This is a genomic window from Stenotrophomonas sp. YJH_SMC_16 (genome assembly GCF_059367875.1).
In genome coordinates, this window is record NZ_JCAFRH010000002.1 from 1 (window position 1) to 56878 (window position 56878).

The 56878-nt window shown below is 66.8% G+C and carries 53 protein-coding genes (1 of these 53 cut by a window edge); 1 reads left to right on the top strand and 52 read right to left on the bottom strand.

Annotated features, from left to right (window positions below; genetic code table 11):
- The 16 genes from AC5P6E_RS04745 to flhB all read right to left on the bottom strand — a co-directional run.
- Positions 1-1965, bottom strand: a 1965-nt coding sequence (locus AC5P6E_RS04745; RefSeq protein WP_495230733.1) for a methyl-accepting chemotaxis protein, incomplete at its 3' end; no start/stop codon positions are given.
- Positions 1966-2351: 386 nt separating this feature from the next.
- Positions 2352-4343 (bottom strand): chemotaxis protein CheA, encoded by a 1992-nt coding sequence (locus tag AC5P6E_RS04750; protein WP_010482464.1) that lies wholly within the window; start codon positions 4341-4343, stop codon positions 2352-2354.
- 45 nt (positions 4344-4388) lie between these two features.
- Positions 4389-4754 (bottom strand): response regulator, encoded by a 366-nt coding sequence (locus tag AC5P6E_RS04755; protein ID WP_005409521.1) that lies wholly within the window; start codon positions 4752-4754, stop codon positions 4389-4391.
- Positions 4751-5059 (bottom strand): STAS domain-containing protein, encoded by a 309-nt coding sequence (locus AC5P6E_RS04760; protein ID WP_014037092.1) that lies wholly within the window; start codon positions 5057-5059, stop codon positions 4751-4753. Before AC5P6E_RS04760 ends, AC5P6E_RS04755 begins: the two co-directional genes overlap by 4 nt.
- A 112-nt stretch (positions 5060-5171) precedes the next feature.
- Positions 5172-6377 carry a chemotaxis protein CheW gene (locus tag AC5P6E_RS04765; RefSeq protein WP_019338559.1) on the bottom strand — a complete coding sequence of 402 codons (1206 nt, stop codon included), beginning with the start codon at positions 6375-6377 and terminating at the stop codon, positions 5172-5174.
- Entirely contained in the window at positions 6374-7156 is a 783-nt protein-coding gene (locus tag AC5P6E_RS04770; RefSeq protein ID WP_019338560.1) for a ParA family protein, read from the bottom strand. The genes AC5P6E_RS04765 and AC5P6E_RS04770 overlap by 4 nt, the downstream gene beginning before the upstream one ends.
- Positions 7157-7160: 4 nt before the next feature.
- Entirely contained in the window at positions 7161-8177 is a 1017-nt protein-coding gene (gene motD / locus AC5P6E_RS04775) for a flagellar motor protein MotD (protein ID WP_019338561.1), read from the bottom strand.
- A 1-nt stretch (position 8178) separates the two neighbouring features.
- Positions 8179-8919 (bottom strand): flagellar motor protein, encoded by a 741-nt coding sequence (locus AC5P6E_RS04780; RefSeq protein ID WP_010482457.1) that lies wholly within the window; start codon positions 8917-8919, stop codon positions 8179-8181.
- 103 nt (positions 8920-9022) lie between these two features.
- Positions 9023-10855 (bottom strand): chemotaxis protein CheA, encoded by a 1833-nt coding sequence (locus tag AC5P6E_RS04785; protein ID WP_010482456.1) that lies wholly within the window; start codon positions 10853-10855, stop codon positions 9023-9025.
- Between the two features lie 2 nt (positions 10856-10857).
- Positions 10858-11463, bottom strand: coding sequence for a protein phosphatase CheZ (locus tag AC5P6E_RS04790; RefSeq protein ID WP_010482455.1), 606 nt, complete (start codon positions 11461-11463; stop codon positions 10858-10860).
- Positions 11463-11855, bottom strand: coding sequence for a chemotaxis response regulator CheY (gene cheY / locus AC5P6E_RS04795; RefSeq protein ID WP_006365466.1), 393 nt, complete (start codon positions 11853-11855; stop codon positions 11463-11465). The genes AC5P6E_RS04790 and cheY overlap by 1 nt, the downstream gene beginning before the upstream one ends.
- Positions 11856-11912: 57 nt before the next feature.
- Positions 11913-12656 (bottom strand): RNA polymerase sigma factor FliA, encoded by a 744-nt coding sequence (locus tag AC5P6E_RS04800; RefSeq protein WP_010482450.1) that lies wholly within the window; start codon positions 12654-12656, stop codon positions 11913-11915.
- Positions 12653-13540, bottom strand: a complete 888-nt coding sequence (locus AC5P6E_RS04805; RefSeq protein WP_010482449.1) for a MinD/ParA family ATP-binding protein — start codon at positions 13538-13540, stop codon at positions 12653-12655. Before AC5P6E_RS04805 ends, AC5P6E_RS04800 begins: the two co-directional genes overlap by 4 nt.
- On the bottom strand, positions 13527-15155 hold the full coding sequence (gene flhF, locus AC5P6E_RS04810; RefSeq protein ID WP_029379820.1) for a flagellar biosynthesis GTPase FlhF: 1629 nt from the start codon (positions 15153-15155) through the stop codon (positions 13527-13529). Before flhF ends, AC5P6E_RS04805 begins: the two co-directional genes overlap by 14 nt.
- A 145-nt stretch (positions 15156-15300) precedes the next feature.
- Positions 15301-17361 (bottom strand): flagellar biosynthesis protein FlhA, encoded by a 2061-nt coding sequence (gene flhA / locus AC5P6E_RS04815; protein WP_171955051.1) that lies wholly within the window; start codon positions 17359-17361, stop codon positions 15301-15303.
- 44 nt (positions 17362-17405) lie between these two features.
- A complete protein-coding gene (gene flhB / locus AC5P6E_RS04820; protein WP_057504315.1) occupies positions 17406-18536 on the bottom strand; it encodes a flagellar biosynthesis protein FlhB in 1131 nt (376 codons plus the stop codon).
- A gap of 207 nt (positions 18537-18743) precedes the next feature.
- Here flhB and AC5P6E_RS04825 point away from each other — a divergent pair, with 207 nt between their 5' ends.
- The gene (locus AC5P6E_RS04825) at positions 18744-19169 is read left to right on the top strand and encodes a hypothetical protein (RefSeq protein ID WP_239684568.1); all 426 of its coding nucleotides are present in this window, start codon (positions 18744-18746) and stop codon (positions 19167-19169) included.
- Between the two features lie 182 nt (positions 19170-19351).
- Here AC5P6E_RS04825 and AC5P6E_RS04830 read toward each other — a convergent pair whose 3' ends face one another.
- The 36 genes from AC5P6E_RS04830 to AC5P6E_RS05005 form a co-directional block, all read right to left on the bottom strand.
- Positions 19352-21598, bottom strand: a complete 2247-nt coding sequence (locus AC5P6E_RS04830) for a CocE/NonD family hydrolase (RefSeq protein ID WP_329835501.1) — start codon at positions 21596-21598, stop codon at positions 19352-19354.
- A gap of 121 nt (positions 21599-21719) precedes the next feature.
- Positions 21720-23855: a putative bifunctional diguanylate cyclase/phosphodiesterase gene (locus AC5P6E_RS04835; protein WP_109815256.1), complete on the bottom strand. Its 2136-nt coding sequence runs from the start codon at positions 23853-23855 to the stop codon at positions 21720-21722.
- Between the two features lie 275 nt (positions 23856-24130).
- On the bottom strand, positions 24131-24922 hold the full coding sequence (fliR, locus tag AC5P6E_RS04840; RefSeq protein ID WP_043395550.1) for a flagellar biosynthetic protein FliR: 792 nt from the start codon (positions 24920-24922) through the stop codon (positions 24131-24133).
- A gap of 13 nt (positions 24923-24935) precedes the next feature.
- The gene (locus AC5P6E_RS04845) at positions 24936-25205 is read right to left on the bottom strand and encodes a flagellar biosynthetic protein FliQ (protein WP_005413254.1); all 270 of its coding nucleotides are present in this window, start codon (positions 25203-25205) and stop codon (positions 24936-24938) included.
- Between the two features lie 51 nt (positions 25206-25256).
- Complete coding sequence (fliP, locus tag AC5P6E_RS04850; RefSeq protein WP_019338984.1) at positions 25257-26036, bottom strand: flagellar type III secretion system pore protein FliP; 780 nt, start codon at positions 26034-26036, stop codon at positions 25257-25259.
- A 1-nt stretch (position 26037) separates the two neighbouring features.
- On the bottom strand, positions 26038-26436 hold the full coding sequence (fliO, locus tag AC5P6E_RS04855; RefSeq protein WP_029550912.1) for a flagellar biosynthetic protein FliO: 399 nt from the start codon (positions 26434-26436) through the stop codon (positions 26038-26040).
- A gap of 17 nt (positions 26437-26453) precedes the next feature.
- On the bottom strand, positions 26454-26789 hold the full coding sequence (fliN, locus tag AC5P6E_RS04860) for a flagellar motor switch protein FliN (protein ID WP_005409543.1): 336 nt from the start codon (positions 26787-26789) through the stop codon (positions 26454-26456).
- Entirely contained in the window at positions 26786-27790 is a 1005-nt protein-coding gene (gene fliM / locus AC5P6E_RS04865; protein WP_010482429.1) for a flagellar motor switch protein FliM, read from the bottom strand. Before fliM ends, fliN begins: the two co-directional genes overlap by 4 nt.
- Positions 27791-27800: 10 nt before the next feature.
- On the bottom strand, positions 27801-28316 hold the full coding sequence (locus AC5P6E_RS04870; RefSeq protein WP_019338982.1) for a flagellar basal body-associated FliL family protein: 516 nt from the start codon (positions 28314-28316) through the stop codon (positions 27801-27803).
- Between the two features lie 173 nt (positions 28317-28489).
- Positions 28490-29635, bottom strand: a complete 1146-nt coding sequence (locus AC5P6E_RS04875) for a flagellar hook-length control protein FliK (protein ID WP_483698085.1) — start codon at positions 29633-29635, stop codon at positions 28490-28492.
- Positions 29635-30102 (bottom strand): flagellar export protein FliJ, encoded by a 468-nt coding sequence (gene fliJ / locus AC5P6E_RS04880; protein ID WP_010485935.1) that lies wholly within the window; start codon positions 30100-30102, stop codon positions 29635-29637. Before fliJ ends, AC5P6E_RS04875 begins: the two co-directional genes overlap by 1 nt.
- 3 nt (positions 30103-30105) lie before the next feature.
- Positions 30106-31491: a FliI/YscN family ATPase gene (locus AC5P6E_RS04885; RefSeq protein WP_010485933.1), complete on the bottom strand. Its 1386-nt coding sequence runs from the start codon at positions 31489-31491 to the stop codon at positions 30106-30108.
- Positions 31488-32129 (bottom strand): FliH/SctL family protein, encoded by a 642-nt coding sequence (locus AC5P6E_RS04890; protein WP_019338565.1) that lies wholly within the window; start codon positions 32127-32129, stop codon positions 31488-31490. Before AC5P6E_RS04890 ends, AC5P6E_RS04885 begins: the two co-directional genes overlap by 4 nt.
- Positions 32126-33112, bottom strand: coding sequence for a flagellar motor switch protein FliG (fliG, locus tag AC5P6E_RS04895; RefSeq protein WP_024958226.1), 987 nt, complete (start codon positions 33110-33112; stop codon positions 32126-32128). Before fliG ends, AC5P6E_RS04890 begins: the two co-directional genes overlap by 4 nt.
- Before the next feature lie 7 nt (positions 33113-33119).
- Positions 33120-34766 (bottom strand): flagellar basal-body MS-ring/collar protein FliF, encoded by a 1647-nt coding sequence (fliF, locus tag AC5P6E_RS04900; RefSeq protein WP_010485928.1) that lies wholly within the window; start codon positions 34764-34766, stop codon positions 33120-33122.
- A 13-nt stretch (positions 34767-34779) separates the two neighbouring features.
- Positions 34780-35145, bottom strand: a complete 366-nt coding sequence (gene fliE, locus AC5P6E_RS04905) for a flagellar hook-basal body complex protein FliE (protein ID WP_005409552.1) — start codon at positions 35143-35145, stop codon at positions 34780-34782.
- Between the two features lie 552 nt (positions 35146-35697).
- Entirely contained in the window at positions 35698-37203 is a 1506-nt protein-coding gene (locus AC5P6E_RS04910) for a sigma 54-interacting transcriptional regulator (protein ID WP_019336602.1), read from the bottom strand.
- Positions 37200-37577 carry a response regulator gene (locus AC5P6E_RS04915; protein ID WP_010485922.1) on the bottom strand — a complete coding sequence of 126 codons (378 nt, stop codon included), beginning with the start codon at positions 37575-37577 and terminating at the stop codon, positions 37200-37202. The genes AC5P6E_RS04910 and AC5P6E_RS04915 overlap by 4 nt, the downstream gene beginning before the upstream one ends.
- A 14-nt stretch (positions 37578-37591) precedes the next feature.
- Entirely contained in the window at positions 37592-39001 is a 1410-nt protein-coding gene (rpoN, locus tag AC5P6E_RS04920) for an RNA polymerase factor sigma-54 (RefSeq protein ID WP_495230734.1), read from the bottom strand.
- A 323-nt stretch (positions 39002-39324) separates the two neighbouring features.
- Positions 39325-39957 carry a response regulator gene (locus tag AC5P6E_RS04925; protein ID WP_010485918.1) on the bottom strand — a complete coding sequence of 211 codons (633 nt, stop codon included), beginning with the start codon at positions 39955-39957 and terminating at the stop codon, positions 39325-39327.
- A gap of 91 nt (positions 39958-40048) precedes the next feature.
- Positions 40049-40627, bottom strand: coding sequence for a PilZ domain-containing protein (locus AC5P6E_RS04930; protein WP_019336599.1), 579 nt, complete (start codon positions 40625-40627; stop codon positions 40049-40051).
- Complete coding sequence (locus AC5P6E_RS04935) at positions 40624-40917, bottom strand: hypothetical protein (protein WP_019336598.1); 294 nt, start codon at positions 40915-40917, stop codon at positions 40624-40626. The genes AC5P6E_RS04930 and AC5P6E_RS04935 overlap by 4 nt, the downstream gene beginning before the upstream one ends.
- Complete coding sequence (gene fliS, locus AC5P6E_RS04940; protein WP_019336597.1) at positions 40914-41330, bottom strand: flagellar export chaperone FliS; 417 nt, start codon at positions 41328-41330, stop codon at positions 40914-40916. Before fliS ends, AC5P6E_RS04935 begins: the two co-directional genes overlap by 4 nt.
- A gap of 128 nt (positions 41331-41458) precedes the next feature.
- Complete coding sequence (gene fliD, locus AC5P6E_RS04945) at positions 41459-42877, bottom strand: flagellar filament capping protein FliD (protein WP_019336596.1); 1419 nt, start codon at positions 42875-42877, stop codon at positions 41459-41461.
- Between the two features lie 439 nt (positions 42878-43316).
- Complete coding sequence (locus tag AC5P6E_RS04950) at positions 43317-44534, bottom strand: flagellin (RefSeq protein WP_019336595.1); 1218 nt, start codon at positions 44532-44534, stop codon at positions 43317-43319.
- Positions 44535-44620: 86 nt separating this feature from the next.
- On the bottom strand, positions 44621-45823 hold the full coding sequence (locus AC5P6E_RS04955) for a flagellin (protein ID WP_019336594.1): 1203 nt from the start codon (positions 45821-45823) through the stop codon (positions 44621-44623).
- Positions 45824-45895: 72 nt separating this feature from the next.
- Complete coding sequence (locus AC5P6E_RS04960; protein WP_019337412.1) at positions 45896-47122, bottom strand: flagellin; 1227 nt, start codon at positions 47120-47122, stop codon at positions 45896-45898.
- A 396-nt stretch (positions 47123-47518) separates the two neighbouring features.
- Positions 47519-48721 carry a flagellar hook-associated protein FlgL gene (flgL, locus tag AC5P6E_RS04965; protein ID WP_019337413.1) on the bottom strand — a complete coding sequence of 401 codons (1203 nt, stop codon included), beginning with the start codon at positions 48719-48721 and terminating at the stop codon, positions 47519-47521.
- The gene (flgK, locus tag AC5P6E_RS04970; RefSeq protein ID WP_019337414.1) at positions 48718-50598 is read right to left on the bottom strand and encodes a flagellar hook-associated protein FlgK; all 1881 of its coding nucleotides are present in this window, start codon (positions 50596-50598) and stop codon (positions 48718-48720) included. Before flgK ends, flgL begins: the two co-directional genes overlap by 4 nt.
- A gap of 8 nt (positions 50599-50606) precedes the next feature.
- The gene (flgJ, locus tag AC5P6E_RS04975) at positions 50607-51806 is read right to left on the bottom strand and encodes a flagellar assembly peptidoglycan hydrolase FlgJ (protein WP_019337415.1); all 1200 of its coding nucleotides are present in this window, start codon (positions 51804-51806) and stop codon (positions 50607-50609) included.
- 1 nt (position 51807) lies between these two features.
- Positions 51808-52950 (bottom strand): flagellar basal body P-ring protein FlgI, encoded by a 1143-nt coding sequence (locus AC5P6E_RS04980; RefSeq protein ID WP_019337416.1) that lies wholly within the window; start codon positions 52948-52950, stop codon positions 51808-51810.
- Between the two features lie 2 nt (positions 52951-52952).
- Positions 52953-53645 (bottom strand): flagellar basal body L-ring protein FlgH, encoded by a 693-nt coding sequence (gene flgH, locus AC5P6E_RS04985; protein ID WP_019337417.1) that lies wholly within the window; start codon positions 53643-53645, stop codon positions 52953-52955.
- 22 nt (positions 53646-53667) lie between these two features.
- Complete coding sequence (flgG, locus tag AC5P6E_RS04990) at positions 53668-54453, bottom strand: flagellar basal-body rod protein FlgG (RefSeq protein WP_005409571.1); 786 nt, start codon at positions 54451-54453, stop codon at positions 53668-53670.
- A gap of 102 nt (positions 54454-54555) precedes the next feature.
- Complete coding sequence (locus AC5P6E_RS04995) at positions 54556-55305, bottom strand: flagellar basal body rod protein FlgF (RefSeq protein ID WP_019337418.1); 750 nt, start codon at positions 55303-55305, stop codon at positions 54556-54558.
- Positions 55306-55337: 32 nt separating this feature from the next.
- Positions 55338-56561 carry a flagellar hook protein FlgE gene (flgE, locus tag AC5P6E_RS05000; RefSeq protein WP_019337419.1) on the bottom strand — a complete coding sequence of 408 codons (1224 nt, stop codon included), beginning with the start codon at positions 56559-56561 and terminating at the stop codon, positions 55338-55340.
- A 32-nt stretch (positions 56562-56593) separates the two neighbouring features.
- Positions 56594-56878 carry the 3' portion of a flagellar hook assembly protein FlgD gene (locus AC5P6E_RS05005; protein ID WP_010485894.1) on the bottom strand. The gene runs 399 nt beyond the window's last position, so the window shows 285 of its 684 coding nt (coding positions 400-684); its start codon lies beyond the right edge, outside the window; it ends in the stop codon at positions 56594-56596.

A 56878-nucleotide genomic window follows, 5' to 3' on the forward strand; every position in this document is an offset into this window, starting at 1 on the left:
CACGGTCTGGTTGACCTGCTCAATGCCGGCCGACTGTTCCTGCGAAGCAGCGGAAATCTCGGCCATGATGTCGGTCACGCGCTGCACCGAGGCGACGATCTCGCCCATGGTGCTGCCGGCCTGGTGGACCAGGCTGGAGCCCTCGGCAACCTTGCCGACCGAATCATCGATCAGGCCCTTGATCTCCTTGGCGGCAGCCGCCGAGCGCTGGGCGAGGGTGCGCACTTCGCTGGCGACCACGGCGAAGCCGCGGCCCTGTTCACCGGCACGCGCGGCTTCCACGGCGGCATTCAGCGCCAGGATGTTGGTCTGGAACGCAATGCCGTCGATGACGCTGATGATCTCGGCGATCTTCTTCGACGAGGCTTCGATGGCGGACATGGTGGTGACCACCTGGCCGACGACTTCACCGCCCTGCGAGGCGACGCCATGGGCGCCGATGGCGAGCTGGTTGGCCTGGCGGGCGTGCTCGGCGTTCTGACGCACAGTGGAGGTCAGTTCCTCCATCGAGGCAGCGGTCTCTTCCAGGTTGGCGGCCTGCTGCTCGGTACGGCGCGACAGGTCGCTGTTACCGGAGGCGATTTCGCCGGCGGCCAAGGTGATGCTGGAGGCGCTGGCCTGGATCTGGCCGACGATCTGGGTCAGCTGTGTGACCGTGGCGTTGGCATCGTCGCGCATGCGGGCGAACACGCCGTTGAACTGGCCTTCCATGCGCGCGGTCAGGTCGCCGGTGGCGATCGACTGCAGCAGCTGCGAGAGCTGGCCGAGGTTGCCGTCAGCCACCTGCATCATGGTGTTGAGGTGCTCGATCATCAGCTTGAAGTCGTGCTGGAAGCGCTGTGCGTCGCCGCGCTGGCTGAAGTCACCGGCGGCGGCCGCCGCAGCCAGGCGCTGGATCTGTGAATTGATCGCCAGCAGGCTGGCCTTGGCCGCATCCATGGATTCGTGCAGGATCGCGCGGCTGCCGGGCAGGCGGCGTGCATCCGGGGTCAGATTGCCGATGGCATACTGGTTGAGTACTTCAATGGCATCGACGATCGCATCGAGGTGTTCGAAGATCACCGTGTTGATGCCGTTGGCCAGCTGGCCATAGACGCCCGGGAAATCTTCCGGAATGCGGTGGCTGATGTCCGGGCCGGCATGCATCTGGGCCATCAGCTGGGTCTGCTCGCTGAAGCGGCGCAGCATCGCGGTCATCTCCGCGGTGGCGGCCAGCATCTTGCCGGCCTCGTCCTTGCTGGTGGCCTGGGTGCTGACGCTGAGGTCGCCGCGGGAAACTGCCTGGATGGCATGCACGGCCTTGCCCAGCGGACCGGTGACCGCACGCGAGATGACGATGGCCAGCGCGGCGGCCACCAGTGACAGCAGTACGATGCAGCCGATGATGGCGATCATACTGTTGCGATGGGTGGCGTTGGCGTCGGCGATCTTGCCGTCCATCTGCCCGGCGATGTGGGTGCCCAGTGCCTTCATTGCAGCGAACAGGTCGCGACGTGCCGGGCGCGACTGCTCGTCGGAGATCTGCTGCGCCAGGGCGCCGTCACCGGCGGTCACGGCGTCGCGCATCGCCTTGTTGGCGGCGAAGTAGCGATCCAGCTGCGTGCTGGCCGCGCGATAGAGTTCGCGCTCCTTCTCCAGCGCCGGCAGCGCCGAGTACGCCGCCAGTTCGTCATGCACGGCTTTGGCGGTATCGTCCATGCGTTTGTTGTAGTCGGCGACCTTCTCCGGCTGGTCCAGCATGCTCAGCTGGGCCAGTTCGTAGGTACGGAACTCACCGAGCTGCGAGCGCGCCTCGCCCAGGTGCTGGACGGAGGGGATATCGTTGCCGGCCATCTCGCGCAGCTGCGCGTTGGCTTCGCTCAGGCGCAGCAGGGCGAACGCGCCGAGGACCAGGGTCATCAACGTGGTGAGGGTGAACCCCACGGCCAGCTTGCGGGCGATGGGCAGATCTTGGAACCACTTCATGCAGGGTGCTCCAGGTGGGCAGAGTGCCGGCGTCTGTGCGCCGGTTTGGGGGTGGTTGCAGAGCGAACGGTGGTGCCCGGTGGGGGTTCGGTGACGGCCGTCAAAGCGAAATAGCGGCGCAGTCCGGATGGACTTTATGGACGCAGATCACATTCGGTTGCGTAGGGATGACGGCGCGAAAGCGTTGCAGCGACGCGGCTTCGCTTGGATGAAGTGGTTACGCCCGCAGCCATCGTGTCGACGGAGTTCACGATTTGGTATCGGGGTGCCGTCCCGCGATCAGATCCCTTTCCTGCGGAATGGAATCTGATCCCACTGGCAGGGCGAACACAAACAGAAACCGCCGCCCGGAAGGGCGGCGGTCCAGTACACGCCTGCAACGTGGATCAGGCGGCCTGCGGCATCCGCAGCGAACGCACCAGCCCGCCGATGTCGACGATCAGGGCCACGCGGCCATCGCCGAGGATGGTGGCACCGGACACCCCGCCGATGCGGCGGTAGTTGTTCTCGATGTTCTTCACCACGACCTGTTGCTGGCCGACCAGTTCGTCCACTTCCAGCGCGATCTTCTGGCCATCGCCTTCGACCACCACCACCAGCGATTCGCTGCCCGGCGCACGGTTGCCGTAGCCGTAGTATTCGCTCAGCGACAGGATCGGCAGGTACTCGCCACGTACGCGCAGCACGCGGCCTTCGCCGGCCATGCTGCGGATGTCTTCGGCCTGCGGCTGCAGGGCCTCAAGCACATAGGCCAGCGGCAGGATCAGGGTTTCACCGGCCACTGCCACGGTCATGCCATCGAGGATGGCCAGGGTCAGCGGCAGGCGGATCAGCGTGCGGGTGCCGTTACCAAGGCTGCTTTCGATCTGCACCTCGCCACCCAGCGCCTGGATGTTGCGGCGGACCACATCCATGCCGACGCCACGGCCGGACAGGTCGGTGACTGCATCGGCGGTGGAGAAGCCAGGCTGGAAGATCAGGTCCCAGACCTGCGAATCGGTAGGGTTGTCCGGCACTGCCAGGCCGCGTTCGTGGGCTTTGGCCAGGATCTTGGTGCGGTCCAGGCCGCGGCCGTCGTCGCTGACTTCGATGACGATGTGGCCGCCCTGATGCGAGGCTGCCAGGGTGATGGTGCCGGTCTCGTCCTTGCCCGCGCCGCGACGCACGTCCGGCATCTCCAGGCCGTGGTCGATCGAGTTGCGCACCAGGTGCACCAGCGGGTCGGCGATCTTTTCGATCAGGCCCTTGTCCAGCTCCGTGCCTTCACCGACGGTGCGCAGGCGGACCTGCTTGCCAAGGCGGCTGGACAGGTCGCGGACCAGGCGCGGGAAGCGGCGGAACACCGCATCGACCGGCAGCATGCGCACGCCGATCACGGCTTCCTGCAGGTCGCGGGTGTTGCGTTCCAGCTGGTCCAGGCCGGCGAACAGGCTCTCGGCGTGGACCGGGTCCAGTGCGTGCGAGACCTGCTTGAGCATGGCCTGGGTGATGACCAGTTCGCCGACCAGGTTGATCAGCGCATCGACCTTGTCGACGCTGACTCGGATCGAGGTTTCGGCTTCCTGGCTGGCGCCGCCGCTGGTGGCGGGCGCAGCAGGCGCCGCCGGTACGACGGCAGCCGGTGTGGAAGGGGCGGTTGCAATGGGCGCCTGTGTAGCCAGGCTCGGCGGTGCGGCCGGACGGATGTCCAGTTCGCAGTCGTCCAGTACCCAGGCGAAGGTGTCTTCGATCTTGCTGCGCGGCACCTTGCCGACCAGGCCCAGATCCCACGCCAGATGGGCCTCGAGCGGGTCGAGCTGGGCGAAGCCCGGCAGGCGTTCCATGCGCGCGGCGACCTGCAGCGAACCGAGATGCTCCAGTTCGCGGATGATGCGCAGCGGGTCGTTGCCGCTCATGAACAGCGACGGTGCCGGGGTGAAGCCGATCTGCCAGGCTTCCGGCGTATCGTCCACCTTGGCCGCGACGGCAGCGGGGGCGCTCGGTGCGGGCTGGCCGGAAAGGACCGCTTCCAGGCGCGCCTTCACCGCAGCGACTGCAGCCGGATCGGCAGCCTGGCCGTGTTCGGCTTCGCGCAGCAGGGCGCGCAGCACGTCCACCGAGGACAGCATGGCGTCGACCGCGTGGCCTTCCAGCGCCCGCTTGCCGGCACGCAGTTCATCGAGCAGCGTTTCCAGCACGTGGGTAAGGCCGGCGATCGTATCGAAGCCGAAGGTGCCGGCGCCGCCCTTGATCGAGTGGGCGGCGCGGAACACCGAATTGATGATCTCCGCGTCCTGCTGCCCCGATTCCAGGGCCAGCAGGCCAGCCTCCATCGCGTCGAGGCCTTCGCGGCTCTCCTCGAAGAAGGTGGCGTGGAAGCGTTGCAGGTCCATGCTCATGGCAGTGGTGGTCCGGAAGCGAAGAGGGGGAGCGGTGGCGGGCGATCAGCCCAGCACTTTCTGCACGGTGGCGACCAGCTGTTCGGGATTGAACGGCTTGACCAGCCAGCCGGTGGCGCCGGCGGCCTTGCCTTCGGACTTCTTGTCGGCGGCCGATTCGGTGGTCAGCATCAGCAGCGGGGTGAACTTGTAGTCCGGCAGCTGGCGCAGTTCGCGAATCAGCGCGATGCCGTCCATGTTCGGCATGTTGACGTCGGTGACCACCGCATTGAAGCGCTGGCCCTTGGCGCGACCGAGCGCGACCGCGCCGTCTTCGGCTTCTTCGACGGCAAAACCGGCCGAGGTGAGGGCGAAGGAAACCATCTGGCGCATCGACGCCGAATCGTCCACCACCAAGATACGTGCGCTCATGCAGCGTTCTCCACAGATTTCAGGTTGTCATGGGTTACGTCCAGGCCCAGGGCCTGGGTGACGCCCAGCAGGCGCGCGGCGTCACGGAAGGTTGCAGTGCAACCGTGGAAGCCGGTGCCGAGACCTGCCTCGCGGCGGGCCTGCACGAACGCACACAGCACCTGCACGGCGGCCGTGTGGATGCGGGCGACCTGGCTTGCATCCAGGGTCAGCTCGCCTGCCTGCGCCACCAGCGGGGCGAGGCGGTTCTTGAGCTCGGTGGTGCTCTCGATGCCGAGATCCCCACCCAGTTCGACAGTACTCATCGTTGCTCCGGACAAACGGTTCCGTGATCCATAACGGCACCCCGGCGGGGTTCTTTAGGGGAATCGACGCGGTGCGTCCCCGACAGGTAACGCGTCGGCGCAAAGCGCCGACTCAGCTCAACAGCCGCGTGGCATCCAGCAGGATCATCGGGCGCTGGCTGACCCGGGCGACGCCGCGGAACAGGTCGTTGGAGATCTGGCAGATGCGCGCGGTATCGGGCGGTTCGATCTGCGAATCGGTGAGGTTGGCGACATCTTCCACCGCCGACACGCGCAGGCCGATGGTCTCGCCGTCTTCTTCCAGGACCACGATACGGGTCTGTGAGTCGTCTTCGGCGGGCGCGGCTCCAAGGTGCAGGCCCAGATCCATCACCGGCACCACCTGGCCGCGCAGGTTCATGATGCCGAGCATGGCCGGTGCGGTGCCGCGCAGCGGCAGCAGCGGCACCGGCAGCACCACTTCCTGCACCTTCAGCAGTTCCAGTGCATAGGCCTGGGTGCCGCAGCGCAGGCGCAACCAGCGCGAGGTGCGCTCGCCGGCGCGTCGGTTCTGCGGATGCGGACTGCTGGCGGGCCGATGTGCCTGTGCCTGCAGTTCCTGCCAGCTGTTCGGACGGTTGCCTGCTGGCGCGTCCACGGCCACGCGCGGTGGCGGCGCGGCATCGGTGCGTGCCGCTGGAGCGGGTGCTGTGACTACGGCCGGTGGTGGCGCAGGAACGTCCTCGCCGCCTGCTGCGGCCTCGAATGCAGCCTGCAGGCCGGGGCTGTCGGTGTGGGCGAGGCGATGGCTGTCGGCCGTATCGGTCTCGTAGATCACTTCGTCCGGCAGATCGTCCCAGGTGGGTTCCGGACCTGCCTTGGCGGCAGCCGGAGCAGGGGGCGTCTCGTGGATCACCTCGTCAGGCAGGTCATCCCAGGTCGGTTCGCGCTCGGGAGCGGCGACAGGCATTGCGGCGGCCTCGAAGGCGGCTTCCAGTGCTGCGTCGTCCTCTGCCGGGGCAGCGGCAACAGTCTCCGTTTCGTAGATCACCTCGGCCGGCAGGTCGTCCCAGGTCGGCTCGCGCTCGGGCGCGCCAGCAGCGGCCTCGAATGCAGCTTCCAGCGCAGCGTCGTCCTCAATCGGTGTGGTGGCCGCGGTGTCGGTCTCGTAGATCACTTCGGCCGGAAGATCGTCCCAGGTCGGCTCGCGTTCGGCGTCCGCTGCAATCGCCGGGCACGCTTCGTCGCTGGCCGGCGGCGGTGCAGCCGGTGGCGCCACGGCGATCGCTTCGCCCAGCAGTTCGTCCAGATAGTCGTCCAGTACGCCGGTGCTGTTCATGCGGCCTGCTCCAGGGCGCGGGCATCCTCGCCGAGGATCCAGTTCAGGGCGCGGCGGTAGGCAGCCAGGCCGCGGCCCGGGTAGTCCTCACCAACGCTTGGCAGGGTCAGGCCGGCGGCGTTGCTGATGCGGGTGTCGATGGGAATGGCGTCTTCCCACACGCGGGTGCCGTGACGATCCTGCATCGTGCGCAGCGATTCGTTGCCGGCGCGGGTGCGGCGGTCGAACAGGGTGGGCAGAATCGAGATCGGCAGCGGGCGGCGGCGCGAGCGCTCGACCATCTCGCCAGTGCGGACCATCCCCTCCAGGCCATGCAGAGCCAGCGGCTCGGCCTGGGTGGGAATGATCAGGCGGTCGGCCGCGGCCAGTGCGTTGATCATCAACAGACCGAGGGTGGGTGCGCAGTCCAGCAGGATGTAGTCGTGCTGTCCCTGATGGCGGGCAAGCGCGTTCTGCAGGGCCAGGCCGAGGCCGGGCTGGTTGGCGCTGCGGCGTTCCAATGTGGCCAGCGCGGATTGTGCACAGACATAGTCCAGGCCATGGATGCTGCTGGCATGGCACAGGCTGGAAAGATCGGCCGGCGGTGCGCCGAACAGTTCCAGCACGCCGGCCGGCGGCGGATCCACCGGCACGCCGAAGGCGCGGCTGAGCGAGGCGTGCGGATCGAGGTCGATCAGCAGCACGCGATGGCCAAGCGCGGCCAGGCCACGGCCGAGGGCGAGGGTGGTGGTGGTCTTGCCGACTCCGCCCTTCTGGTTGGCGACTGCCCAGATGCGCATCGGTTTACTCCTTCATTGCCGGGGGAACGGCGGCGCCGACGCGGCTGCCAGCCGGCACCGGCGGCAACTTCACCGGTGCGATGGGGGAGGTGGGGGCGCTGGCCGGAGTTGCGGCGGCCTGTTCGGTAGCGGTGCTGTCGGTGGCGCCGGTGGCTGCGTTCAGGCGCTGGCCGAGCGGGTCCACCGAATGCGAGGTGTCGGCCAGGATGATGACCATCACCCGACGGTTGCGGTTGCGGCCCTGCGCGCTGTCGTTCTCTTCGCGCGGGCGGAACTGGCCGTAGCCGACCATCGCCAGCCGCGACGGCTGCACGCCCTGGTCGGCGAACAGGTGCACCACGCTGGCCGCGCGGCCGGCCGACAGTTCCCAGTTTGAAGGGAAGGTGGCGGTAGCAATCGGCACATTGTCGGTGTGCCCTTCCACGCGCACGCTGTTGGGCACGTCACGCAGCACCTCGGCCAGGCTGGCCAGGGTCTGCCGTGCATGCACGTCCAGCGCGGCCGAGCCGGTCGGGAACAGGATGTCGCTGTTGATTTCGACTTCGATCCACAGTTCGGTGCGGCGCACGCTGATCATGCCGCGGTCGATCAGCGGCGCCAGTGCGGCGGTGAGGCGGTCGGCGATGCTGTTGAGCTGGCGCTCGGCGCGCGCGATCTGCTCCTGGTTGTGCACCGACACCGGCATGCGCATCTGCGAGGCCATCGATGGCAGCAGGGTCGGGTCGTGCGACGGTGCAGGCGCTGAGGGTCCGATCTTGGTGCCGGACTTGATCACCGAGGGGCTGTCCCAGCCGCCACCCTGCACCTGCTTGTTACCCACCTGCACCGGATTGATGGTGCGCGGTGCGCCACCGAAGGCATCGGTCAGCGCGTCGGCCATGATCCGATACTTGCCCTCGTTGACCGAGGAAATCGCGTACATGACCACGAAGAAGGCCAGCAACAGCGTCATCAGGTCGGCATAGGGAATCGCCCATGCTTCGTGGTTGGCGTGCTCTTCGTGGTGCTTGCGGCGGGCCATGTCAGTGCAGGAAGCCGGAGAGGTTGGTTTCGATGTTGCGCGGGTTCTCGCCCTGGGCGATCGAGATCAGGCCTTCGATGACCATTTCGCGATCGCGGGTGTTGTGCGAGATCACACTCTTGAGCTTGGCGGCCACCGGCAGGAACAGCAGGTTGGCCGAGGCGATGCCGTAGATGGTGGCGGTGAACGCTGCGGCGATGCCGTGGCCGAGCTTGCTCGGGTCGGCCAGGTTCTTCATCACCGCGATCAGGCCGAGCACGGCGCCGATGATACCGAGGGTCGGTGCGTAGATGCCCATCGCTTCAAAGACCTTGGCGCCGGCCTGGTCCTGATGCTCCTGGCTGCCCAGTTCGATTTCCAGCATGTGCCGCATCGATTCGGGTTCAACGCCATCGACCAGCAGCTGCAGGCCCTTGCGCAGGAACGGGTCCTGCTGCGCTTCCACCTGCGATTCCAGGCCCAGCAGGCCCTGGCGGCGGGCGATGTTGCTCCACTCGACGATCTGCTGGATCAGTTCGCGGCGATCGCTGTGCGGTGGGCGCACGACCCAGCGCACGATCTTGAACGCATGCTTGAACACTGCCGGCGAGGTATGCAGCAAAATCGCGGCGACGGTGCCGACGATGACGATCACGAACGCGGCAGGCGACCACAACGACGCCAGGCCGGCGCCCTTGAGGATGCTGCCACCGACCAGCGAGGCCAGGGCGAGAAAGAGTCCAATGAGGCTGAGTCTATCCATGGTTCCGGTATCGGCGTGTATGAATGGGACTTGAGACACCGGTAGATCGCGTACAGACGGTAGTCACAGTTTTTCGGGTTGCCGGGCATGGCCCTGGCGGGGTTCATCGCAGCCCGTCCACATCCAGGATCAAGGCCATGCGACCATCGCCGATCAAGGTTGCACCGGCATAACCGCGCAGGCCGCGCAGGGCTTTCGGCAGCGGCTTGATGACCACTTCTTCGCGCCCGCGCACCTGGTCCACGACCAGCCCGAAGCGCGCTTCGCCGGCCTGCAGCACCACGATGGTCAGCAGGGGCGAGGCGGCGGGCGTCACATCCAGCCACTGGCGCAGATCGACCAGCGGCAGGGTGTGGGAGCGCCGATCGAGCACGGCACGGCCATCGAACCAGCCCAGCGACGTGCGCGGTGCGTGCAGCACTTCCATCACGCGCGCCAGCGGTAGCGCGTAGACGTCCTCACCGGCCTGAACCAGCAGGGTCGGCAGGATCGCCAGGGTCAGCGGCACGCGGATCAGGAAGCGGCTGCCACGGCCCAGCTCCGACTGGATCTGGATCTGGCCGCTCAGTTCGCGGATGCGTGACTGCACCACGTCCATGCCGACGCCGCGGCCGGAGATGTCGGTGACCTGCTGCTTGGTCGAGAAGCCGGGCAGGAACACCAGGTGCAGGCATTCCTCGCTGCTCAGGCGCGCGGCCGCTTCCGGATCGATCAGGCCCTTCTCGCGTGCCTTGGCACGCAGCTTTTCGGGGTCGATGCCGGCGCCATCGTCCTGCACCTCGATGCTGACGTAGTCACCTTCCTGCTGCGCCGACAGCCGCACGTGGCCCATCCGCGGCTTGCCCTGCGCCTCGCGCAGGTCGGGCATTTCCACGCCATGGTCGATGGCGTTGCGGACCAGGTGCACCAGCGGGTCGGCCAGCGCTTCGACCAGGTTGCGGTCGAGCTCGGTCTCGGCGCCGATCAGTTCCAGGTCCACTTCCTTCTTCAGCGAGCGGGCGACGTCGCGGGCCACCTTGGGGAAGCGGGAGAAGACCTTGCCCACCGGCTGCATGCGGGTACGCATCACCGCCGACTGCAGGCGGGCCGTGGCGATGTCCAGGGTGGACACGGCGCGGTCCAATTCTTCATCGCGCAGGCGTGCACGCAGGGTCTTGAGCCGATTGCGTGACAGCACCAGTTCGCCGATCAGGTTGACGATCGCGTCCAGGCGCTTGGTGTCTACGCGTACGGTATGTTCGGCCTCGGCCAACGGCTTGGCGGCCGGCTTTGCCACCGGTGCCGGTGCGGCGACCGGGCGCGGGGCTGCAGCCGGCGCCGGTGCCATGGCGGCAGCAGGCTTGGTGCCCGGTGCAGCGCCACCGTGCAGCTGGTCGAGCAGGGCTTCGAACTCGTCTTCGCTGATCAGTCCGTCGTCGGCCTTCTTCGCCGGTGCGACCGCGGTCGGCGCGTTGCCACCATGCAGCTGGTCGAGCAGGGCCTCGAATTCGTCGTCGGTGATCAGGTCGCTGCCACCCGCGGCGGGTGCTGCTGCGGCGGCGGGTGCCGCCACGGCACCGCCGTGTACGTCGAACTGGGCGATCAGGTCCGGCGGTGCATAGCCCGGCTCGGTGCCGGAGGAAACTGCATCCAGCATCGACTGCAGGTAGTCCAGCGATTGCTGGGCCGCGTCGAAGTGATGGGCCTGCAGCACCGCCTGGCCGGCACGCGCGGCGCCCAGCGCTTCTTCAGCGGCATGGCACAGCTCGACCATGGCGGTGACGCCGAGGAATCCGGCGCCGCCCTTGAGCGTGTGATAGCCGCGGAACACCGCGTTGAGCTGATCGCTGTCCTGCGGTGCCTGCTCCAGCGACACCAGCTGTTCGCCGAGGCGATCCAGGATTTCCTGTGCCTCGATGATGAAATCGGCAGTGATGTCGTCGGATACCGCGCTCATGCTTACAGCCCCAGATCCGACAACAGGTCGTCGGCGTCGTTCTGCGAGACCGCGTGGCGGTCCAGTCCCTTCAGTGCCGGCCCGGCCAGTTCCGGGTCGGTGCGATGCTGTTCCGGTGGCAGGCCGAGTGCGCCGAAGCCTTCGTGCACGCGGCGGACGATGCCCACCACGCGACGGATGATCTGCCCGGTCAGGTCCTGGTAGCTCTGGGTCAGGGCGATCTCGGTCAGGTTGTGGCGGATGCGCTCGAGCTGCGCGTCCTGGCCCGGCTGCAGGCCTTCGGCGCGCAGCTGTTCGGTCAGGCTGCGGCATTCCTCGGCCAGGTCCAGGGTGCGGTGCGTGGCCTGCTCGGTCATCGCCACCACGTGGTCCAGGCGCGCGCAGGCATCGTCCAGTTCCCCGGCTTCGCTCGGCACGGTCGGCAGTTCACCCAGCGCCTGCCCCAGTTCGCGGGCCAGCCGCGAGAGCCCACTCATCATCGGCTGCGTGCGCAGCGCGACCAGTCCGTCGATGCGCTGCCGCCAGGCGGCTTCGTCACCGGACTCGAGTGCGTCCAGGGCCTCCTGCAGGCGCAGGGCGAGGGCGCTCTTGTCGACCGTGGTATCCATCAGGCGCTGGCCGCCAGGCGTTCGAAGATCTTGCCGAGCTTCTCTTCCAGCGTCTGCGCGGTGAACGGCTTGATGATGTAGCCGTTCACGCCGCTCTGGGCGGCTTCGATGATCTGTTCACGCTTGGCTTCTGCGGTGACCATCAGCACCGGCAGGGTCTTCAGCTTGGCATCGGCACGGATCGCCTTGAGCAGCTCGATGCCGGTCATCACCGGCATGTTCCAGTCGGTGACCACGAAATCGAACGGCTGGCTCTGCAGCAGCGACAGCGCGGCATGCCCGTCCTCGGCTTCGGCGGTATTGGTGAAGCCCAGATCGCCCAGCAGGTTCTTGACGATTCGACGCATGGTCGAGAAGTCGTCGACGATCAGGATGCGCATGTTCTTGTTCAAAGCAGAATTCCTTTGTTGTTCATTCCGGACGGCCGGGGGCAGCCGCCTCGGGGATGTTCATTCTTCGAGGCCGGCGTCGGCGGCCTCGAACAGCTTCAGCCGGCCACGCAGGCGCAGTACCGCCTGGCCGTGGATCTGGCAGACCCGCGACTCGCTCACGCCGAGCACCGCGCCGATCTCCTTCAGGTTCAGTTCCTGCTCGTAGTACAGCGAGAGCACCAGCTGTTCGCGCTCGGGCAGGTGGCCGATGGCCTTGCCCAGCTCGCGGCCGAACTCGCCGCGCTCCAGCACCTGCTGCGGGGTCGGGCCGCCCTGGGCCACGGTGTCCAGCTCGCCCTGGTCCTCGATGCGCGATTCAAGACTCAGCACCTGGCCACGGGCAGCGTCTTCCATCAGCCGCAGGTACTCGGGCAATGGCATCTCCATCGCGGCGGCCACTTCGGTGGCGCTGGCGGCACGGCCACTGCTCTGTTCCAGGCGGCGGATGGTGGCGGCGGCATCACGTGCACGGCGGTGCACCGAGCGCGGCACCCAGTCGCCACGGCGGATCTCATCGATCATCGAACCGCGGATGCGGATCGAGGCATAGGTCTCGAACGAAGCCCCCTGGTCGGCGTCATAGCTGCGCGAGGCTTCGATCAGTCCCATCATGCCGGCCTGGATCAGGTCGTCGACCTCGACGCTCGCCGGCAGGCGTGCGGCCAGGTGGTGGGCGATGCGCCGCACCAGGTCCGAATGCTGGGCGATGACCTCGTTGGCCGCCGTGCGCTGGACTTCCCGGTACTGGGCTGCGCCTTTCATGCGGCCACCCCGCGCTGCTTGAGAATACGCTCGAGGAAGAACTCAACGCCGCCGCGCGGTTCGGTCGGCGCCTGCCAGCGTGCGGTACGGCGGGCAATCTCGGTGATCGCCAACGCGGCCGGGCTGGACGGGTAGGCCTTTACCACTGGCTGCTGGCGCTGCACCGACAGGCGCAGCCAATCATCCTGCGGCACACAGCCCAGATAGTTCAGCGAGACATCGGCGAGGAATTTCTCGCAGACCCGGGTCAGCTTTTCGTACAGCACGCGGCCCTCGTTGGGGTCGCGCACCATGTTGGCCACCACCTGGATGCGGTCCACGCCGCGCTCGCGCGACAGCACCTTGATCAGCGCATAGGCGTCGGTGATCGAGGCCGGCTCGTCACAGACCACCACCACGGTGTCCTGCGCGGCCTGGCAGAAGGTCAGCACGCCATCGGTGATGCCGGCGGCGGTGTCCACCACCATGATGTCCAGTTCGCGTTCCAGTTCGGAGAACACGTTGACCAGGCCGACGTGCTCGGCCGGGGCCAGCTCGGCCATGTGCCGGCGACCGGACGCGGCCGGGACCACCAGCACGCCGTTCGGGCCTTCGACGATGACGTCATCCAGCGTGCAGCGGCCGGCGACCAGGTCGGCCAGGGTAAAGGTGGGGTTCAGGCCCAGGATCACGTCGATGTTGGCAAGGCCAAGGTCGGCGTCCAGCAGCAGCGTGCGCTTGCCCATGCCAGCCAGCGCCACGGCCAGGTTGGCCGAAACGTTGGTCTTGCCCACGCCGCCCTTGCCGCCAGTGACGGCAATGGTGCGCACAGGGCCGAGCGGCTCGCTGCGGGTGGCCGACAGCGGGAAGGTCTTGGTCAGCTTGGCGTACTCACGCGACGGCATGGTTCAACTCCGGGTTGCAGGGCATATCGGCCGCGCGGCGCAAATCTTCAAGGCGAAGTACGAGATTGGCCGCACTGGCCCGGTGCAGGTCCTCCGGAACGTCCTGGCCATCGGTCACCCAGGTGATCGGCAGGGCATGGTCCACGGCCACCGACAGGGCGTTGCCGAAGCGGCCGGTCTCGTCCAGCTTGCTCAGCACCAGACCCTGCAGGTTGGCGGCGCCGAAGCGGCGGACCACCTCGTCCATGTCGCCGAAGCTGGTATTGGCCGGCAGCACCAGCAGGGTGCGCACCTGGCGGGCGGCACGCAGCCACTGCAGCTGGGCGGCCAGCGCGCGGTCGCGCGGGCCCAGGCCGGCGGTGTCGATCAGCACCAGCTTGTAGTCCTTCAGGCGTTCCAGCAGCTGGTCCAGGTCGGTGCCACTGTTGGCCTCGTGCACCGCGATGCCGAGCTGGCGGCCGTAACCGTACAGCTGCTCGCGGGCACCGATGCGGGTGGTGTCGGTGGTGACCAGGGCCACATCACGCGGCGCGTGCTTCTCGGCGAAGCGCGAGGCCAGCTTGGCGATGGTGGTGGTCTTGCCGGCGCCGGTCGGGCCAACCAGGGCGATCACGCCGCCTTCTTCCAGCGGGTCGACCGGGGCGATCGGCAGCTTGCGCGAAATCAACCCCAGCATCAGGCCGCGGCCACGGTGGGCTTCGGTCTCCAGCGGGATCTGCATGGCCACGTCGCGGGCCAGGCCGGCGTCGAAACCGTACTCGTCCATCAGGTCCAGCGCGGTGGCGCGCACCGGGCAGCCACGCAGGCGCTCGTCGGTGAAGCGGTTCATCTCGCGCTCGATCACCTGGCGCATGCCGGCCACTTCCTGGCGCAGCTGGCGGATCTCGGCGTCGTCCTGGGCGACCACGGTCAGCACCGGGGCCGGGGCGAGGGTGGGCTCCGGCGAGGTTTCGATGACGGCGTCGGCCACTGCCGGTTCGCTGGCGGCGATCTCCGGCTGTGCTTCGGTCGGAGCCGCGCCCGGCAGCGGCGGCGGCTGCACGGCGGGGGCCGCGCTTTCGTGATGCATCTCGTGCGGCGGGTCGACCTGGAAGCGGGCACGGTTGGCTGGCGCGCTGGCGGCCGGTGCCGATGCCGGTGCAACGATGGCCTCGGCGAACGGGGCGAAGATCTGTTCGGGCAGCGCCGGTTCGTTGACGGCAGCGCGGGCCAGGGTCGCGGCGAAGCCGGTGCTGCCGCGGGTCGGCACGATCTCGTCGGCGCTGTCCAGGGTACGGCCGGTGGCACCGACCGCGGCGCGGGCGAGGGCGGCCACGGCCGAGGTGGTCGCGGCAACCGGTTCCGGAGCGGGGGTGTTGCTGCGACGGCGGGTGACTGCGGCAATGACGGCATCGGCGGCGGTGCGCGGCTTGGGTGCCGGCGGCGGTGCCACGTCACGGCGCGAGGCTTCCAGTGCACGCTGCACGGCGCTCTCGTCATAGTTCGCGGCGGCGACGATCTCGATGCCTTCCTCGATCCGGCGGTTGGACAGGATCACGGCGTCAGGACCATGTTCCTTGCGCACCAGGTTCATGGCCGAGCGCATGTCGGCGGCGACGAATCGTTTGATTTTCATGCTGTGGTCACGGGACGAAGACGGCGGGGTGGCGGTCGGAGAACTCGGGTGGTCGGTGGTCTGCACGGTGCGGGTTCCCCTTGGTGTCTGTCTGTTGCGTTGGTTCGAAAGTGGTGTCTGTTTTCTGGCGCATCGGTGGGCGGCGTCAGCTGATCGTTCCGACCAGCTTCAGTCGCTTGTCCTCCGGCACCTCGCTGTAGGCCAGGACCGACAGCGACGGGACGCTGTGGCGGACCAGGCGCGCCAGCGCGGCGCGCACCGGGCCCGGTACCAGCACGACCGCCGGCTCGTTTCGCGCTTCCTGCTTGCTGACACATTCGGCCAGGCTCTGGTGCAGTCGCTCTGCGAGTCCGGGTTCCAGCGCGGCGCCGTTGCCCTGCGTGGACTCCTGCAAGACACGTTCCAATTGCGGGTTGAGGGTGAACACCGGCAGCTCCGCCGACATTCCGGCGATCTCCTGCACGATGAAGCGGCCCAGTGCGGTGCGCACCGCGGCGGTCAGCACGGCCGGGTCCTGGCTGCTGGGCGCATGTTCGACCAGTGCCTCGGCGATCTTGCGCAGCTGGCGGATCGGAATGCGCTCGACCAGCAGGTTCTGCAGCACGCGCACCACCGCCGACAGCGGCAGCGCCTTCGGCGTCAGATCTTCGACGAGCTTGGGCGCGCTCTTGGCCAGGTTGGCCAGCAGGTGCTGCACTTCCTCATGGCCGAGCAGCTCGGGTGCGTGTTCGCGGATCAGGTGCGACAGATGGGTGGCGACCACGGTGGCCGGGTCGACCACCGTGTAGCCCAGCGTTTCGGCCTGGGCGCGCTGGTGCGGCTGGATCCAGGTGGCATCCAGGCCGAACGCGGGATCCTTGCCGGCAATGCCCTCCAGTGCGCCGAGCGCGCTGCCCGGGTCCAGGGCCAGTTCCCGGTCGGGGTGGATCTCGGCGGTGGCCACCGGCACGCCGTGCACCAGCACGCGATAGCCGTTGGCCGGCAGTTCCAGGTTGTCGCGGATGTGCACCGACGGGATCAGGAAGCCGACGTCCTGGGTCAGCTTGCGGCGCACGCCCTTGATGCGCGCCATCAGTTCGCCGCCCTGGTTGGCGTCCACCAGCGGGATCAACCGATAGCCGACCTCCAGGCCCAGTGGATCGACCGGGCGCAGCTCGTCCCAGCTCAGTTCGGCGGTGGGCGCCGGTGCGGCCGGGCGACCCAGTGCGTTGAGCGCGGCGGCGTCATTGCCTGCGGCTGCCGGGTCGGTGGCCGCGGCCTTGCCCTTGCGGTAGACCTTCCAGGCGATGAAGCCGAGGATCGCGGACAGCGTCAGGAAAGCGACGTTGGGCATGCCCGGCACCAGGCCGACCACGCCGATGATGCCGGCGGTGATCGCCAGCGCACGGTACTGGCCGAACACCTGGCCGGTCATGGCCTGGGCCATGTCCTGCGAGCGCGAGGCGCGGGTGACCAGCATCGCCACCGCGCTGGAGACCAGCAGCGCCGGCAGCTGCGCCACCAGGCCGTCACCGATGGAGAGCAGGGTGTAGGTGGCGGCGGCGTCGCCGAACGGCATGCCATGCTGGAGCACGCCTACGGCCAGGCCGCCAAGCATGTTGATGAACAGGATCAGGATGCCGGCGATGGCGTCGCCGCGGATGAACTTGCTGGCGCCGTCCATTGCGCCGTAGAAGTCGGCTTCCTCGCGGACTTCTTCACGGCGCAGCTTGGCTTCTTCACGCGTCAGCAAACCGGCGTTGAGGTCGGCGTCGATCGCCATCTGCTTGCCGGGCATCGCGTCCAGGATGAAGCGCGCGGTCACTTCCGAGACGCGGCCGGCGCCCTTGGTGATCACCACGAAGTTGATGATGGTGAGGATCGCGAACACCACGATGCCGACCGCGTAGTTGCCGCCGATCACGAATTCGCCGAAGGCGGCGATCACCTTGCCGGCCGCATCGTGGCCGTTCTGGCCGTTGAGCAGGATGACGCGGGTGGAGGCTACGTTCAGCGCCAGCCGCAGCATGGTGGTGATCAGCAGCACGATCGGGAAGATGGTGAAGTCCAGCGGGCGCTTCACGTAGACCACCGCCAGCAGCACCATCAGCGAGATGGCGATGTTGAAGGTGAACAGCGCATCAAGCACCGGTGCGGCCAGCGGGACCACAACCATGGCCAGCAGGGCCAGCACGATCAGCGGCGCGCCAAGGCCCTGGCGGATCATTTCCAGAGCGCGGCGGGTGTTGAAACCGGTGGAGGGCTGGGCGCTCACGGGCGGCCTCCCTTGCCGAATTCATCCACCTGGATGTGCGGGGCGTCCGGCATCGGGCCAGTGCGCCAGGCGCGCAGCTGGTAGACGTAGGACAGGACCTGGGCGACGGCCGAATACAGTCTCACGGGGATTTCCTTTCCGAGTTGGCCTTCCCGATACAAGGCGCGTGCCAAAGGCGGGGCAGAGACGATCGCCACCTTGTTGCCGTCGGCCACTTCACGGATGCGCAGGGCGGTCTCGTCCACGCCCAGCGCGACCACGGTCGGGGCGTTCATGGCACCACCTTCGTACTTCAGGGCCACCGCGTAGTGGGTGGGGTTGACCACCACCACGTCGGCGGTGGGTACCGCCTCCATCATCCGGCGGTTGGCCATCTGCTGCTGCAGCTGGCGGATGCGGCCCTTCACCTCGGGGCTGCCCTCGCTTTCCTTCATTTCCCGGCGCAGCTCTTCACGGGTCATCTTCAGCTTGCGCATCCAGTTCCAGCGCTGGTACGGCGCGTCGATGGCGGCCAGCACCAGCATCGCACCGGCGGTGGCCAGCAGCAGGCGCAGGGTGAAGCCGAGGCCGTCGGTGATGGCGGTCTCCAGCGGGTGGTGGATCAGCCCGCGCAGGGTGTCGAAGCCGGTCCAGACCACCATCCCGGCAGCGACACCGACGAAGGCCACGCGCAGCAGCGATTTGGTGAACTCGGCGATGGCCTCCGGGCCGTACAGGCGCTTGAGCCCGCTCATCGGGTTCATGCGATTGATGTCGGGCAGCAACGCCTTCTGCGACCAGCGCAGGCCCCCCATCACCAGAGGTGCGACGAAACTGGCCAGCAGGCAGACCAGCACCAGCGGCGCGATCACCAGCATGAACTGCAGCAGCAGGTCGCCGAAGTGGCCGAACAGTTCCTTCGGGTTCTGCCGCAGGCTCTGTTCCGGGCTGAGCGCCTGCTTCATCCAGGCCGTGGCGCCGCGGCCGATCGAGCCGCTCATGGCCATCACCGCCAGTACGCCGGCACCGAACACGGCGGCGGTGCCGAGTTCGCGCGAGCGCGGCAGGTTGCCCTGTTCACGGGCGTCGCGCAGGCGTTTTTCGGTGGGTTGTTCGGTCTTTTCGCCGGCGGATTCGTTCTCGGACATCACGGGCACTGCGGCAGGGGTTGCCGGGGTGCGTGCAAGAACCGTGCCGCTAGCCTTCAGTCGCGAACGGCAGCACTGTGTGTCTGCTCCTGCTCATTCTGGTGTTCGCAGTGCTGTACGCGCTGGCGCGCTTACGCATTCAGCGGGCGGGGAAGATCGTTCAACTGCTGCTGTACAGGGGGGCAGCTAGCAGCTACATGAGGCATGATGGCCAGACACGCAGAAGAGAAGGGCGATGCTGAATGGATTGCAGGATGGGATATCGCAGCAATGAGTTTTGACATTGTCGTTTTGAAGCTGGAAGGCCCCGGTGAAAAAGACCTGTCCAATGTTGAGGCTGTGCAGGATATTGGATGTCCCCAGGCCGTAATCGCATCATTGGAGTTGGTGTTCCCTGGATGCGTCCAAAGTGCATTCTCGGATGGTGAGCGCTACTCGCTCGAGTCCGCTCTGAATGGAGACCCGGTGAGCTCCATACACCTTACTCTCAGATTCGGCCGAGCATGGTCTGAGGCAGCCAATGCTGAGTTCATGGCCCTGCTTTCAACACTTTGCCAGCGGTTGCAGTCAGTCGCCTTTGCGGTCTCCGACAACTCGAGGCTCGCTCCTCCCTACCCGGTCACGCTGAAGTGATTTGCTCACTCCGGGCTGGCTCAGGTGCGCGGCCGTGGGGGTTCATCAACCCCCACCTTCTGGCGCTTTGAAGCCAGTAGCCAGCTCCACCCGCGGCCGCGGCAGGTCATGCAGCCGCACGGGCACTACGGCTGGGGTTGCCGGGTGCACAAGAACTGTTCTGTGATGGCGGGGCGGCCGTGTCACCCGGTCGGCGCTACCGCCTGCAGCGGGATCGTCAGCACGCTGTCGCTGTGCCAGTCCACCTGCAGCGGGGCGCCCGCATCGGCGGCCGATTCATCGCTGACATCGCGGCCGGTGCCGTGGTTCACCTGATGCATGGCGTCCTTCAGCACGTCCACCTTCACCAGTAGGCGGCTGCCTGCAGCCAGGCGGCGGGCGACCATGCGCGTGCGGTCGAAGGGCAGGTGGGTCCATTGGCGGGGCTGCAACAACTGGCGCGTGCTCGGGTTACGCACGTGGCTGGCCCGGCCCATGTAGTAGGACAGCTGCATCCGACGTCCATCGGCGAGCAGCTCGTACAGGGTGACAGTGAAATCGAAATCCCGCTTGTTGATCCTGACCTTCAGGTTGCCGGAGAAGCTGCCAACCATGTCCATGGGACGGGTGAACGGGTCGGAGACGAAGGACAGCGCGGTATCCACCTCGTCCCGCGCGGCGGTGATCGGGAACGGGTAGTAGCCATGCCGCATTTCATTGCGGTCGGCCATGTCCACGGTCTGCCGCAGCTGGCCCGGTACGGGTGGCTGTTCCTGCAGCCGGTGGTAACCATCGGACGATGCCTGGTCGGCGGAGAGGTGGTAGCGGCGGTGATCGCCTGCGGCCGCCTCCAGCGTTGCCGCATGGCCCCACCTGTTGGCGCCCATCAGCTGATAGTTCACACGGTTGGGCACCAGCGCCGGTCGCGGGGCACCGCGCAGTACATGGTCCAGCCATTGGAAGGTCAGTGCGGGCGTGTCGAACTGCGCGACAGGGTCCAGCTCATATCCACGCAACTGCATCGGTTTGAGCGCCGACTGCGCACAGCGATGGTCATAGGGGCCGATCAGCAGGGCATGATCGGCATCGGGGCGGTGCCGCAGGTGCTCCTTGAAGTACTGCAGCGCCGAGATCTGGCCGTCGTCGTAGTAGCCGGTGATGGTCAGCACCGGGATGCGGATGTCGTCGAACTGGTCGCCATAGGGAACCATCGACTGCCAGTAAGCATCGTACGCCGGGTGAGCGAGCCAGCGTTGCAGCCAGGGGTTGGCCGTGCCGTCGACCTGGTCTATCTGCCGGTAAGGGCGGCCGGAGGCATACCAGCGGCGCGGCAGCTGCGACCAGCGCTCGTCCTGGTCGTAGGTGTCGTTGTCCAGCATCGGGCCATTGGCCACATAGAACGCCCAGCCATAGTTGGCACTCAGGAACACGTTGTTCTCCATCGGCAGGCCTTGGCCGGGGATGGCGGCAACGTAGGGCACGATGGTCTTCAATGCGGGATGGTGATGGCGCGCTGCTGCCCAGGCGGTAAAGCCTTCGTAGCTGCCGCCATACATGGCGACCCGGCCATCGTTCCATGGCTGGTGGCTGATCCAGTCGATGGCCGCGTTGGCGTCCTCGCCGTCATGTTCGTAGGGAGCGATGGTGCCCGTGCCCTGGCCTTTGCCGCGCGCATCGACCACGATGCCGGCGTAGCCATGCGCGGCGGCCAGCAGCATCTTCTGCCGGTTCTTCGGTGGATCGGTGTAGATGGTGAACAGCATGGCCGCAGGCAGCGGCGCAGTGGCAGCGCGTGGCCGTGCCAACTGGGCCGACAGCACCACGTCGCCGCCTGCGGGAATGCGCAGGGTGTCGTCGATGACGAAGCGACGCTGCTCTTCTGCGGCGACCAGTGCGGGGGCCATTGCGGCGGCCAGGGTCTGTGCACGCAGTACTGCCCGCAGACGCAGCAGTTCCAGGGCGACGGCCTCGGATACGGTCGCGGCACCTGCCTGCGCCGCGATGGCCTGCTCCAGCTGGGCGCGCGCCCGGGCCGGCTCAGCCGAGAGCGCGGCATCGGCCTGCACCGCGGCGACGTCGTCGAGGGCAGCGAAGGTGCTGTGGAAGGCACGCGCATAAGCGGCGTTGTCCCGCTCGCCGGCGGTGGCGAACAGCAGCATGGGCACCCAGCGCTGCACCGCCGCGGTATCACCGTCGCTTGCCAGCGATGCCCGCGCCTGCTGGATCGATTGCCGCGCTTCGGCCGTCTGGCCCATCGCCAGCAGCGCGTGGCCGCGCTGTGCATCGGTCAGGCTGGGGGACTTCAGCACGCGCTTGCCAAGGGCCTGCAGGGCAGCGTCGACTTGGGCCGGGGAAACATCGGCTGGCAACGACCACGGCAGATCAGCGGCGGTGGCGTGGCCAACAGCAAGGGCCAGCAACAGGCCAGCAAGGGGGGTGCGTAGGGCCACGGACGCTTCCTTGGATGACGGGCGCGCGGTCATCATACGGGAGCCGAGCGCAGGTTCGGCTCTACAGCGAAGCGCGGCACTTTGTAGAGCCGAGCCCACGCTCGGCTGCGTTTGGTCCAGGCTACAGGGGAGCGTTGTCGCTGGGCGGTGGGCTCTGCGCCAGTTCCACCCGCGGCCGCGGCAGGTCATGCAGCTGCATGAAGCGCGCCGCATCGACCGGGCGGCCGAGCAGGTAGCCCTGCAGGTAATCGCATCCCAGGCGCTCCAGGTAGGCGCGCTGGGCGGCGGTTTCCACGCCTTCGGCGACGATGTCCATGTCCAGCGCATGGCCCAGCGCCACGATGGCCGAGACAATCACCACATCCTCGGCGCTGTGCTCCAGATCGCGCACGAACGCGTGGTCGATCTTGATCTCGGTAGCCGGCAGCCGCTTCAGGTACAGCAGGCTGGAGTAGCCGGTGCCGAAGTCATCGATGGAGATGCCCACGCCCAGCGCCGAGAGCGCCTGCAGCAGGCGCAGGCTGGTATCGGTATCGCGCATCACCGTGCTTTCGGTGATCTCCAGCACCAGGTGGCGCGGGGCAATGTCGTAGCGTTCGATCACTTCACGCACATCCTGCAGCAGGTGCGGCGAACTGAACTGCACCGGCGACAGGTTCACCGACATCGACCAGCCTTCGTGACCGGCGTCATGCCAGCGGCGCAGCTGCAGGCAGGCCTGGTCCAGCGCCCAGCGCCCGATGTCGTTGATCGCGCCGCTGCGCTCGGCCAGCCGGATGAAGCGGTCCGGCGGGATCAGGCCATGCTCCGGATGGCGCCAGCGGATCAACGCTTCGGCACCGGCCACCTTCTGCGTGGCTACCTGGATCTTCGGTTGGTAGTGCAGGAACAGCTGCTCGCTGCCAATGGCCCGGCGCAGGTCGGCCAGCAGCCGGAACTGTTGTTCGGCGCTGTCATTCATCCAGTCGGCGAACAGCACGAAGGCGTTGCGTCCGGATTCCTTGGCCTGGTACATCGCTGCATCGGCGAAGGCCATCAGCTGCCGCTCGCTGGCGGCGTGGTCCGGGCAGATCGCCACGCCGATGCTGGCGGTCACCTGCAGTTCGTTGTCGGCCAGCAACGGCCCGCTGCCTACCGCCTGCAGGATGCGGCGGGCCAGGGTCGGAAGGTCCTCGTCGTGCTCGATGCGCACCACCAGAACGAATTCGTCCCCGCCCAGACGGGCCAGCATGTCGTGGGGGCGCAGCAGCTGGCGCGTACGTTCGGCCACCGCCACCAGCAGTGCATCACCGGCCTGATGGCCATAGGCATCGTTGACCTGCTTGAAGCCATCCAGGTCCATGAACATCACTGCGAATCGGCTGCCGCCCTGTTCGGCCTCGGCCAGTGCCTGCACGATCCGACGCTGCAGCAGCAGGCGGTTGGGCAGGCGGGTGAGCGGGTCGTGCAGTGCAGCCTGGGTCAGTTCCTGCTGTGCGTCGGTCAGCGAGGTGCTCAATAGGGAATTGCGCAGGCGCAGCAGCTGCGCCTCCACCCGCTGGTCCAGCCAGGACACCACCAGCACCACGGCCAGGATTGCGACGGTCAGTACCACCACCAGCATCGCCAGCCATTCGCTCTGCAGGCCATCGCCGACCGCCGCGCCACAGATGCTGCCTTCCGGAAAACGTGCGGCGGCCATGCCGGTGTAGTGCATGCCGACGATCGCCAGCCCGAGCAGGCCGGCCGCTGCCAGGCGGTCGCCGACACGGGTGCGCTGCGCACGCAGGCGGAACGCCACATACAGGGCCGTCCACGACGCAGCGACTGCCACCATCAGTGAAAACAGCAGCCAGCCCGGGTCATAGTCGATGCCCGGCTGCATGCGCATTGCGGCCATACCAACGTAATGCATGCCGGCGATGCCGGTACCCATCAACAGTGCGCCGCCAGCCAGGCGCGGATGCGGCAGGGTGCGCAGCGAGACCAGCCACAGTGCGAACACTGACGAGGCGATGGCCAGGGCCAGGGAGAGCAGGGTGATGGGCAGGTCGTAGCCGAGCGGAATGGGCAGGTCGAAAGCGAGCATGCCGATGAAATGCATCGACCAGATGCCCAGGCCCATGGCGAAGCCACCACCGAGGCGCCACCACCACGCCGCGCCCTTGCCGGGTGCGGTGACCGTGCGCCCGGCCATCGCCAGCGCGGTGTACGAAGCCATTACGGCAACCAGCAACGAGATCGCCACCAGCCACGGGTTGTACGTGCCTACCAGCATTCGTCAGTCTCCCGGACCTGCCTGTCGACGGAAACCACGGTGGGGCATGCATGAGGCAGGCCGACGCCGGGCGGCGGCCACGTGCGGCATCCCCCCGGTTGCCGCGCATTCACTCTAACGCGCGGACCCGGGGGAAGGGCAAGCAGTAAAACGTGAAATTGCGCCCCTGTAGAGCCGAGCCCATGCTCGGCTGCCGCTCCTGCCGAAGACAGCCGAGCATGGGCTCGGCTCTACAGAAACAAAGGCATGGCAAGCAGTAAAACGTGATGATCAGTTCAGTGTGTGACCGCGTCCGCAGCCTGGAAGGCGGCATCGAACAGGCGCTGTACCGGCGGACCCATTTCCCCGGCCAGCAACGCTAGCAGGAACAGGCCCAGCAGCAGCGAGACCGGCAGGCCCAGCTGGATCGGGTTCAGCGCCGGGGCGGCCCGGGCCAGCACGCCGAACGCCAGATTCACTGCCAGCATCGCCACGGTCAGCGGGATCGCCAGGGTCAATGCGCCGCGCAGTACGGTCAGCAGGAAGGTCGGGGCGATGCTGAAGAAGGCGTGCGGGTCGGGCAGCGGCGCGCCGATCGGCAGCGCCCGGTAGCTGTCCACCACCAGTGAGATCAGCGCCAGGTGCCCGTTGGCGGTGAAGAACAGCAGGCCGAACAGCAGATAGAACCACTGGCCGATCACGCCCGAGGTGCCGCCACGCAGTGGGTCACTCATCTGCGCGAAGGCCAGGCCGGTGCCCTGGGCAATCAGTTCGCCGGCCATCGCCCCGGCCTCGAACACCAGCCGTAGCAGGAAGCCGATGGACACGCCGATGGCCAGTTCGCGGGCGATGGTCAGGACCGTGGCGGCATCGAAGCCCGTCCAGTCCGGTACTGGCGGCAGCAGCGGCGCCAGCGCGATGGCCAGGGTCCCGGCAAGCACGACGCGCACCCGCGCGGGAACGGCACGGGTGCCGACCATCGGCATGGCCATGGCCACGGCACCGATGCGCAGCATGGTCCACAGCACGGTGCCGATCATGCCGAAGGCCTGCAGGCCGTCGGCTGCCATCTGGGTGGCGGCGTCCATCGAAGCGCGTGTCCTAGCCGATCAGGTGTGGAATGCGCTGGAACAGCAGCGTGGTGAACTCCACCAGGTGGCCGATCAGCAGGCTGCCCAGCGCGAACAGCACCGCGGTCAGCGCCGCCGCCTTGGCAACGAAGGCGATGGTCGGTTCGTTGAGCTGGGTCGCGGCCTGCACCACGCCCACCACCACGCCCACCACCAGCACGGTGAGCAGCAGCGGGCCAGCCACCCACAATACGGTGATCAGGCCGCCACGCAGTTCGGTCAAGGCAAGTTCGGGAGACATTCGGATTCCATCTGCTTATGTAGAGTCGAGCCAGGCTCGACTGCCTTTCGATCACGCCGGATTGAAGCTCGCCGCCAACGTACCCACGGTCAGCACCCAGCCATCCACCAGCACGAACAGCAGGATCTTGAACGGTGCCGACACCAGCATCGGCGACAGCATCATCATGCCCATCGACATCAGCACGCTGGCCACGACCAGGTCGATGATCACGAACGGGATGAAGATCAGGAATCCGATTTCGAAGGCGGTCTTCAGCTCGCTGGTGACGAACGAGGCGACCAGCACCGGGAACGGAATCGCATCGGGGCTGGCGTAGGTGCCGTGCCCGGCGATGCCGGCGAAGGTCATCAGGTCGGTCTCGCGGATCTGCGCCAGCATGAAGGCGCGCAGCGGCGAGGTGGTCAGCGTCCAGGCGGTCTGGAAGTCGATCTCGCCATTGAGATAGGGCGCCATGCCGGTGCTCCAGGCCTTGTCCCAGGTTGGCAGCATGATCATTGCGGTCAGGAACAGCGCCAGGCCCAGCAGCACCTGGTTGGACGGCGTCTGGCCGGTGCCCAGTGCCTGGCGCAGCAGGCCCAGCACGATGATGATGCGGGTGAACGAGGTCAGCACCAGCAGCATCGACGGGATCAGGGTGATCGCCGTCATCAGCAGCAGGGTCTGCAGCGGCAGGCTGACCGGCGCACCGCCGATCTTGCCGACGTTGATGTCCGGCAGCGGCGTGGTCGGGGCGCCCGGGGCGGCGAATGCCAGTGCTGGCAACAGGCACAGGGCAAGCATCAGCAGCCACGGTATCAGGGTGGCAAGACGGGTACGGGTGACACGCATGTCAGGGGTCCTTGCGCAGCCGCTGCTGCAGCAGCTGGGCGAAATTCGGCAGGTTCTTGAAGTCCGGCACGCGCACCGGTGCCGGCGGCGGCAGCGGTTCGGGCAGGGTATGCAGGGTGTTGATGCCGCCGGCGGTGACACCCAGCAGCAGTTGCTGACCATTGACCTCGACCACCACCACGCGTTCCTTGGCGCCGACACTGAGGCTGGCCACCAGCTTCATGCCTTCGGCCGGGCGGAAGCCGCTGCCGGGCATGCGCTTGAGCAGCCAGCCGAGGCCGACGACCAGGGCCAGCACGGCCAGCAGCGCCAGCACCGCACCGAACAGGCTCGGTGCGGCGGCCGCATGCTGGCCGACCTGCGGGCCAACCGGGGCGGCGGCCTTGCCGACCGCCAGCAGGGTGGAGGCCAGCAGGCTCAACGCAGTCTCCGGATCCGCTCACTCGGGCTGACCACATCGGTCAGGCGCACGCCGAAGCGGTCATTGATCACCACGACTTCGCCATGGGCGATCAGGGTGCCGTTGACGAACACATCCAGGGATTCGCCGGCACCACGTTCCAGTTCCACCACCGAGCCCTGGTTGAGCTGCAGCAGGTTGCGGATCGGCAGGCGGGCGCGACCGACTTCCAGCGACAGGGTCACCGGCACGTCCAGGATCACGTCCAGGTTCAGGTCAGGACCGTTCGCCTCATCGGCCTGCAGGCTGCTGAACTGGGCCGGGGTCGGTTCGAGGGCGTCGATATCGTTCATTGCGGGTCTTCCTGGATGACGGGTGCGCGCGGGCGGGTGCCCGGCGGATGGGTAGCGGTGATCTTCACGGCGTTCATGCCGTTGGCGATGCCGAACTCGCCGGTGAACACGGGAATGTTCTCCACGCACAGCGGCACCTGCGGGCTGAGTTCGATCGGCAGGATGTCGCCGACCTTCAGCTGGGTCAGGTCGCGCAGGGTCATGCGCTTGCTGGCCAGTACGCTGGACAGGGTCACCTCGGCGATGTTGAGCTGTTCGCGCAGGGTCTGGCCCCAGCTCTCGTCGCGGTCATTGCGGTCGCTCTGGATGCCGGCGTCGAGCAGCTCGCGGATCGGTTCCAGCATCGAGTACGGCAGTGTCACGTGGATGTCGCCGCCACCGCCGTCGAGCTCGACGTGCAGGCGGCACACCACCACGTACTCGCGCGGCGTCACGATGTTGGCGAAGTGCGGGTTGATTTCCGAGTTGATGTACTCGAAGTCGACATCCATCACCGGTGCCCAGGCTTCGCGAAGGTCGGCGAAGGTCTGCTTCAGCAGCAGGTGGATCACCCGCATTTCGGTGGCGGTGAACTCGCGGCCTTCGATGCGGGTGGGGTAGCGCCCGTCGCCGCCGAAGAAGTTGTCGACGATGGCGAACACCAGGGTCGGTTCGAACACGATCAGGCCGGTACCGCGCAGCGGCTTGAAGCGGATCAGGTTCAGGTTGGTCGGCACATACAGCGAGTGCATGTAGTCGTTGAACTTGATCAGCTCGATGCCGCGCACCGACAGTTCGGCCGAACGGCGGATCAGATTGAACAGGCCGATCCGCCACAGCCGCGCGAAGCGCTCGTGGACCATTTCCAGGGTCGGCATGCGACCACGGATGATGCGGTCCTGGCTGGCGAAGTCGTACGAACGCGCCTCGCCTGATGGCGGTTCCGGATCGGTCTCGACCGCACCACTGTCCACGCCGTGGAGCAGGGCATCAATCTCGTCCTGGGACAGCAGGTCATTCATCGGTGGGCCCTTACTGGGTCACGAAGCTGGTGAACAGCAGATCGTCGGCGCCGTTGCTGCCGGTCTCGGCCTTGAGCACTTTCTGCACTTCGGCCAGCGAAGCGGCCTGCAGCTTCTGCTTGCCGGCGACATCGGCGATCTGGTCCGGGCTGACCTGCGAGAACAGCATCAGCAGGCGTGCGCGGATGGCGGGGGCATGGGTCTTGATCGCTTCCAGCGCGGTCGGGTCACGCGTCATCAGCTGCACTTCCAGCTGCAGGTAGCGCGGGCCGTCGACCGGGCCGTTGAGGTTGACCACGAACGCGGGGTCCAGCGCGAAGTACTGCGCCGGTGCCGGAGTGCTGGCCTTCTTCGGGGCCTGCGCGGTCTTCTCTTCGTGCTTGGACTGGATGAAGAACCAGACGCCGCCACCGGCGGCAGCGGCGGCCAGTACGGCCACCAGTGCGGTGATCAGGATCGGACTACGCGGCTTGGCGGCCTTGTCCTTCTCGGCGGTCTTCTTGGTTTTGTCAGCGGCTGCGGCCACGGGGTGAAGCTCCTGAGGGTTGCTTCACCGGGATATGCAAGGGGTGTGCCGGAGCCGGGGCGGAGGGATGCGACGGAATTCCGTCGGATGCCTGTATCGGTAGCGCCGGGCCATGCCCGGCGGAGGGTTGGGGCTCCGCCGGGCATGGCCCGGCGCTACCCGCTCGCGCGGTGTCAGGCGTATGCGTCCAGCAACCCGCGCTGGCGGATCAACTGCGCGGACGACAGGCTGGCGTCGCCTGGCGACGGTTCTCCGTCACCTGCCATGCCGCCGCCACCGGACTGGCCCGACGCATTGCCGTCACCACCGGGGGCCTGGTGGCCGACATCGGCATGAGCCAGCTGGAAGCCCTGCTCGCCGAGAAGTTCGCGCAGGCGCGGCAGGCTGCTTTCCAGTGCCTGGCGTACATCTACGTGCGGGCTGCTGAAGCTGGCATGCACCTTGTCGCCGTTCAACTGCAGGCGCACGTCGACCGGGCCCATGTCGTCCGGACTCAGGCGGATGTGGGCATGGCCGATCTTCTGGTCGGCCAGCCAGCCCAGGCGCGCACCAATGGCCTGGTCGAAACCATCGTCGCCGAGCACCGGCTTCGGTGTCGGTTCGCCATTGAAGATGGCATTGCCCGTGGCCAGCGCGGCCTTCAGATCCTGCACAGCCGCGTTGCCCGGTGCATGCAGCAGCGGCGCCGTGGCGCGGTCGCCGATGAGGGTTGCGTCGCTGCCTTCACCGCGCTCGCCGCGCTTGCCGGGCAGCACCAGCTCAGGCAACGGCAGAGTGGTCGCCTGGTCGGCCCCATTGGGGCCGTCGCCTTCGGCGGTGGCCGTAGCGGTCGCCGCTGCTGTGGAGGGCAGGGCTGCTGCGACCGGCAGTGCAGCGGGCGAGGGCAGTGCGTTGCCGTCTGCATCGGTGGCCGTCGCCACTGCTGGCAGAGTGGCGGCAGGATCGGCAGGTGTCGGTACCGCCAGTACCAGTCCTGCCAGGCCGAGCGGCGGCCATGGGGCTTCCTCGGTCGTCGCCGAGGCGTCCTTTTCGGCAGCGGGCCTGGCTTGCACCGGGGGCACCGTCGCTGCGGTCTCTTCGGGTACGGCAGCGCTGTCCGGCCTGCGCTCGGCGCTGGACTGGCCATTGCTGTCGGATGCCGGCCCCTGTGCAGGCGACGTGGGCATGTTCGAGGGCCTGGAGGATCCATCGGCGCCCGGCGCACCCCCCTGCAGCAGCTGGCTGAAATCCTTGCTGCCCTCACCGCGTGGCGCGCGCGTTGCGCTGCTGCCGGAATTCTGTGGCTGCGCGTTGGCGCTGCTGGTCAATGGCGCGGGCATCACGAGCGGCCTCCCTGCTCGGCGCCGTCCTGGTCTTCGATCTGTACCAGGCGGGCGCGGCGGGCACCGATGTCATCCATCTCGCGCTGGTCGCGGCGGTCCGTCACCACCTTCTCCTGTGCGCGGTAGCTGGCGGCCAGTTGTTCCAGCACGGCCTTGTCACGGCTGGCCAGGATCAGCCGGGCGCGCTCGGCTTCCACCTTCTCGCGGTTGCCATTGACCGTGGCCTGCTGCTGTTCGACCGCACTGTCGAGGCGGTCGAGAAACGCGCGCCGGTTCAGCAGCTGCGCCGGGCTGGTCGCCGCCATCTGCGCATTCGCATACTCCTCGGCGTAGCGGCGCAGTTCGTCCAGTCGCGACAGATGGGTATCGAGCACGCGCTGGCGTTCGGCCAGATCGCGGGCCACCGCGTCCTCGTGTTCCTGGGCCCGCTTCAGCAGGGGATCGATGCGCTTGGACTGGTTCATGGCTTAACTCTCTTGTTCCACCAGGCGCTGCAGCGCCGCCTGGCTGTGCGGGAGATCTGCGGCCTTGGCAACGTCCTGGCCGAGGAACTCCATGATTTCCGGCCAGCGTTCCAGGGCTTCGTCGGTGGCCGCGTCGTTGCCGCGCTGGTAGGCACCGATGGCGATCAGGTCGCGGTTGGCCGAGTAGGCCGAGACCAGTCGCTTCAACTTGCGGATGCGCAGGCGCCACGGCTCGTCGGCGATTTCCGTGACCACACGGCTGACCGACGATTCGACGTCGATGGCCGGGTAAAGGCCGCTGTCGGCCACGCGCCGCGAGAGCAGGATGTGGCCGTCGAGGATCGCGCGCGCTGCATCGGCGATCGGATCCTGCGGATCATCGCCTTCGGTCAGCACCGTATAGAACGCGGTGATCGAGCCACGGCCCTTGGCGCCGTTGCCGGCGCGTTCGACCAGTGCCGGCAGCTTGGCGAACACCGACGGTGGGTAACCACGGGTGGTCGGCGGCTCGCCGACCGACAGGCCGATCTCGCGCTGCGCCTGGGCGAAGCGGGTCAGTGAGTCCATCAGCAGCAGCACGTTCAGGCCCTGGTCGCGGAACCATTCGGCGATGGCGGTGGCACGGTAGGCGCCGTGCAGGCGCGCCAGTGGCGGTCGGTCGGCGGGGCTGGCCACCACCACGGCGCGGCGCAGTCCTTCTTCGCCCAGCGTGGTCTCGACGAAATCGCGGACTTCGCGGCCACGTTCACCGATCAGGCCGACCACGATCACGTCGGCGGCGGTGTAGCGGGTCATCATGCCCAGCAGCGTCGACTTACCGACGCCAGAACCAGCGAACAGGCCGACACGCTGGCCGCGGCCGATCGGCAGCAGCGCGTTGATCGCACGCACGCCCACGTCCAGCGGCTGGGTGATCGGTTCACGTGCCAGCGGATTGATCGACACGCCGGCCATGCCGACATGGCCCTCGGCGCGGATCGGGCCCTTGCCGTCCAGCGGCACGCCGTCGCTGTCGATGACGCGGCCGAGCAGGCCTTCGCCCACTTCAACGCCGCCACGGCGTGCGGACGGCACCACCCGCGCATTGGGCAGCAGGCCGTGCAGTTCCGCGCTCGGCATCAGGTAAGTGCGCTCGCCGGCGAAGCCGACCACTTCGGCATCGACCCAGCCACCATCGACCACTTCCACCTTGCAGCTGGCACCCAGCGGCGCTTCGCAGCCGACCGCTTCCAGGGTCAGTCCGACCGCGCGGCGCAGCACGCCTTCGCGGATCAGGCCACGGCCATGGGCGGTATCCACGCGCAGGCCATCGAGCCGACGGGCCAGGCGCAGGTTGCGGGCGATGGCCCAGTCGGCCGGTGGCGGCGTCGGCTGCGGATCGGGGGTCATGCATTGGCTCCGGTCTGGCGGATCACCGCGTCCAGCGCGCCGCGCAGGCGGGCTTCCAGGGTGCCGTCGATGCGCACGGCTTCGGCGTGCACGCGAAGATCGCCGCGGCTGAGGCTGGTGTCTGGCACCAGGCGCTGTTGTGGCGGCAGGCTCAACAGCGGGGCGAGGGCGGCGATGTCGTCAGGGTGCAGTCGCACTTCGACCTCGCGGGTGCTGCCGCCCACCGCGTCGATCGCCTCACCGACCAGCTGTGCCAGCAGTGCCGGGTCAGCTTCGTAGGCGCGGCCGACCAGCGCGCCAGCGATGCGTACCGCCAGTTCGCCCAGTGCGCCGACCACTTCGTTCTCCAGCCGCACCAGCGGTCGGCTGAAGTTGTCGAGGATGCCTTCGATCTGCGCGGCGAGGCGACGCACCTCCGCCTGACCCTGGCCGTAACCTTCGTTATGGCCGTGTTGGAAGCCTTCCTTCTCGGCGCTGTCCTGGATGGCCTGGATTTCCTCCAGGGTCGGCAGCTGCAGCGGTGGCTCGGGTTCGTGTTCCGGGTCCGGCTCGGTGAGTTCGAACGCATCCTCCTGATCCAGCACCGGGTCGGGCTGGGCCAGCAGGTCCGGGGCAAGCCAGCGCACGACGTTGCTCACAGCATGGCCTCCGCGCTGCCACCAATGGTGACGGTGCCTTCATCGGCCATGCGCTTGACGATGGCCAGGATCTCGCGCTGCGCGCCTTCCACGTCGGACAGGCGCACCGGGCCACGGGCTTCCATGTCTTCCAGCAGGATCTCGGCCGCGCGCTGCGACATGTTGCGGGTGATCTTGTCGCGCACCTTGATGTCGGCACCGCGCAGGGCCAGGCCCAGGCGCTCGCCGCTCACTTCGCGCAGCACCAGCTGCATCTCGCGGTCGTCCAGGTCCACCAGGTCGTCGAACACGAACATCAGGTCCTGGATGCGGTTGCTCAACGGCGCATCGATGCGGGCGATTTCGCCCAGGATCGCCTGGTCCTGGCCGCTGTCCATGAAGTTCAGGATGTTGGCCGCGCACTGCACGCCGCCGATGTTGGACGACTTCAGGTTCTGGTTGCCGGCGAACTGGCGCTCCATGATCTCGTTGAGTTCATTGAGTGCGTTCGGCGGAATGCCGTCGAGCGTGGCGATGCGCAGCAGCACGTCCACGCGGGTGCGGTCCGGCAGCAGCTTCAGCGCGTCGGCGGCCTGGTCGGTTTCCAGGTGCGCCATCACGATAGCGATGATCTGCGGGTGCTCGTTGCGCACCAGATCGGCCACCGCGCGCGGGTCCATCCACTTCAGGGCGTCCAGGCCGGTGGTGTTGCGGCCGAGCAGGATGCGGTCGATCAGGTTGCCGGCCTTCTCGCTGCCCAGCGCCTGCACCAGCATGTTGCGGATGTAGTCGTCCGAGCCCACGCCCAGCGAGGTCTTCGAGCCCAGTTCCTGGCCGAACTGGTCCATCACCCGTTCCACCTGTTCGCGGGTGATATCGGTCATGGTGGCCATGGCGATGCCGATCTTCTGCACCTCCTTGGGTTCCATGTGGCGCAGCACTTCGGCTGCATCCAGCTCACCCAGGGACAGCAGCAGCACGGCCGCGCGCTGCACGCCGGTCAGTTGTGCCTCAGTCATTGGCCACCCAGCCCTTGACCACCTGGGCCACGCGCTTGGAGTCGGTCTTCACGGCTTCACGCGCCATCCGCAGTCGTTCCTCATATGAATCCACCGGCAGGGCCAGTGCATCCGGCCCGCCCAGGCTGGCCCGGTCGGCGCCCAGCGCCGGCAGCGGCATGCCATCGTCATCGACCAGCTGCACGTCCGCGGTGTGCGGTTCCAGTGCCTGTTCGTCGTTCTTCCTGTTCTGGCCGGTGATCGCACGCAATGCCGGGCGCAGCACGCCGAACAGCAATGCCAGCACCACCACGGCGCCCAGCAGCATGCGGCCGGCATCGTGCACCCACGGCAGCTCCCACCAGGCCGGGCCTTCGACCGGCGTGGTATCACGCACGAACGGAGCGTTCATCACCGACACGGTATCGCCACGCTCGGCATTGAAACCGACGGCCTGCTTGACCAGTGCCTCGACGCGGGTCAGTTCGGCGGCCGACAGCGGCTGGGGGCTGACCTTGCCGTTGGCGCCGGCGCGCGGCACGTTGTCCACCAGGACCGCCACCGAGACGCGCTTGATGCGGCCCGCCGGCTGACGGGTGTGCTGCAGGGTGCGGTCCAGCTCGTAGTTGCGGGTCGCGTTCTTGCTGCTTTCGGTCGGCGCCTGCGCGGTGGCCGGCGCGGCCTGCTGGCCCGGCGGGCTGTTGCTGGTCGCGCCCGGCACGCCTTGCGGGCCCGGGGTGCTGGTGGTGTTCTCGCTCATCTGCTCGCTGCGCAGCTTCTGCGGTTCACCGTTGTAGAGCTCACGGGCTTCCTCGGTTACCGAGAAATCCATGTCCACGCTCACTTCCGGGTTGACGCGGCCGGGGCCGGTCATCGGTTCCAGCAGCTCGCGGATGCGCTGGTTGAACGAGGTTTCCTGGCGGCGCACCTGTTCGAACTGGGCAGCGTTGACCGCCGCCTCACTGTTCGGGTCGCTGACGCTGAGCATGCGCCCGCTCTGGTCGACCACGGTCACCCGTTCCGGGGCGAGATCCGGGATGCTGGCCGCGACCATGTGCACGATGGCGTCCACCTGGCTGCGTTCCAGCTGCTGGCCGCCACGCAGTTCCAGGGTCACCGAGGCGCTGGCCACGTCACGCTGGCGGGTGAAGGCGCTGGGCTTGGGAATGGCCAGGTGCACGCGCGAATCGCGCACCGGGCGCAGCGTGTTGATGGTGCGCGACAGCTCGGTTTCCAGCGCATGCTGGTAGCGCGCGCTTTCGACGAACTGGCTGACGCCGAAGCCCGGGTCGCGCTCCATCAGCTCGAAGCCGAGCTTGCCGCTGTCGGTCAGGCCGGAGCCGGCCAGCTTCAGGCGCGCGTCGTGCAGGTTCTTTTCCGGCACGGTGATGCCACCGGTGGCCGGGTCGAGCGCGAACGGAATCTGCGCGGCGCGCAGCAGGTCGGTCGCTTCAGCGGTCGCCTTCTGGTCCAGGCCGGTGTACAGCGGGACCATGCCCGGCTTCTGCGACCAGAAGAACACGGACAGGCCTGCCGCCACCGCCACCGCGATCATCGCCATCAGGCCCAGCCGACGGGTGATCTGCAGACTCTGCAGGCGGTCGAACCATTGCCCGGCCTTTTCGGCGTTCAGGCTGTCCTTGGAGAGCGTCAGTGCCATGCGTCTCTATTCCTTACAGCGGCATGTTCATCACGTCCTGGTAAGCCTGGACGAGACGGTTGCGGACTTCCACGGTGGCGCGGAAGGCGATCTGGGACTGCTGCGAGGCGACCATCACCTTGGCGAGGTCGGCGCTGGGGTCGCCCATTTCGAAGGCTTTGGCGAGGGCGCCGGATTTCTGTTGCGCATCGTTGACGCCGGCAATCGCACCACGCAGGGTTTCGGTGAAGCTGGCCGGCTGGGCCTGCGGTGCGTCCAGCACCGTGCCCGGCAGGGCGTTGCTGCGCGGCGTTTCGCCCAGCGGGTTGAGCGCCGGCTGTCCCATCTGGGTCTGATAGGAGCGGATCTGCGAAAGGATCGAAGTGACGGAGTGGGACATCTGCAACGGTTCCAGAAACAGGGATGGGGTTGTCTGCTGGAGCCAGTGCAAGTGCCGTGCCGAAACCGGTTTTCGATTCAGTGAAGTGAGGAGGTTGGGTGTGCTGGCAGGGCTGCGCCCTGCACCCGCCGAAGCAACGTCAACGTCAACGTCAAAGGCGGGGCATCTGTGGGTTGGCGGGGTGGGTCCGGTTGCGGGGGACGCCGTAAACCCGTCCTTGGGGGCTTGGCCGCGGCATCCATGCCGCGGACACCCCCGCAACCAGACCCACCCCGCCTCCGACAGTTGGCCGCTGCTGTTGGTCGGCATGCTGCTCCTGGTGGGTGTCGACCTTGGTCGACACGCTTGATCCACGGCATGGATAGATAGATGGCGCGATTCTGGGCCGTGACGCGCCATTTAACCGGCGTCGGTTTTCTGGCCTACGGCTGCGGTGTCCAGCGGCCGGCGTTCCGGCGCTGTAGATGCGCAGGGCTCCGACCCCGGGTTCTGGAAACACGAACGCCCGGGCAAGCCCAGGCGTTCGTGCCCCCTTCATGCTGGTAGCGCGCTTCAGCCGGCCAGTTCGGCCTGCTCGCGTTCGATACCGTACTTGCGCAGCTTTTCCACCAGGGTGGTGCGGCGCAGGCCGAGCAGCTGGGCGGCGTGGGCGACCACGCCCTGGGTGCGTTCCAGTGCTTCGTTGATCAGGCCCAGTTCGATGTTGGCCATGTGGTTGCGCAGGTCCATGCCTTCGTCGGGCAGGGCGGCCGGTGCCGCCGGGCGATTGACGGCGATGCCGTGCTCCAGCGCCGGCTGGTTGCCGCTGCCGGGGGTGTGGAACGAGAAGCTGCGCAGGTCCAGGCGTTCTTCGTTGGCAACCGTAGCTGCCGGTGCCGGTGCAGCCACCGCTGCCAGTGCGGCATCGCCACGGTAGCGGGCCGGCAGGTCCTGCACGCGTACTGAACCGCCCGGATGCAGCACCGCCAGGCGCTCGACCAGGTTGGTCAGCTCGCGCACGTTGCCCGGCCATTCGTAGCTGGACAGCGCCTGCAGCGCTTCGGGAGTGAAGCGCACTTCGCCACGGCCGGTGCGGGCCAGCTGCGCGGCGATGGTTTCCACCAGCGCCGGCAGGTCCTCACGGCGCTCGCGCAACGCGGGCACTTCGATCGGGAACACGTTGAGGCGGTAGAACAGATCCTCGCGGAACTTGCCCTCGGCGATGCGGGTCTCCAGGTCGCGGTGGGTCGCGGCCACGACGCGCACGTTGCAGCGGATGGTCTGGTTGCCGCCGACGCGCTCGAAGCTGCGTTCCTGCAGCACGCGCAGCAGCTTTACCTGCATCGGCAGGCTCATGTCGCCGATTTCGTCGAGCAGCAGGGTGCCGCCCTCGGCCATTTCGAAACGCCCCTTGCGGGCGGTCAGTGCGCCGGTGAACGCACCCTTTTCGTGGCCGAACAGTTCGCTTTCCAGCAGGTCCGGCGGAATGGCGCCGCAGTTGATCGCCACGAATGGGCCATCACGGCGCGGCGAGCGCTGGTGGATCGCACGCGACACGACTTCCTTGCCGGTACCGGATTCGCCCAGCACCAGTACGGTGGTATCGAACGCGGCGACCTGCTCGATCATGGTGCGCAACGCAGTCACCGCCGGGCCGTTGCCGGTCGGGCCTTGCTCCTGCGCGGCGCCGGCCTGGTGCTCGGCGTCCAGGCGCTTGAGGCTGGCGCGTCGCAGCAGGGCTTCCATCTGCGCATGGCGCAGCGGCGTTTCCAGTGGCCAGATGTTGGCTTCGTGCAGGCCGTGCTGGCGGGCAAACGTTACCCCGTCACCATCGGCCAGCAGCACCGGCGGTGGCAGGCTGCTGCCGCCCAGCCAGTTGTAGAGTGCGGTGCTGGCGGCGTTGTCGTCCAGGCTGCCGACGATCACGGCCATCCAGTCGTTCTGGCGCTGGCGACCCAGGTCGAAGTCGGCCGCGTCGGACACCCAGCGCGGGTTGAAGTCCATGAATTCCAGCAGGGCAACGGTGCGCTCTGCGCGCACGGCGTCGTTGTCCAGCACCAGGATGCGCGATTCGCTCACGATCGATCCTCCCTGAGGCCTTCCAGGATCGGCATGACTTCCTGGATGTAGGACAGCTTGCTGACGAAATTGTCGGCGCCAGCGCGCAGCGCGTGTTCGCGGTGCTCGGCGTCGTCGAAGTGGCTGGCGATCACGATGTACGGTGCATCGTCCTGCGACTTGATCAGGCGGGTGGCCTGCAGGCCACCCATCTCCGGCATGGCCAGATCCATCAATACGACCTGCGGGCGCAGCGTTTCCGAACGCTCGATCGCTTCCAGGCCGTTGCCGGCACTGCCGACGATCTGCAGCCAGTCGATCTTGCGGAAATGGCGCATCGCCGCATTGATGAAGCCCTCGTGGTCATCGACCAACAGGACCGTGAGCTTGTTCATGTCCAACATCCTTTTCAGCCCACCCGGGCCAGCTGCGGTTGCCTGGCGCCAAGCCGGCGCCGTTCACGGGCCGGGGCGATGTCCAGTTGTTCTCGGTATTTTGCGACGGTTCGGCGGGCAATGTTCACCCCCTGGCGCGACAGCAGGCCGGCGATGGCCTCGTCGGCCAGCGGCCGGCCGGCCGGTTCGGCGTCGATCAGGCGGCGGACCATGGCCTTCACGGCCTGGCCGGAGACGCTGGCGCCTTCCAGGCGCACGGCGAAGAAGTGCTTCAGTTCGAAGGTGCCGCGCGGGGTCTGCAGGAACTTGCCGGTGGTGATGCGCGAGACGGTGGACTCGTGCATGCCGATTTCCTCGGCCACTTCCTTCAGGGTCAGCGGCGCCATGGCTTCCTCGCCTCGCACCAGGAACGCGGCCTGGCGCTCGACGATCACCCGCGCGGTGCGCAGCAGGGTGTCGTAGCGCATCGACAGGCCGCGGCTGAACCAGCGCGCTTCCTGCAGCATTTCGCGCAGCGCCGGTGCGGCCTCGCTGGTCTCGGCCAAGGCCTGTTCGTACTGGCTGTTGATCGAGACCCGGCGGCTGGTGGCCGGGTTGAGGGCAACTTTCCACTGGCCGTCGGCGTGCCAGGCGACCACGTCCGGTACCACCACGGCATTGCGTTCGGGCAGCAGGCTGTCACCCGGGCGCGGCTGCAGCGACAGGATCAGGCGCACGGCTTCGCGCACGTCGTCGATCTCGGCGTCGTGCAGGCGGGCGAGGGCGGGGTAGTCGTGTGCGGCCAGTGCTTCGAGTGCGCCGTGGAGAATGCGGGTGGCCAGATGGCGGGCGGGAACTGCGCCATGCAGGCTGCGCAGCTGCGCCTGCAGGCCTTCGCGCAGGTCCTGCGCAGCCATGCCGGCGGGCTCGCCGTGCAGCAGCTGCTGGCGGATGGCTTCGACGCCGTCGGCGGCGATATCGAACTGGGCGCTGGCCAGCAACTGCAGCTGGTCCAGCGGTGCCTGCAGGTAGCCGGCCTCGTCGCAGTGATCGAGCCAGAACGCGGCCACCGCCAGTTCGCGGTCGTCCATATCCAGCGACAGGCGCTGAAGCACACGCAGCTGCGGGTCGGTCGATTCGCCGGCGGCGATGCGCGCCATGCGGTCGTCGTCGCCGTCCTGCCAGCTGGCGCCGGCCACGTCCCACATCGAAGACTCCGGCAGCTCGTCGAAGGCGGCGGTGTCCATCGTCGTGGCGCTGGCCTCGGTGGCATCGGCTGCGGGCGCTTCGGCCTCTTCGATCTCCAGCAACGGATTGGAGTCCAGCAGGCGCTGGATTTCCTGTTCCAGGTGCAGCCCATCGAGCTGCAGCAGCCGGATCGACTGCAGCAACTGCGGGGTAAGGTGAAGTTGTTGGCCCAGATGGGTCGAGAGTGCAGCCTTCATCGTGGTTCCCCGGCACCGCTCCCCGGCGCCTTGTGGAACGCATCTTGCTTTTGATCCGGCGGGGGCGGAATCAGGGGGTTCCTGAGGGGCTTCGTGAATGTCCTGACAGGATGTAGGGGTATTCCCTACATCGGCGCGGAATGTTGACGATGATCGCGCCTAAGTTGCTGATTTTCTGTGTGGTTGCCGGATTGACCGGGCTGCGCCGTGTACGGGTTCCTGTCGGAGCGTGTCAGGGTGACGGGAATTCGTCGCCGGTGCAGTGCCGGGCAGGGGTCAGATCCCGTTCCTGCAGAAAGGGATCTGACCCCATTCGCAGGCAATCACTCCAGCTCGTGCTGGTGGCGCGCGGCCAGCAGCAGCAGATCGTTGGCGCGGCGGCAGCCGAGCGATTCCATCATGCGTGCGCGGTGGGTCTCCACCGTCTTGACGCTGATGCCGAGGTCGGCGGCGATCTCCTTGTTGCTCTCACCCTTGCCGATGCGGCGCAGGATCTCGCGCTGGCGTGGCGACAGCGCGGCGATGCCGGTGGGTTTCTCGCGGCCGAGCATCGGTGCCAGCATCTTGGCGGAGATCTGCGGGCTCAGGAACACCTGTCCGGCGTGCGCGGCACGCAGCGCCAGTTCCAGCTCCTGCGGCGCCGCATCCTTGACCAGGAACCCGACCGCGCCGCGATCGAGTGCATCGCGCACGTGCGCGGCGTCGTCGTGCATGGTCATCATCACCACCCGCGTGCCGGGAGCGCGCAGGCGGATGTCACTGAGGGCTTCCAGGCCGGTGCGGCCGGGGAGTGACAGGTCCATCAGGACCACGTCCGGGGCGTGCTGCAGGGCCAGCTGCAGTGCCTGCTCGGCATTGCTGGCCTCGGCGACGAGCTGCACGTCGGCAAACCCCTGCAGCAGCCGCGCCAGGCCGGCGCGGACCAGGGTGTGATCGTCGACGATGAGAACTCGCACAGGCACGTTGGAGGTCCGTGAGGGGAGTCCACCTTAACTTAGCTGAACGGGCGCGCCAAGGCTTGCCCATCCGCCGCCATGGTGGCAGGTTTCAGCGGGCGCGGCGTGCTTCGGCCACCTGGCGGCGATGCAGGCGGAACAGATGCCGCTCCATCGCCATCTCCAGGCCATCGCCAAGACGCTGGAAACGCAGCCACAGGTAGTGACCACCGCCACCGTCCGCCGCTTCGGCGATCACTTCCACCGGCAGGTCGATATGGTCGGGCAGCCAGTCGCTGGGCTGCAGGCGTACCACGCCGGCCTGGCCGGCACTGGCACCGCTACGCGGGCCCAGCTGCAGGCGGATGCCGCGGCGTGACCAGCGTACGGGGCGCAGGGTCAGTTCCTGGCCCTGCTGGCGTACCAGCCGGCCCAGCAGCACCATCGCCAGATCCAGCTTGGCTTCCAGCCGCTGCAGCTGCAGGCTGGACTCATTGCGGTCGTCGTGCTCGTCGACACGGCTGTCCTCGACCAGGGCCAGGCTGCGCAGCAGGCCCTCGGCACTGCTGGTACGGCCAGCGGCGCTGCCTGCCTGGAACTCGGCCGGCAGGGCCAGCTCGCAGCTGAGCGTTTCGTCGAACAGCTCGCTTTCGGCCGGATGATGCAGCGACGTGGTCGGCAACTGGGTCATGCCAGCGATTCTGCCTGCAGGTAGGCATGTGCCGCGCGAAGGGAGCGCTGGCCGTCGTTCATCAGCGCGGCGACGGCATCACGGCGCTGGCGTAGCAGGCCGAGCAGATTCTGCTGGCGTTCGAACAGTGCGCTGAGCGGCGCGTGGTCGGCCGTGGTCAGCGGCTGGCTGAGCAGGGCGTGCAGGGTGCTGTCGTGGCCATCGAGCAGGCTGTCAGCCTGGTCCAGGGCGTCCTCGCCCAAGGCCTTCTCGAAGGCGTCGAGCTGGGCGTGCAGTTCATGCAGGCTCATGGTGCCACCGCGGCCGGGCGGCGTTGTTCGTGCGGAATCGCATTCCAGGCGCTGTCGATCTCGCCCAGCAGCTGCAGGGATTCATCGAGGGCGGCGCGGTCGTTGTGCAGGTTGGCCTCGGTCAGGCGCTGCAGCACGTAGTCGTAGAGTGCCGACAGATTGCCGGCGATCTCGCCGCCGGCCTCGTGGTCCAGCGAGCCGTTGAGGTGGCCGACGATCGCGCAGACTTCGCCGATCGCCTTGCCCTTGCCGGCCTGGTCGCCACGCTCGAGGCTGGCCTGGGCGCGCCGCACGCGCTCCAGCGCGCCCGCCAGCAGCATCGCCACCAGCTTGTGCGGATCGGCGTCGGCGACCGCACTGGTCACTCCCACCTGGCGGTACTGCTCGGCATATTGACGGCTGGAACCGTACATTCGTGATTCTCCTTGCGCGGGGTGCCGCCGGGCGATCGTGGGGACCGCTGCCGTCGGCGCGGCGATGATTGCTGTTGCGTCCGTTATCGGTGCGTTACACGTCAAACTTGAGCGTCGCACGCAGTCCTTTAGCGGTTCAGCTGTGCCAGCTGTTGCTGCAATGCGGTGTTGCTCTGCTGCAGCTTGCCCATCAGGCTGTCGAGCGCCAGGAACTGCTTCTTGTAGCGTTCCTCGACGTTCTTCATGCGCGTGTCGAGGTCCTTGCGGCGCTTGTCGATGTTGTCCAGCGTGGTGTTCAGGCCCTTGGTGCGGGCGACGAAGGCGCCTTCCTTGCCCGTGGTCGTACTGACGTAACCGTCGACCATCGTGTAGAGCTTGCCGGCGCCGCCGGTATCACCGGTGATCGCCGAGCGGATCTTCTCCGGCTGGCTGGCAAGCGCCGCTGCGAATTTGGTCGCGTCCAGCACCAGACTACCATCGGCATTGGGATAGCCACGGGTCTGCAGGCCGAGCTTCTTCGGATCCAATCCATCCGCGGACAGGTCCTTCAGTACAGCGCCCATCATCGAACGCAGCTGACTGGATGCGCCGCGCATCTGCGCATCGCCCGTCAGCGTCGCCGCTTCCTTGGTCTTGGCGTCGTACTTGGTCTCGGTATTGATGGCGGCGATCGCATCGTTGTAGGCCTTGACGAAGTCCTGCATCACCTTGGTGGCTGCAGTGGTGTCGGTACTGATCACGACCGTGCTCTTACCCTTGACCTTTAGGTTCAGGGTCAGGCCTGGTACGGCATCGGTCACGGTGTTGCTGTCGCTGATTACCGTGACGCCATCAATGGTCAGCTCGGCATCGGCTGCCGCGGTGTTCTCCTGAAGGCTGCCAACCAGTGCGCTCAACTTCGGGTCGCTGCCGCCGTATTCGAGTTTGATCGCATTGGCGGCGCCGGTTTTCTCCTGGGCGATCGACAAGTACTGGTTGTCGCCCGAAGCGATCAGGGTCGCCTGCACGCCTTCCTTGCGGCCTGCGGCGTCGATCTTGTTGCGCACGGTGGTCAGCGTGTCGCCGGCCTCCACTTCGACCTTCATCGTCTTTGCTTTGTCGCCCACACCAACGGTCAGCGTCAAGGTTCCGGCGCCGAAAGTGTCAGTCTTCGGCACTGAGGCGTTGGCAATCAGCTTGTGTGCCGTGGCGAGGGATTTCACCTCCACCTGGTGCGTGCCGTTGGCGGCCGCTGCCTTGGTGGTGCCTTGGTCGTACAGCGCCACCGATGCCGTCAGTACATCGTCGGTGTTGCCTGGCTGTGCTTTGCCGGTGGCGGTTACGGTGCGGGTGTCGAAGGCTGTCGTGGCCTTCAGCGCGGTCAAGGCGGTCTTCAGCTTGTCGAAGGCCGAGGTGACGGTGCCGATCGACGACAGCTGCATCTTGGCCTTGGACTGCTGCAGGTTCAGCGCGTTGTCGGCGGGCTTGCGGTCGGCCGCCACCAGCTGGCTGACGATGTCTGAAATGTTCAGGCCCGAGCCGATGCCACCGTATCCAAAGCTTGCCATGTGATTCTCCTGGTATCGGGCCTGGCCGCTAGGCGCTGGCCCGTCGTCAACGAAAATAGCGGCCTGCGCCGCTGGGTCTTGAGGACTTCGTTGATGCATGAGCCGTGCCAATGGTCTGGCGCAGGTTCTGGCACGTAGGTTGCAGGAGGGTTGGGGCAGGGTGCGGGAGGAATCACCGCGGGCTGCCGGGAGTCTGCAAAAAACCCTCCCCCAATGCAGGGGAGGGCACAGGCTACTGACAATCGGGGGGAGACGAAGCCGCCCGGTACGTACAGTCAAAGGTACAGCGCTGAAAGAGAGGTCCGCAGGAGCGGGCGATGCCAAGCCGGTTCGGGAGTGATCCCGGGCCGGGCATGGCCCGCGCCTTCGTGCATCGTGACTTCCGGGTTGCTGCTACCGTCGGTTTGACCCGACGGTAGCGGCACCTTCTTGCCGTGGATCAGCGCAGCAGGCTGAGCACGCCCTGCGGCACCTGGTTGGCCTGGGCCAGCATGGCCGTACCGGCCTGCTGCAGGATCTGGGTGCGGGTCAGCTCTGCGGTTTCCTTGGCGAAATCGGTGTCCTTGATGCGGCTACGCGACGCTGACAGGTTTTCCGTCGAGGTCTGCAGGTTGGCGACGACCGAGGTGAAGCGGTTCTGGATCGCACCGAGGTCGGCTCGGGTGCTGTTGATGCCCTCCAGCGCCTTGTCCACAATCTGCAGCGCCTGTTGAGATTTGCCGTAACTGGTGACGTCAAGGTCAATGGCATGCTTGGCATCGGTGGCAACCAGAGCTGCGTCGTCTGCGAGGGTTACGCCGGTAGCGGTGATCTGGTCGCCGACTTTCCCCTCCTTCCAGGAGCTGATAGTTACCTTACCCGCGGAGTCCACTTCGGCAGAGACTCCCAGGTCGGCCGACTTCTGATTGATGGCCTTTGCGATGGCGTTCCCTTGGGAAACCACGCTGGCAGCCTCACCTGCGGCCTGCGTTGATGCGCTGCCTGCGTCGAACTTCACACCGCTGAAGTTCACCGTCGCTCCATTTGCGGAGATCGAGAAGTCGGCGACGGTGCCTGCAGCAAATGCATACACCCCGGAACCGGCGGGTGTTTCTGCAACGGTAGTGGTGGTCGCCGTGGTGGTCGCCGAGGAGAACAGGGTACCGCCCAGCGAATCAGTCTTGGCATTGGTAATCTTATCAATTGCGATTGCTTGGCCGGCATTTGCGCCAACCTGGAACAGCTGGCTGGAGAACGAGCCGTCCAGCAGCTTGGTGCCATTGAAATCGGACTGCTTGGCCACACGATCAATCTCGCTGACCAGCTGATTCACTTCCGACTGCAATGCCTTGCGATCACTTGCCGAGTTGGTCGCGTTGGACGACTGTACAGCCAGCTCACGGATACGCTGCAGGTTGTTGCCGATCTCGGTCAGCGAACCTTCGGCGACCTGGGCCAGCGAAATGCCGTCGTTGGCATTGCGGATGGCGACGTCGGTACCGCGGATCTGGGTGCCGAAGCGTTCGGAGATCGCCAAGCCAGCGGCGTCGTCCTTGGCGCTGTTGATGCGCGAACCGGAGGACAGACGCTGGATGGTGGTGGCCAGCGAGCTGCCGCTGGTGCTCAGGTTACGCTGAGCATTCAACGACATCGTGTTGGTGTTGATGACTTGTGCCATGGTGCTTTTCCTTTGGCGGAGGTGATGCGTGGTTCAGTATCCGGGCACCGGATCAATCGGTGCCCGGAAGACGATCAGGAAGCGGATCAGCGCAGCAGGCTGAGCACGCCCTGCGGCACCTGGTTGGCCTGGGCCAGCATGGCCGTACCGGCCTGCTGCAGGATCTGGGTGCGGGTCAGTTCGGCGGTTTCCTTGGCGAAATCGGTATCCTTGATGCGGCTGCGCGAGGCGGACAGGTTTTCCGTCGAGGTCTGCAGGTTGGCGACGACCGAGGTGAAGCGGTTCTGCACCGCACCGAGGTCCGCACGCGTGCTGTTGATCGACTGCAGAGCGTTATCGACGATTTCCAGGGCTTTCTGGGCACCGGCCACGTCGGTGATCTTGACGTCCTTCAGAGTCGAGGCAGCGGTGCCAGCCTGGATCTGAGTACCGACGGTGACGCTACCGGTGCCGCCGGCGACGGTCAGTGCCGTGATGTCGGCCGCCTTGAGGTCGGCCTTGATTGAGGTCAGGGTGATCGACCCAGCAGTGAACACCGGCGGGCTGGCGCCGTCATTTGTCTGCTGTGCGTAGACACCGGTTTCACCCATCTTGGCGTTGATCGCCGCGATGGTGGCATTCGTGGCGTTGGCCTGGGTAGCGGCCGCATCGGCACCCTGCTCGTACTTCACAGTGCCAAGATCCACGCTACCGATCTTCAGGCCCGTGATTTCGCCGCTGGTCAGCGCGGTGCCGGCAGCCATCGTCAGGGTGCCGTTCTGGGCGAAGGTCGAGGTACCGATCGAGCTCGCTTGGGCGTTTGTAATCTTGTCGATCGCAATGGCCTGGCCAGCGTTGGCACCCACCTGGAACAGCTGGCTGGAGAACGAGCCATCCAGAAGCTTGGTGCCATTGAATTCGGACTGCTTGGCGACACGGTCGATTTCGCTGACCAACTGGTCGACTTCCGACTGCAAGGCCTTGCGGTCGCTACTGGAATTGGTGGCGTTGGCCGACTGCACCGATAGCTCACGGATACGCTGCAGGTTGTTGCCGATCTCGGTCAGCGAACCTTCGGCGACCTGGGCCAGCGAGATGCCGTCGTTGGCATTACGGATGGCGACGTCGGTACCGCGGATCTGCGTGCCGAAGCGCTCGGAGATCGCCAGGCCAGCGGCGTCGTCCTTGGCGCTGTTGATGCGCGAACCGGAGGACAGGCGCTGGATGGTGGTGGCCAGCGAGCTGCCGCTGGTGCTCAGGTTACGCTGAGCATTCAACGACATCGTGTTGGTGTTGATGACTTGTGCCATGAGGAGAGGTCCTTGAGCGGTTGCACGTGAGTTGGGTTAGACGCCCCCGACGTGCCCCGGGGGCGGCTCATGTCAGCGCTGCAACAGGCTGAGCACGTTCTGCGGTACCTGGTTGGCCTGGGCCAGCATGGCCGTACCGGCCTGCTGCAGGATCTGGGTGCGGGTCAGTTCGGCGGTTTCCTTGGCGAAGTCGGTATCGCGGATGCGGCTGCGCGAGGCCGACAGGTTCTCCGAGGAGGTCTGCAGGTTGGCCACCACCGAGGTGAAGCGGTTCTGGATCGCGCCGAGGTCGGCGCGCACGCTGTTGACCGACTCAAGAGCCTTGTCGACGATCGACAGTGCCTGCTGTGCACCCTCAACGGTGCTCACATTGAGGTCTTCGACGTGGCGTGCGGTTGCGCCGGTCAGCGTGCCCCCGGTGCCGGCTGCAACCTGCTGTAGGCCGATGTTGGCAAAGTTCGCGTCCACTGCGGTAGCGCCGGTGGTCGGGGTGGCGCTGACCGAAAGTGCGAACGTTTGCCCAGCTGCGGCTGAGTGCAGGGAGAGCTTGCCGGCGTCCACCTTCGCCATGACGCCGGTCTCACCGAGGCGGCTGTTAACTGCGGCAGCTGTGGCGGCTGTGATCGATTCCCCTGCCTTCACAGTGAAGTCGGGAATCTTGACGGTGGTTGGGGCGGCAGCGCCCTGGGGGGTGATGCTGATCTGCAGGCCGGAGAAGGTCGTATCGGCTGTAGCCTTGTCGGCCGTGATGGCCTGGGTGTCGTAGACGTTGGCGAAGGTCGCTGCACCCAGCGTATCTGCCTTGGCATCGACGACGCTGTTGATCGCGATTGCCTGACCGGCATTGGCGCCGACCTGGAACAGCTGGCTGGTGAACGAGCCGTCCAGCAGCTTGGTGCCGTTGAAGTCACTCTGCTTGGCGACGCGGTCCACCTCCGAGATCAGCTGGGTCACTTCGGCCTGCAGGGCCTTGCGGTCGCTGCTGGAGTTGGTGGCATTGGAGGCCTGCACGGCCAGTTCGCGGATGCGCTGCAGGTTGTTGCCGACTTCGCTCAGCGAGCCTTCGGCGACCTGGGCCAGCGAGATGCCGTCGTTGGCGTTGCGGATGGCCACGTCCAGGCCGCGGATCTGGGTGCTGAAGCGCTCCGAGATCGCCAGGCCGGCGGCGTCGTCCTTCGCGCTGTTGATGCGCAGGCCGGACGAGAGGCGCTGGATGGTGGTGGCCAGCGAGTTGCCGCTGGTGCTCAGGTTGCGCTGAGCGTTGAGCGACATCGTATTGGTGTTGATTACCTGTGCCATGGGGTCGTCTCCTCTTATATGGAACCCGTTGGTGAATGAAACGAAGCGCCGCCTGTTTTTTTGTGTGGCTGTGTGCTTCGTTGTTGCCAAATGAATAACGGCGCTTTGTCAACAACCTTTAGCCGTGAATTCCGCTGAAGCCGTAATTCGTTGCCGGAGGCTGTTTTTCCGGGGTTTTCCAGCCCTCGACGGACGTGAAGGCGACCCCGGAAGGGGCGGCTGGGCAAGCCCAGCCAGCGCTGATGAAGGTATCGGCGGGGGCCAGCTGGGCTTGATGGGCAATCACGGAAAATCCGCGGAAGGCAGGTCGGCGCGCCCGGCGGCAACGGGCCGCAGAAACGAAAAAGGCCGCGATGCAGGGCATCGCGGCCTTTCAGGGGTGACGCAGGAGGTGCGTCAGCGGATCTTGTTGAACAACGACATCGACTGCATCTGCGAGAAGATCGTCTGTGCCGCCTGCAGTGCAGTGCTCTGCAGCTGGTACTGGCTCAGCGCATCGGCGTAGTCCAGGTCGCGCATCTGCGACAGCGTGGTCTTCAACGTCACGCTGTTGGCTTCACGCATGTCGGCGGCATTGTCCAGGGCTTTCAGCTGCGCACCGCCGGCCGCACGTGAGTCGATCATCCGCTCCGACGCCCGTGCCACGTCGCGCAACGCGCTCTGCAACTCGTTCTGCTGTGCGCTCATCTTCGCGGTGGTGCCGGTGTCGGCGTCAAGCGCGGTGATCAGCTTGTCCATGGTGTCGAAGATGTCGCGGCTGCTCGCCGGCTTCACGTTGAAGCTGTCGCCTGCGGCAGGCGCACCGGTGATCTGCAGACGTACGCCGTTCACTTCCAGATCATCACCGGCCTTGTAAGTGCCGGTGCCGGTCACATTGCCGGCACCATCCAGCACTTCGTACTGGTTGGCGGCGGTGAAGCGGACGCTGAAGCTCTGTCCGTTCCAGCTGTCGCTGCCATCGCGGGTGATGTTGGTCAGCACGCCGTTGCCGGAGTTGCCGGCGGCGGCACCGCCATCGACGAAGCCATCGCCGGTGGGGATGCGCATGAAGATCTCGCTGCCGGGCAGGGCATCGCGGACGTAGGTATCGGGCCCAACCTCGATCTGGCGCTGGGTCTGGTCACCGCGATAGACCACCTTGCCGTTGATCTTGGCGAACGGAGGATCACCATCGTTGGTGCCGCCGAACACATAGCGACCGGTGCCGTCCTCGGCGTTGGCCAGCGACAGCAGGCCGTCGCGGATCTGGTTCAGCTCGGTGATCAGCGTCTTCTTGTCGGCAGCGCTCAACGCGGGGTTGCTGGCCTGGATGGTCAGGTCGTTGACCCGCCCCATCAGATCGTTGACCTGTGCCAGGGTGTTTTCCTGCACACCCAGCCGGTTCTGCACGTTGCCGGCGTTGAGCTTCATGCGGTCCAGTGCGGCCAGGCTGCGGTCCAGTCCGACCGCAGCGCCGGCGCCGACCGGATCGTCCTTGGCGGTGACGATCTTGCTGCCGGTGGCGATCTGCTGCTCCAGGTGGCTGAGCTTGGCCTGCTTGGCCATCATCAGCGACACCGACTGGTTGTACATCATGCTGGTGGAGATGCGGCTGCTCATCGGCGGACGGCTCCCAGGATGGTCTGGAACATGCTGTCGGCGGTGGAGATCAGCTGCGAGGCCGCCTGGTAGGCCTGCTGCAGACGCAGCATGTCGGCGGCTTCCTCGTCCAGATTGACGCCGGACACTTCATCGCGCGCTTCCTGCGCCTTGTCGTTGATCACCAGCTGGGCCTCCAGCGAGTACTCGGCCGAGCGCGCGGCGGCACCGACCTGGGTGGTCAGGCCTCCCAGTGCGCCGTTCAGGGTCACGGTGCCGGCATTGAAGGCCTTCGCGCTTTCCACCTTGGCCAGCCTGGAGGCATTGCTGTTGTCCGACGAGCCGGCCGGGGTCGGGGTGATGTTGAAGGTGTCGCCGACCTTCGGTGCGCCATCCAGCACGAAGCTCCAACCGTTGGCACTGATGGTCTGGCCGGGGGTGTAGGTCTGCGGCGGGCCGCCATCGATGGTGTAGGTGGTGGCCGAGGTGAACACGATCGCGGCCGGATTGCGCAGGTTGGCGTTGGTCGAATCGCTGACGGTGACCCCACTCAGCTTGCCGGTACCGGTGTTGGAGGTCGCGGCCGCGCCCTTCACCGCAGCAGCCGCAGCGATGCGCGAGGGATCGGTGATCGCCACTTCCATGCTGCCGGCCACGCCTGCGGTGGGCTGCAACAGGAACCGATCATTGGCGGCCGGGGTGCCCCCGACCACCATCTTGACGCCGTTGATCACCAGCGGATCGGCAGCGGTGCCGGAACCGGTCAGCGGCACGCTGGCGCCGGTGTCGGCCCGGCTGGCCTTCCAGTTGGTGCCATCGAACTGCAGCACCACGTTCTGCGCGTCCAGCTTGCCCAGGTCGCCATAGGTCGCGCTGAGGCTGGCAGTGCCGGTATTGCTGTTGTTGGCGGTGACGCGCGGGTTGCCGATGTTGAAGAAGTCGCCACCCAGCTGGCCATACATGTCCACGCCCTGGTGATGGGCCTGGTTGAACGTTTCGGCCAGGCCCACGGCGAGCTTGCCCAGTTCGGCCTGGGCCGGGGTCAGCACGGTGTCGCGGAACTCCAGCAGGCCACCGATCTGGCCACCGACCGCCTTTGCGTCAAGCCGGATCGTATTGCCCTGCGTCTCCAGAGCCAGCTGCAGGCGCTCGGGCTGGTACGGGTCGGCCACGGTGGTGACCTTGGTCGCCGTGGTACCCACCACCAGCGCGTTGCCGCCGGCGGTGTAGACATTCATGATGCCGCCGTCCTGGATCACTGCCGTGCCACCGGTGTAGCCGATCAACTGGGTGATCAGCTGGTCGCGGCGGTCGAGCAGGTCAGGCGCAGCCGTGGCGATGTTGGTGCCGATGGCACCGTTGATCTGCGCGATCTCCTGCGCCAGGCGGTTGACCTCGGTGGCACCGGCCATCAGGCCGTTGTTGACCTCGCTGTTGAGGTTGTTCAGGTGGGTGTTGAGCTGCACGAAGCGGTTGGCCAGCGCCTTGCCGCCGTCGAGCATGTTCTGGCGATCGGCGGTGCCGGAGGCATTGGAGGACAGGCCGCTGACCGAGTCGAAGAAGTTCGACCACACACCGGCCACGTTGGTGGCGGCGTCGGAGAACAGCGAGTTGACCCGGTCGGCCATGCTGGAAAGCTGCTTCAGGCGTGCCAGCTCACCGCTGCTGTCGAGCAGGCGCGAGATCGCCAGCTGGTCGGCGGTGCGGCGGATGTCGGTGATACGGGTGCCGTTGCCGACCGTGCCATAGCCGTAGTTCTGCGGATCGGCGGTGGCGAAGTTGACCTTCTGCCGGCTGTAGCCGGGTGTATTGAGGTTGGCCACGTTGTGGCTGGTGGTCGCCAACGCACGCTGGAAGGCGAGCAGGGCACCGGTACCGGTGGAAAGTACGCTGGACATGGGGTTCCTCAACGACGAGTGATACCCAGCGCCGCGGTTGCGGTGCTGGCGAAGGTCTGGCCAAGGCGCGAGCCGGCATCGGCGACGGCGCTGACGGCGCGCTCGATGGTCGGTCCGCCGGCGATCGCGGCGATCTTGGCCGCATAGCGCGGATCGGTGGCATAGCCGGCGCGCTGCAGGCCGCGGGCGAAGCCCTGCACGTCGGTGCCGGCCTGCAGGGCCTGCTGGTAACGCGGGCTGGTCTTCAGCAGGCGCACGTAGTCGGCGAAGCTCTCGGCCGGCGAACTGTAGGCGCGGAAGCTGGCGGTCTCGTTGCGGCGCACGCCATCGACATATTCGTGGGTGCCGGCCGTGGCGCGCTGGCCGTTCCAGCCATTGGCCTTGATGCCGAACAGGTTGTGCGAAGTGCTGCCGTCGGCATGCTTGATGTGGCGCTTGCCCCAGCCGGTCTCCAGCGCCGCCTGGGCGACCAGGGCGCGGGCGTCCACGCCCAGCTCCTTGGCCGCACTCTGCGCGTGCTGCCAGATACTGGCGACGAAGCCTTCCGGGGTGTGTTCGCCCAGCTGGGCGACGGCGGTGCGGGTAGCCATCGCATCGGCCGGGCTGACCGTGGTGCCGCGGTTGCTGGCGGTAGCCGACCACTGGTCGCTGCTGGCGGACCAGTCCTCGCCCTGCAGGCTGCCGATGTACGGATCCTCGGTGCCCAGCGAGCGGTGCATGCTGCTGCTCTCACGGCCGGCGATCAGGTCCAGGGCCTGCTCCATCGGCGCGACAGCCGCCTGTGTACCCTGCTGTGCACCGGCGGCCAGCTGCTGCAGCAGGCGCACGGCCTGGCTGCCATCTTCCAATGGCAGCGACGGTGCCGGCTTGGCCGGTGCATTGAGCTGGTAAGCACGGCTGGCCTTGGCCGGGTCCACGCGGGTATCCAGCGCCGGACCCTCGGCGGCCTGCCCGGACAGCTGCCGGCTGATCATGCCCGACAGTCCCAGGCCCTTGCCGCGGGTCATCGCCTCGGCAATCTTCTGGTCGTACATGTCGCGGAACATCTTGTTCTCGCCGGGGAACAGCGAGTCGCCGAAGCTGGCGTCACGCATGCTCTTGACCAGCATCTGCGCGAACTGGCCTTCCAGTTGGCGCGCGACCTTGTCGATCTTGGCCGGATCGTTCTGTTGCGCCGGGTGCAGATCGAATGCGGGATTGATGCGCATATCAGATCACCTCGAGCTCGGCACTCAGGGCGCCGGCCTGCTTCAGGGCTTCCAGGATCGCGATGAGATCGCCTGGTGCTGCACCCACGGCGTTCACCGCGTGCACGATCTCGTCCAGGGTGGTGCCGCCGCTGAACTTGAACATGCGGCTGCCATCGTTGGTGGCGGTGATGGTCGACTGCGGGCTGGCCACGGTACGGCCGCCGGACAGCGCGTTGGGCTGGCTGACGTTGGTGTTCTCCTGGATCGTCACCGTCAGCGAACCATGCGAGATCGCGGCAGGGCCGACCCGCACCTGCTGGCCGATGACCACGGTGCCGGTGCGCGAATTGACCACCACCTTGGCCGGGGCGCTGCCGGGGGTCAGTTCCAGGTTCTCGATGCGCGCCAGCAGGCCGATGCGTGCGCCCGGATCGGTCGGCGCGGTGACCGCCACGGTCACGCCGTCGACCGCACGCGCGGCACCTTCGCCAAAGGCGTTGTTGAGCGCGGCGACCATGCGCGAGACCGTGGTGAAGTCGTTGTTGTGCAGGTTCAGGGTGATGTCGCCGCCATTGGCCAGCGGATCGGGCAGGGCACGTTCCACGGTTGCACCGTTGGGAATGCGGCCGACGCTGGGCACGTTCACCGAGACACGGGAACCATCCTTGCCCTGCGCACCAAAGCCGCCGACGATCAGGTTGCCCTGGGCGATCGCGTAGATCTGGCCGTCGGCACCACGCAGCGGCGCCATCAGCAGCGAACCGCCACGCAGCGAGACCGCATTGCCGATGGAGGATACGGTGATGTCGATCGGCTGGCCCGGCTTGGCGAATGGCGGCAGTTCGGCGTGGATCGCCACGGCGGCCACGTTCTTCAGCTGCGGGTTGACGTTCGGCGGCACGTTTACGCCCAGCTCGCCAAGCAGGTTCTTCAGGCTCTGCACGGTGAAGGGGGCCTGGCTGGTGCGGTCGCCGCTGCCATCCAGGCCGACCACCAGGCCATAGCCCACCAGCGCATTGCCGCGCACGCCGCCGACCTGGGCCAGGTCCTTGATGCGCTCGGCGCTGGCCGGGGCAACCACTGCGAAGACCATGAGCACGCCACAGTAGAGCGACGCCATGCGTCGCTGCCAGGAGGAAGAGGAGAAGAGTTTCATGCCCATACTCAGAACGGCGTCAGGCCGGAGTTGAAGAAGCGGCTCAGCCAGCCCATCGCGTTGGACTGCGCGACGGGGCCACGGCCGCCGTAGACGATGCGGGCCTCGGCCACGCGGCTGGACGGAATGGTGTTGTCCTGGCTGATGTCGCCCGGGCGGACGATGCCCTGCACCTGCACCAGTTCATCGCCCTGGTTCAGCCGCAGGTTCTTCTGCCCCTGTACCACCAGGTTGCCGTTGGGCAGGCGTTGGACCACGGTGACCGTGACGCTGCCCTGCAGGCGGTTGCTCTGCGCGCTGTTGCCCTTGCCGGTGAAGTCACGCGCGCCCTTGGCCGTGGCACTCAGGATGTCCTTACCGCCGAGGGTGACCGGCGCGCCGAGAATGGACGGCGTGCCCAGGCTCAGGTTCGATTCCTTGTTGGTTGCGGTATTCGCACTGGTTTGCGCGGTGGTGTTTTCCAGCAGGGTGATGGTCAGCAGGTCGCCAACATCGCGTGCGCGGCGGTCCGAATACAGCTGCATGGTCGGGCCGGCGGCATAGATGGCACCCGCGGTCGGCTGGGCCTGCGGCGGCATGATCGGCTGGATCGGCGCCATCGTCGGGTAGGGACGCACGTCGCCGGCGATCACGCAGCCACCGAGCAGGGCGGCCACGGCGCAGGCGAGGGCAGTGCGGGCGAAGTTGGAAATGGGCGACATGGCGGTTTCCCGGTTTGGCCGGTCAGAGCTTGTTGTTGAGGTAGCCGAGCATCGAATCGGTGGTGGAGATCGCCTTGGCGTTCATTTCGTAGGCGCGCTGGGTTTCGATCATCGACACCAGCTCTTCCACCACGTTGACGTTGCTGCCTTCCAGCGCGCCCTGCACCACGGTGCCGAGGCCGTTGAGCCCGGGGTTGCCGTTCTGTGCCGGACCGGAAGCGGTGGTCTCCAGGAACAGGTTCTCGCCGCGAGCCTGCAGGCCGGCCGGATTGACGAAGTCGGTCAGGGTCAGCGCACCCACTTCCACCGACGCCGCACCGTCGGCCATCTTCACGCTGATGGTGCCGTCGGTACCGATGGTCACCGACTGCGCGCCTTCGGGAATCTGGATGCCAGGCTGCACCGGGTAGCCGCTGTTGGTGACCAGTTCGCTGTCCTGGTTGATCTTGAACGAGCCATCACGGGTGTAGGCCGAGCTGCCATCAGGCATCTGAACTTCGAAGAAGCCGCGGCCGTTGACCATCACGTCCAGGGCGCGGCCGGTCTGCTGCTGGCCGCCCTGTTCAAAATTCTTGGCGGTGGCGACCACGCGCACGCCGGTGCCGAGCTGCAGGCCGGTCGGCAACTGGGTCTGCGCCGACGAAGAGCCGCCGGGCTGGCGCACCTGCTGGTACAGCAGGTCTTCAAAACTGGCACGGTCTTGCTTGAAGCCGGTGGTGTTGGTGTTGGCGAGGTTGTTGGAAACCACCGACATGCGCATCTGCTGCGCATCCAGTCCGGTTTTCGCGATCCACAATGCCTGGTTCATCTTCGGTGTCCTGTCTGGTGAAGCCGGCCGCGTGGTGCGGCCCTTGAATGCGGGTGTGCAAGCGGTGTGCCAGCGCCGGCATCAGCCGGCGCCGGAATTCCGTCAGCTGCCCAGGCGCAGCATGCTGTTGGCGCTGCGCGCGTTCTCGTCGCCGTGCTTGATCACCTGCACCTGCATTTCGTACTGGCGCTGCAGCTGGATCATCTGCACCAGCGCGCCAGCGGCGTCCACGTTGCTGCCTTCCAGCTGGCCGCTGTGCACGGCCGTGCCCTGTGCCGGTGCGAACGGCTGGCGTGGGTCGGTGTTGCGGAACAGGCCATCCAAGCCACGCTCCAGGCGTTCATCCGGTGCCTGCACCACTTTGATGCGACCGATCTGTGCCATGGTCTGCGGGCCTTCGCCCTGCGGGATGATCGAGAGCGTGCCGTCGGCACCGATCTCCATCGCCTGGTAGGGCGGAATGGCGATCGGGTTGTTGTTGTCATCCAGTACCGGACGGCCGCTGGAGGTCACCAGCTGGCCGTTCGGCGTCACCGACAACGCCGCGCCGCGCGTGTAGGCCTCGCTGCCGTCACTGGACTGCACGGCCAGCCAGGTGCCGGTCTGCAGGGACAGATCCAGCGGCTTGCCGGTGATGTGCTGCGAACCGGGCGTGCGGTTGAACCCGGCGTCGACATGCAGCGCATCCACCCGCGAGGCAAAGCCCGGGCCACGGATCGGGAAGGCTTCGGTGTTGGCCAGCGCTTCCTTGAAGCCGGGGGTGTCGGAGTTGGCGAGGTTGTGGCTGAGCGTGCCCTGCGCCTGCAGGGAGGCGCGGGCACCGGTCATCGCCACGTAAAGGGCTTTATCCATGCGGGGAGTTCCGTGACAGGGTCAGCGCGTCATCAACGGATGTTGATGACGGTCTGGGTGATCTGATCCTGGGTCGTGATCATCTGCGCGTTGGCCTGGAAGTTGCGCTGCGCGGTGATCATGTTGACCAGCTGCTCGGTGAGGTCGACGGTGGACGCTTCCAGCGAGCCGGCCTGGATCTTGCCGAGGTTGGAGGTGTCCGGCATGCCGGTGCGCGGCGTACCCGACTCGAACGTCTCCACCCACAGGTTGTTGCCCTTCTGCTCCAGGCCCTGCGGGTTGTTGAAGGTGGTCAGTGCGACCTGGCCGAGGGGCTTGTCGTCACCGTTGGAATAGCGGGCATAGACCACGCCGGTTTCCGACACGGTGATCTCGTTGAGCTTGCCGGCGGCATAGCCGTCCTGCTGGGTGTTGCGCAGAGCGAACTTCTCTCCGTACTGGGTCGAGCCGCTGATATCCAGCGTCATGTTGAGCTGACCGGCGCCGGTGGTCGGGGTGAACGTGCCGAGGCTGACCTTGCCGTTGGCCGGAGTGGTCAGCTTGCCGCTGTTATCGAAGGCGACCGCGGTCGGGGTGCCGGCCGGTTGGCCGTCCACGTAGTTGTGCACGGTCCACTCGTTTGGATTGGCGCCCTTCACGAAGTACGAGACCTGGATATGGCTGACGCCCAGCGAGTCGTACACGGTGATGCCACCGCTGGAATGGTTGTAGCTGTTGGAGTCGGTTGGATCGAAATTTGCGACCGTCGGCTGCTTGGCGTTGGCCGGCAGGGTGAAGCCGACCTTCACTTCGCTGGTCTGCTTCGGCGGGCTGTCGGTGGTCAGCAGCTGCAGGTCGACCAGACGGCCTGCATCGAAGTTGGTGCCATCGGCATTCGGCGCGAACACCTGCAGTCGCGCGCCCTGCGGGTTGATCACGTAACCGGCGGAATCGGTCTGGAAATTGCCGGCACGCGAGTACACGCGCGAGCCGTTCATGTTCATGGTGAAGAAGCCCTCACCGGAGATCGCCATGTCCAGGCTGCGGCCGGTCTGTTCATTGTGGCCCTGGATGAACTGCTGGGCGACATTGGAAACACGGACGCCCGAGCCGGTCTGGTTCTTCGACAGGCCGTAGCTGGTGGAGGCGAACAGGTCGGCGAATTCGGCGCGCGATTGCTTGAAGCCGGCGGTGTTGACGTTGGCGACGTTGTTGGCGGTGACGCTCAGGTCGGTGTTGGCGGCATTGATGCCGGACAGAGAGACGTTGAAGCCCATGGGATGCTCCTGGTTGATGCGGAATGTGCGGCTCAGCTGACGCGGAGCACGTAGTCAATCGGGGCCGTGCCCAGGCCCTTGAGGTTCAGGTACAGGCCGTCGGAACCGACGGTCACGCTCTCCACCGGTGCCTGTACGTAGGTGGACAGCTTGGTGCTCTTGCCGGCGGTGTCGACGTGGTTGGCGACGACCGAGTACTTGCCCGGTTCCATGCGCTTGCCGTTCGCATCCTTGCCGTCCCACTGGAAGGCGGTTTCGCCGGCGGCTTTGGCTTCCACGCTCAGCGACGTGACCTTGGCGCCGTTGGCGTCAGTGAT

What these genes read in the sequence shown, in the direction of transcription:
- AC5P6E_RS04805 (WP_010482449.1), bottom strand. Translation starts at nt 13,540, where the DNA reads ATGCCGTCGCGTGAGTACGCCAAGCTGACCAAGACCTTCCCGCTGTCG.
- flgK (WP_019337414.1), bottom strand. Translation starts at nt 50,598, where the DNA reads ATGTCCAGCGTACTTTCCACCGGTACCGGTGCCCTGCTCGCCTTCCAG.
- AC5P6E_RS04770 (WP_019338560.1), bottom strand. Translation starts at nt 7,156, where the DNA reads ATGCGCATCTGGGCAGTCGCCAACCAGAAGGGCGGAGTCGGCAAGACC.
- AC5P6E_RS04835 (WP_109815256.1), bottom strand. Translation starts at nt 23,855, where the DNA reads ATGCTGGTAGGCACGTACAACCCGTGGCTGGTGGCGATCTCGTTGCTG.
- AC5P6E_RS04790 (WP_010482455.1), bottom strand. Translation starts at nt 11,463, where the DNA reads ATGGATACCACGGTCGACAAGAGCGCCCTCGCCCTGCGCCTGCAGGAG.
- fliE (WP_005409552.1), bottom strand. Translation starts at nt 35,145, where the DNA reads ATGTCCCACTCCGTCACTTCGATCCTTTCGCAGATCCGCTCCTATCAG.
- AC5P6E_RS04825 (WP_239684568.1), top strand. Translation starts at nt 18,744, where the DNA reads ATGGCCAGACACGCAGAAGAGAAGGGCGATGCTGAATGGATTGCAGGA.
- flhA (WP_171955051.1), bottom strand. Translation starts at nt 17,361, where the DNA reads ATGATCCGCCAGGGCCTTGGCGCGCCGCTGATCGTGCTGGCCCTGCTG.
- flgE (WP_019337419.1), bottom strand. Translation starts at nt 56,561, where the DNA reads ATGGGCTTCAACGTCTCTCTGTCCGGCATCAATGCCGCCAACACCGAC.
- fliF (WP_010485928.1), bottom strand. Translation starts at nt 34,766, where the DNA reads ATGGCACTGACGCTCTCCAAGGACAGCCTGAACGCCGAAAAGGCCGGG.
- AC5P6E_RS04755 (WP_005409521.1), bottom strand. Translation starts at nt 4,754, where the DNA reads ATGAGCGCACGTATCTTGGTGGTGGACGATTCGGCGTCGATGCGCCAG.
- AC5P6E_RS04875 (WP_483698085.1), bottom strand. Translation starts at nt 29,635, where the DNA reads ATGCCCGCGCCATTGACCAGCAGCGCCAACGCGCAGCCACAGAATTCC.
- AC5P6E_RS04955 (WP_019336594.1), bottom strand. Translation starts at nt 45,823, where the DNA reads ATGGCACAAGTCATCAACACCAACACGATGTCGTTGAATGCTCAGCGT.
- AC5P6E_RS04950 (WP_019336595.1), bottom strand. Translation starts at nt 44,534, where the DNA reads ATGGCACAAGTCATCAACACCAACACGATGTCGTTGAATGCTCAGCGT.
- fliP (WP_019338984.1), bottom strand. Translation starts at nt 26,036, where the DNA reads ATGCGTGTCACCCGTACCCGTCTTGCCACCCTGATACCGTGGCTGCTG.
- AC5P6E_RS04915 (WP_010485922.1), bottom strand. Translation starts at nt 37,577, where the DNA reads ATGAACAAGCTCACGGTCCTGTTGGTCGATGACCACGAGGGCTTCATC.
- rpoN (WP_495230734.1), bottom strand. Translation starts at nt 39,001, where the DNA reads ATGAAGGCTGCACTCTCGACCCATCTGGGCCAACAACTTCACCTTACC.
- AC5P6E_RS04960 (WP_019337412.1), bottom strand. Translation starts at nt 47,122, where the DNA reads ATGGCACAGGTAATCAACACCAATACGATGTCGCTCAACGCTCAGCGC.
- AC5P6E_RS04995 (WP_019337418.1), bottom strand. Translation starts at nt 55,305, where the DNA reads ATGGATAAAGCCCTTTACGTGGCGATGACCGGTGCCCGCGCCTCCCTG.
- fliD (WP_019336596.1), bottom strand. Translation starts at nt 42,877, where the DNA reads ATGGCAAGCTTTGGATACGGTGGCATCGGCTCGGGCCTGAACATTTCA.
- fliM (WP_010482429.1), bottom strand. Translation starts at nt 27,790, where the DNA reads ATGAATGACCTGCTGTCCCAGGACGAGATTGATGCCCTGCTCCACGGC.
- flhF (WP_029379820.1), bottom strand. Translation starts at nt 15,155, where the DNA reads ATGAAAATCAAACGATTCGTCGCCGCCGACATGCGCTCGGCCATGAAC.
- AC5P6E_RS04760 (WP_014037092.1), bottom strand. Translation starts at nt 5,059, where the DNA reads ATGAGTACTGTCGAACTGGGTGGGGATCTCGGCATCGAGAGCACCACC.
- motD (WP_019338561.1), bottom strand. Translation starts at nt 8,177, where the DNA reads ATGGCCCGCCGCAAGCACCACGAAGAGCACGCCAACCACGAAGCATGG.
- AC5P6E_RS04750 (WP_010482464.1), bottom strand. Translation starts at nt 4,343, where the DNA reads ATGAGCATGGACCTGCAACGCTTCCACGCCACCTTCTTCGAGGAGAGC.
- AC5P6E_RS04935 (WP_019336598.1), bottom strand. Translation starts at nt 40,917, where the DNA reads ATGAGCCTGCATGAACTGCACGCCCAGCTCGACGCCTTCGAGAAGGCC.
- AC5P6E_RS04885 (WP_010485933.1), bottom strand. Translation starts at nt 31,491, where the DNA reads ATGACCCCCGATCCGCAGCCGACGCCGCCACCGGCCGACTGGGCCATC.
- AC5P6E_RS04785 (WP_010482456.1), bottom strand. Translation starts at nt 10,855, where the DNA reads ATGAGCGCGGTATCCGACGACATCACTGCCGATTTCATCATCGAGGCA.
- fliN (WP_005409543.1), bottom strand. Translation starts at nt 26,789, where the DNA reads ATGAACGATATCGACGCCCTCGAACCGACCCCGGCCCAGTTCAGCAGC.
- flgL (WP_019337413.1), bottom strand. Translation starts at nt 48,721, where the DNA reads ATGAGCAGCCGCATCTCCACCAGCATGATGTACAACCAGTCGGTGTCG.
- AC5P6E_RS04765 (WP_019338559.1), bottom strand. Translation starts at nt 6,377, where the DNA reads ATGAACAGCACCGGCGTACTGGACGACTATCTGGACGAACTGCTGGGC.
- AC5P6E_RS04930 (WP_019336599.1), bottom strand. Translation starts at nt 40,627, where the DNA reads ATGACCCAGTTGCCGACCACGTCGCTGCATCATCCGGCCGAAAGCGAG.
- fliJ (WP_010485935.1), bottom strand. Translation starts at nt 30,102, where the DNA reads ATGAACCAGTCCAAGCGCATCGATCCCCTGCTGAAGCGGGCCCAGGAA.
- AC5P6E_RS04980 (WP_019337416.1), bottom strand. Translation starts at nt 52,950, where the DNA reads ATGGGCATGAAACTCTTCTCCTCTTCCTCCTGGCAGCGACGCATGGCG.
- flhB (WP_057504315.1), bottom strand. Translation starts at nt 18,536, where the DNA reads ATGTCCGAGAACGAATCCGCCGGCGAAAAGACCGAACAACCCACCGAA.
- fliS (WP_019336597.1), bottom strand. Translation starts at nt 41,330, where the DNA reads ATGTACGGTTCCAGCCGTCAATATGCCGAGCAGTACCGCCAGGTGGGA.
- flgJ (WP_019337415.1), bottom strand. Translation starts at nt 51,806, where the DNA reads ATGCGCATCAATCCCGCATTCGATCTGCACCCGGCGCAACAGAACGAT.
- flgG (WP_005409571.1), bottom strand. Translation starts at nt 54,453, where the DNA reads ATGAACCAGGCATTGTGGATCGCGAAAACCGGACTGGATGCGCAGCAG.
- AC5P6E_RS04780 (WP_010482457.1), bottom strand. Translation starts at nt 8,919, where the DNA reads ATGGATAGACTCAGCCTCATTGGACTCTTTCTCGCCCTGGCCTCGCTG.
- flgH (WP_019337417.1), bottom strand. Translation starts at nt 53,645, where the DNA reads ATGTCGCCCATTTCCAACTTCGCCCGCACTGCCCTCGCCTGCGCCGTG.
- fliR (WP_043395550.1), bottom strand. Translation starts at nt 24,922, where the DNA reads ATGGACGCCGCCACCCAGATGGCAGCCGACGGCCTGCAGGCCTTCGGC.
- AC5P6E_RS04845 (WP_005413254.1), bottom strand. Translation starts at nt 25,205, where the DNA reads ATGTCTCCCGAACTTGCCTTGACCGAACTGCGTGGCGGCCTGATCACC.
- AC5P6E_RS04800 (WP_010482450.1), bottom strand. Translation starts at nt 12,656, where the DNA reads ATGAAAGGCGCAGCCCAGTACCGGGAAGTCCAGCGCACGGCGGCCAAC.